Genomic DNA, 56,866 nt, shown 5'->3' with positions numbered 1-56,866 from the left:
GGCCATGGCGACGGCGAGATGTTTCTGGGGTCCGACGCCATCGCGCTGGCGCCCTTCACCAATTCGATCACCTATCTCGAGGACGGCGACTGGGCGGTGGTGCGCCGCGACAGCGTCGCCATCTTCGACATCGACGGCGGACAAGTCGAGCGCAAGCGCCAGCAGTCGCTGTCGACCTCCTTCATGGTCGACAAGGGCAACCGCCGCCATTTCATGGAGAAGGAGATCCATGAGCAGCCCGAGGTGATCTCGCACACGCTGGCGCATTATGTCGACTTCGTCTCCGGCGTCTCCAAGCCGCTCGACCTGCCGTTCGACTTCGCAGGGATCAACCGGCTGGCGATCTCGGCCTGCGGCACCGCCTATCTCGCCGGCCTGATCGGCAAATACTGGTTCGAGCGCTATGCGCGGCTGCCGGTCGACATCGATGTCGCCTCGGAGTTCCGCTACCGCGAGATGCCGCTGTCGGCCAACGATGCCGCCTTCTTCATCTCGCAGTCGGGCGAGACCGCCGACACGCTGGCCTCGCTGCGCTACTGCCGCAAGGCCGGCATGAAGATCGGCGCCGTCGTCAATGTGCGGGAATCGACCATGGCGCGCGAATCCGATGTGGTGCTGCCGACGCTGGCCGGACCCGAGATCGGCGTCGCCTCGACCAAGGCCTTCACCTGCCAGCTCTCGGTGCTGGCCTCGCTCGCGGTGCGCGCCGGCGTGGCGCGCGGCACGATCTCGAAGGATGAGGAGAAAACCCTGGTGCGGGCGCTTTCGGAAGCACCGCGCTATGCCAACCAGGTGCTCAAGCTCGAAGAGCAGATCGAGCGCATCGCGCGGGACCTGTCACGCTATTCCGATGTGCTCTATCTCGGCCGCGACACCAATTTCCCGCTGGCCATGGAAGGCGCGCTGAAGCTCAAGGAAATCTCCTACATCCACGCCGAAGGCTATGCGGCGGGCGAACTGAAGCACGGGCCGATCGCGCTGATCGACGAGAACATGCCGGTCATCGTGATCGCGCCGCATGACCGCATCTTCGAGAAGACCGTGTCCAACATGCAGGAAGTGGCGGCGCGCGGCGGCAAGATCATCCTGATCACCGACGGCAAGGGGGCGGCGCAGGCGAGCGTGAAGACGATGGAGACGATCATCCTGCCGGACGTGCCCGAAATCATCTCGCCGATCATCTATGCGCTGCCGATCCAGATGCTGGCCTATTTCACCGCCGTCTTCATGGGCACCGACGTCGACCAGCCCCGCAACCTGGCGAAATCGGTCACCGTGGAATAGGGGCCGCAACAGGCGCTCTTTAAAAACTTCGCAGTTCCAAACGGCCGTCCGGTTCACTAATGTTGCGCTGCAACCCGCGCCCCGGTGAACCATGTCCGATGCTCCGAAGACCTCCGGCATGACCCGGCTGAGGAACTATTTCCTCACGGGTTTCATCGTCTGTGCGCCGCTGGCGATCACCGCCTATATCGCCTGGTCGTTCATCGGCTGGGTCGATTCCTGGGTAAAGCCCTATATTCCGGCGCGCTACAGCCCCGATACCTATCTGCCGTTTCCGGTGCCGGGGTTTGGGCTGATCGTCGCGCTGATCCTGATCACGCTGATCGGTTTCCTCGCCGCCAACATTGTCGGCCGCGCCATTGTCGGTTTCGGCGAGCGCCTGCTCGGCCGCATGCCGCTGGTGCGCGGTATCTATGGCTCGCTGAAGCAGATCTTCGAGACCGTGCTGTCGAACAAGGGCGACATGTTCCGCCAGGTCGGGCTGGTCGAATATCCGCGCAAGGGCGTGTGGTCGCTGGTCTTTGTCGCCAGCGAAAAAGAAACCGAGATCAATGAGAAGCTCGACCAGGAAGGCGATCCGCTGATCGCCGTGTTCATGCCTTGTACGCCGAATCCGACAACCGGATTCCTGATGTACGTGCCGAAGTCGGACATCGTGCTGCTCGACATGACGATCGAGGACGGCGCCAAGCTGATCGTCTCGGCCGGGCTGGTGGCGCCCGAGGTGAAGACGAAATTGGTGACGCTGAACGGCGAGCCGATCAACGGAACGGTCGCCAATCCGCCGCTAGGGCCTCATCCGGCGCGCAAGAGCCGCACCGCCTCGTCGCGGCCGAACAAGTAGAGCAGCAGGCGCAGCGCCTCGCCGCGATCGGACTGCAGCTCGGGGTCGCGCGACAGGATCAGCCTCGCATCGTCGCGGGCGGCTTCCAGCAGATCGGCATGCGCCTCGATGCGCGCGACCTGGAACCCCGGCGTGCCGGACTGGCGGGTCCCCAAGAGCTCGCCTTCGCCGCGCAGTTTGAGGTCTTCCTCGGCGATCAAAAAGCCGTCCTCGGTCTCACGCATCACCGACAGCCGGCGTTTTGCTGTCTCGCCGAGCGGATCCTTGTAGAGCAGCACGCAGGAGGAGGGCTTGCCGCCGCGCCCAACGCGGCCACGCAGCTGGTGCAACTGCGCAAGGCCAAAGCGTTCGGCATGCTCGATGACCATGACGGTGGCGTCCGGTACGTCGACACCGACCTCGATGACCGTGGTGGCGATCAGGATGCGGGTCTCGCCCTCCTTGAAGGCGCGCATGGCCTCGTCCTTCTCGGCGCCCTTCATGCGGCCATGGACGAGGCCGATGCGGTCGCCGAACAGCGGCTTCAGCGAAGCGAATCGGTCCTCGGCCGACATCAGCTTGATCTCTTCCGATTCTTCCACCAGCGGGCAGATCCAGTAGATCTTCTGGCCTCCGGCGACCGCGTCCTCCATGCGGCCAACCAGTTCGTCGAGACGCTCGAGCGGCAGCGTGACGGTGCGGATCGGCTGGCGGCCGGCCGGCTTTTCCGTCAGCTTCGAGACATCCATGTCGCCGAAGGCGGTCAGCACCAGCGTGCGTGGGATAGGCGTCGCGGTCATCACCAGCATGTCGGGCGCATCGCCCTTGGCGGTGATGGCGAGCCGTTGGTGAACGCCGAAGCGATGCTGTTCGTCGATCACGGCCAGGACCAGGTCGTGGAAGGTGACCGTCTCCTGGAACAGGGCGTGGGTGCCGACGACGATATCGATCTCGCCGCTCGCCAGACCAGCCAGCGTTTCGGTGCGTTCGCGGCCCTTCTCGCGGCCGGTGAGGATGGCGATGCGCAGCCCGACCTTGGCGGCAAGCGGCGCGATCGTCGCCAGATGCTGGCGCGCCAGGATTTCGGTCGGCGCCATCAGTGCCGCCTGGCCGCCCGCCTCGACGGCGCGCGCCATGGCCAGCAGGGCGACCACCGTCTTACCCGAACCGACATCGCCTTGCAGAAGCCGCAGCATGCGTTCGGGATCGGCTAGGTCCGCATTGATTTCGGCGAGGGCGAATTCCTGGCTTGCGGTGAGCGAATAGGGAAGGGCCGCACGCAGTTTCTCGACGATGCGGCCGTCGCCGACCAAGGGACGGCCGGACAGACGGCGGATCTTTGCCCGCACCAGCGCCAGCGAGACCTGGCCCGCGAGCAACTCGTCATAGGCAAGACGCCGCCAGGCAGCGCCGTCGATGGAAACGTCGATCGGGTCCGCCGGATTGTGGATACGGGTGAGCGCGTCGGCAAAGGTGGGAAAGGTATGCCGGCGCATGAAGGCGCCGTCCTGCCATTCCGGTAATTCGGGCAAGCGTGCCAGCGCCTGGCCGATCGCCCGGCGCAGCACCTTGCCCGAGAGCCATGCGGTCAGCGGATAGACCGGTTCGACCAGCGGCAGGTTTTCCGCCTCGCTGGCCAGCGCGATATGATCGGGGTGGACCATGGTCGGGCGGCCGTTGAACCATTCCATGCGGCCCGAGACCACGACATGCTCGCCGATAGGCATCGTCTTTTCGAGGTAGGCGGCGTGCGCATGGAAAAAGGTCAGGCCGATTTCGCCGGTATCGTCATGGGCGTAGACCCTGTAGGGCACGGACCTGTTGCCGCGCGGCGGAGGCTGGTGACGGTCGATGCGCAGGTCGAGCGTGACGATCTGGCCTTCCGCGGAACCTGCGATGCCCGGCCGGCTCCGGCGGTCGATGACGGTATGCGGCAGCACGAACAGAAGGTCGCCCGCGCGGGCCGCGCGATCGCCAAGATCAGCGGCGACGACCTTCTCGATCAACGCGCCAACCTTCGGCCCGACGCCGGCAAGCGAAGTGATCGGGACGAACAGCGGATCGAGTATGGAAGGACGCATAATGTCAGCTTATGTCGCGACGGCCTCAGCGCAAGGCTGACAGCACCTTCTATCCACGCTATATGCGCCGCAGCAAGCGAGGATGCGGCACAATGACCGGAACGAAACGATCAAGCGAGGGGCTGGACGCCCACCGCCGCAAGCTCTTGTTCCGTTCCTGGCATCGCGGCATGCGCGAGATGGATCTGATCCTCGGCACGTTCGCCGACGCGGAGATCGGTGCCTTGACCGACGAGGAAATCGACCAATATGAGAGGCTCCTCGACATTCCCGACACCGAATTCCTGCCGTTGATCACCGGCGAACGGCCGATCCCGGCGGATATCGATTGCGCCGTCCTGCAAAAGATCCTGGCGTCCCGCCGGACCATTACATTCTGAACAAAAGCAATTCCAGGAAAAGTGCGAAGCGGTTTTCCGTCCGGAATTGCGACAAACTGAAAACAAGCAATTCCAGGAAAAGCGCGAAACGGTTTTCCCATGGGAATTGCGATAAACAAGACCGTGATTTGATGAGCCTCATTCCCACCATTGGTCTGCCGAAAGGCCGCGCCGGCCAGTTCATCGTCGATGGCGTCGCCGACGGCTATGAAGCCTTCGCGCTGGTGCAGGCGGCCCTGGAAATCGCGCCCGACAAGCCGGTGCTGTTCGTGGCGCGCGATGGCCAGCGCCTGCCGGCGATCATCGAGGCGCTGGCCTTCGCCGCACCCGGCCTGCCGGTGCTGGAACTGCCGGCCTGGGATTGCCTGCCCTACGACCGAGTCTCGCCCGGTTCGGATGCCGCCGCCAAGCGCCTCGATGCGCTGACCGCCATGATCGCGCTGGCCAAGAAGCCGCATCGCGCCGTCATCCTCACCACCGCCAATGCGCTGCTGCAGCGCATTCCGCCGGCCGATCTTGTCGAGGCGCAGACGTTTCACGCCAGGCCCGGCAACCAGATCGACATGAACGCGCTGGTATCGCGGCTGGAGACGTCAGGCTTCGAGCGCGTGCCGACGGTGCGCGGCATCGGCGAATTCGCGGTGCGCGGCGGCATTCTCGACCTGTTCGCTCCGGGTTGGACCGAGGCGCTGAGGCTCGACTTCTTCGGCGACACGCTGGAATCGATCCGCGTCTTCGACGCCGCCACGCAGCGCACTACCGGCCAGCGCAAGTCGATGGCATTGCAGGCGATGAGCGAAGTGGCGCTGACGCCCGAAACCATCAGCCGCTTCCGCCGCTCCTATATCGAGGCCTTTGGCGCACCGCAGCGCGACGACGGGCTTTACGCGGCGGTCAGCGAAGGGCGGCGGTTTGCCGGCATGGAGCACTGGCTGCCGTTCTTCTACGAGCGGCTGGAGACCGTGTTCGACTATCTGCCGGACACGCCGGTTGTCTTCGACCATCTGGCGCATGAGGCGTTGGCCGAACGCCACACGCTGATCCTCGACCACTATGAGGCGCGTAAAAAGCAGGCCGACGCCGCGCTGAAAGATGCGGTGCCCTACAAGCCGGTGGCGCCCGATCTGCTCTACCTGTCGCCGGAAAACCTGATCGCCTCGCTCGGGCCGCGTGAAGCGATCGATTTCACGCCCTTTGATGCTCCGGATGCCGGTGCGAAAAAGGTCTATCACGCAGGTTCGCGCCACGGCCGCAGCTTCGTCGAGGAGCGCGCCGATCCGAACGTCAACGTGTTCGATGTGGTCGTCAGGCACATCGCCGACGAGCGCGCCGCGCGCCGCCGTGTCGTCATCGCCGGCTGGACCGAGGGCTCGCTCGACCGGCTTGGGCAGATCCTGGCCGAGCACCATCTCGGCAATCTCAAGCAGGTCGAGACGCTGGCGGAAGCCGAACAGCTCGAGCCGGGGCAGGCGGCTCTTGCGGTGCTGCCGCTCGAATCCGGCTTCGAGACCGAAAAACTGGTCGTCGTCGCCGAACAGGACATTCTGGGCGACCGGCTGATCCGGCGTTCGAAGCGAAAGAAGCGCGCCTCCGACTTCATTGCCGAGGCCTCGGCCTTGTCGGCCGGCGATATCGTCGTCCACGCCGACCACGGTATTGGCCGTTTCATCGGCTTGCGCACCATCGAAGCGGTCGGTGCGCCGCATGATTGCCTGGAAATCCACTATGCCGGCGACGACCGGCTGTTCCTGCCGGTGGAGAACATCGAGCTTCTGTCGCGTTACGGTTCGGACTCGGCCGAAGCGACGCTGGACAAGCTTGGCGGCGGCGCCTGGCAGTCGCGCAAGGCAAAGCTGAAGCGGCGCCTGCTCGACATGGCCGGGCAACTGATCCGCATCGCCGCCGAGCGGCAGATGCGCGCCGCACCGGCGCTGGTGCCGGCTGAAGGCCTCTATGACGAATTCTCAGCCCGTTTCCCCTATGAGGAGACCGACGACCAGCAGACGGCGATCGATTCGGTGCGCGACGATCTTGGCGCCGGCAAGCCGATGGACCGGCTGATCTGCGGCGATGTCGGCTTCGGCAAGACCGAAGTGGCGCTGCGCGCGGCCTTCATCGCGGCCATGGAAGGGTTCCAGGTCGCCGTGGTGGTGCCGACGACGCTGTTGTCGCGCCAGCATTTCAAGACGTTTTCGCAGCGGTTTTCCGGCCTGCCGATCCGTGTCGCCCAGGCCTCACGGCTGGTCGGCGCCAAGGAACTCGCCGAAACGAAGAAGGCGCTGGCCGAGGGCCAGGTCGACATCGTTGTCGGCACCCATGCGCTGCTCGGATCCTCGATCTCGTTCAAGAATCTCGGCCTGCTGATCATCGACGAGGAGCAGCACTTCGGCGTCAAGCACAAGGAACGGCTGAAGGACCTGAAGACCGATGTCCATGTGCTGACGCTGTCGGCGACGCCGATCCCGCGTACGCTGCAACTCGCGCTGACGGGCGTGCGCGAACTGTCGCTGATCGCCACGCCGCCGGTCGACCGCATGGCGGTGCGCACTTTCATCTCGCCCTTCGATCCGCTGGTCATTCGCGAGACGCTGCTGCGCGAGCGCTATCGTGGCGGGCATTCCTTCTATGTCGTTCCGCGCATCAGCGATCTCGCGGAAATCCATGATTTCCTGAAGGAATCTGTTCCTGAACTGAAGGTGGCGGTTGCCCATGGCCAGATGCCGCCGGGCGAACTCGACGACATCATGAATGCCTTCTACGACGGGCAATATGATGTGCTTTTGTCGACCACGATCGTCGAGTCCGGTCTCGACATCCCGACCGCCAACACGCTGATCATCCACCGCGCCGACATGTTCGGCCTGTCGCAGCTCTACCAGTTGCGCGGCCGCGTGGGCCGCTCCAAGGTGCGCGCCTATGCGCTGTTCACGCTGCCGGCCAACCGCAAGCTGACCGACACGGCCGAACGCCGGCTGAAAGTGCTGCAGTCGCTCGACACGCTCGGCGCCGGCTTCCAGCTCGCCAGCCACGATCTCGATATCAGGGGCGCCGGCAATCTTCTGGGTGAAGAACAGTCCGGCCACATCAAGGAGGTCGGTTTCGAACTCTACCAGCAGATGCTGGAGGAGGCCGTCGCCGAGGTGAAGGATTCCGGCGAGGTGCAGGATGGCGGCTGGTCGCCGCAGATCGCCGTCGGCACGGCGGTGATGATCCCGGAAAGCTATGTGCCGGACCTGCAGCTCAGGCTGGCGCTCTACCGCCGTCTCGGCGACCTAGAAAACACCGAGGAGATCGATGCTTTTGGCGCCGAACTCATCGACCGGTTCGGCCCGCTGCCGGACGAGGTGAAGCATCTCCTGAAGATCGTCTTCATCAAGGCACTTTGCCGCAAGGCCAATGTCGAGAAGCTCGATGCCGGGCCGAAGGGCGTCGTCATCCATTTCCGCAAGCGCGAGTTCTCCAACCCGGTCGGCCTCGTCAAGTTCATCGGCGAGCAGGGTTCACTGGCCAAGATCCGGCCGGACCACAGCGTCGTCTTCACCCGCGACTGGCCAACGGCCGAGAAGCGTCTGGCGGGCTCGGCGGTGGTCATGACGCAACTGGCAAGGCTGGTGGAGAAGGCGGCATAGCCTACCCAGCCCATTCGCCAGCGCTGAAATTCCGGTCTAGAATAGGAAATCGGCTTCGTGTATGGAGCCGCCAACCCATATAGGGGTGGAAATGCGGGCGAGGGTGTTCGCCGGAAAGAGCGTTGGGTGCAGCGATGACGAAATGGTCGCCGAATTCGTGGAGAGCAAAGCCGATCAAGCAGGTTCCTGCCTATCCGGATCTTGCCGCGCTGAAAAACACGGAAGCCCAGCTCGCGACCTTTCCGCCTCTGGTTTTTGCCGGTGAGGCACGCAAGCTGAAGAAGCAACTCGCCGCGGTCGCAGCCGGCGAAGCCTTCCTGCTCCAGGGTGGCGATTGCGCCGAGAGCTTTGCCGAACATGGCGCCGACAACATCCGCGACTTCTTCCGCGTCTTCCTGCAGATGTCGGTGGTGCTCACCTTCGCCGGCGCGCAGCCTGTGGTGAAGGTCGGCCGCGTTGCCGGCCAGTTCGCCAAGCCGCGTTCGTCCGACAATGAGACCAAGGGCGAGGTGACGTTGCCGAGCTATCGCGGCGACATCATCAACGGTATCGAATTCGACCAGAAATCGCGCATTCCCGATCCCGCGCGCCAGGAAATGGCCTACCGCCAGTCGGCGGCGACGCTCAACCTTCTGCGCGCCTTCGCGCAGGGCGGCTATGCCAGCCTGGAGAACGTGCATCGCTGGATGCTCGGCTTCGTGTCCGACAGCCCGCAGGGCGAGAAGTACGAGTCGCTCGCCAACCGCATCACCGAGACGATGGACTTCATGAAGGCCGTCGGCATCACCTCGGAGACCAATTACGCGCTGCGCGAGACCGATTTCTATACCAGCCACGAGGCGCTGCTGCTCGGCTATGAGGAGGCGCTGACCCGCGTCGACTCGACCTCCGGCGACTGGTACGCCACGTCGGGCCATATGATCTGGATCGGCGACCGCACGCGCCAGCCCGACCATGCCCATGTCGAATATTGCCGCGGCATCAAGAACCCGCTCGGCCTGAAATGCGGCCCGTCGCTGACCGCTGACGGCTTGCTGGAACTGATCGACCTGCTCAACCCCGAGAACGAGCCCGGTCGGTTGACGCTGATCGCGCGCTTTGGTTCGGACAAGGTCGCTGATCATCTGCCGAAACTTGTGCGCGCGGTGCAGAAGGAAGGCCGCAGCGTGGTCTGGTCGTCCGACCCGATGCACGGCAACACCATCGAGGCCGCCGGCTACAAGACGCGGCCGTTCGACCGCATCCTGAAGGAGGTGCAGACCTTCTTCGAGGTGCACCGCGCGGAAGGCACGCATCCGGGCGGCATCCATGTCGAAATGACCGGCAAGAACGTCACCGAATGCACCGGTGGCGCGCGCGCCATAACGGCCGAGGAATTGCAGGACCGCTACCACACCCATTGCGATCCGCGCCTCAATGCCGACCAGGCGATCGAACTGGCCTTCCTGGTCTCGGACCTCCTGAAGAAAAGCCATCCGGTGCAGCACAAGCAGGCTGTGAACGGCTGATCCGGCAGACCGCAACAGATCGAAACACGAGGGCGCCGGAGAAATCCGGCGCCCTTTTTTCGTGCTGGGCCATGCCGTCGATTTGATAGATGTGCCAAACCTTACGAAAATTTATGCCGGCGCGATCACTGCAAAACCAAGATTGAGGTGAATGTTCGCCGCCGAGATCATGTTATCCGGCTAGGAATCGGCGAATGGCAATGGAAGACTCCACCCAGGAGCACCTTGAGAACGCCGAGCATGCCGAACATGCCGCGCATGAGGGCAATCCCTTTCTGACCACGGTCTCTGTGACCATTGCGGTGCTGGCGGTTCTTGCCGCGACGGTCGGCAGCTTCGAGTCGCTCGAAACCGCTGAGGCGATCAACGACAAGAGCGAGGCGGCCTACCTCCAGAACAAGGCCAGCGATCAATGGAGCTTCTTCCAGGCAAAGAGCATCAAGAAGAACAGTTATGAGATCGCGGCGGCGATGGGTGGCCCGGCCACCGATCAATTCCAGGCCAACGCGAAGCGCAATGAAGCCGATGGCGCGGAGATAGAGGCCAAGGCGACAGAATTTGAAAAGCAGGTCGATGAAAAGCTGCGTGACAGCGATCTGCGGGAATACCGGCACCATGTTCTGACGTTTGCCGTGACGTTGCTGCACATCTCGATCGCCGTCGCGACACTTTCCATCATCACCCGTGGCAAGCGCTGGCCGTGGATCGGCTCGCTGGCTCTTGGAGCCCTGGGCGCGATCGCCGCCGGCTTCGCCTATGTTTGATTGCGCTGGCGCTTTGGTCCGACATGGCCCAAGGGCATTCGTCGCGGGCGCAGGGCCGGCCGGGATCAATCCTTCTTGTAGAGCAGCCAACTCTTGCCGGCGCGCCCGGCCATGGTGGAATGTTTGGTGACGCGGTTGCGGCCACTTACCTTCGAGCGGTAGAGCGCACGGTCGGCTTTCGTATAAAGGTCCTCGGGGCCTTCGGCCTCCGACGCCATGCAGATGCCCATCGACACCGTCACGGCGCCGTAATTCATACCGGTCTGGCTGCTGGTGAACGGCGTCTGTTCGATCAGGGCGCGAATGCGCTCGGCGATCTCGTAGGTGGCGTCTTCGCTGGCGCCCTCGATGATCAGCGCGAACTCCTCGCCACCGGTGCGGGCAACGAACATATCGCCGCGGATGCTGGTCTGGAAAATGTCGGCGATGATCTGAATGATCTTGTCGCCGACCGGGTGACCATAGCGATCATTAATATCCTTGAACCGGTCGATGTCGGCAAGGATCAGGGCATTGAACAGAATGCCCTTGTTGCTGTTGTAGATCCGGGTGATTTCCTTGTCGAAGGCGCGCCGGTTCCAGATATGGGTCAACGGATCGGTGTCGGCGAGCCGCTTGTACTCTTCGAGCTTCGACTTGACGCTCTCGAGTTCGATCGTCTTGTCGTTGAGCGCCGAGGCGACCTGCCGGCCATGATCAATGGTCGAGTTGGTGGCGACCGACATGGCGTTGGCGATCTTGTGCAGGAGATCCTGCGAAAGCAGGCTTCGGTTACTCAGGCCGCTCGATGTCTCATCGAGAATCCTGCCGTATTTTTCGATGTGGCCGCGCTCGCTCCGCAACAGCGATGCGACTTCCTCGAGCTCCCTGGCGATGACGTCCCGCGCATGCTCGACAATGTCTGGGCCGTGACTGTGGGCAAAGAAAGAACGGCCGATCTTGTCCAATTCGTCCTGTGTCGGCCGGTTGCTCAACGAGAGCACGGCAAGGCTGAGCTCGCGATTGGTGCCGCTCAGGGCCTCGTAGAAGATCTCGTAGTTGCGCGGCAGGCCAAGCACGCCGAGCTGGCGCATCGTGGCGACAACGGCGGATACGATATCGGTGCCTTGTTCGGTTGGGGCGGATGCCGGCTGCATGTCTGATTCACTCGTCCCCTCGGATCCCGGCGCGGAATTTGCGGGTTCCATTGATCGCCGCCTTGGGGAGCGCTAACCGATAGCCCAGAACATCTTGCGAAGAGATCTGTCCCCACCCATGACCTTCGCTTGGCGTAACCATAAATGCGGTAGCGCTAAAGTTTCCTTAATTTGCACGATTCCCACAAGTTTTCTCTACCTGTGGCTGCAGAAGCATAAACTTTCGCATCACTGTCGCGAGACAAGACCCAATTTGGCGCGTTGAATTCGAAATCCGTGCGGCGCGCTGCTGGAAATGAAACTGAGTTTCGGATTCGCCACGCCAATCGATGTCGTATTTGCTTGCGCGCAATCCCCGCAAAGCTGGAATCCTGGCAATGATGCTGGACGAGGTTTCTTCAAGGGGGGCCAAAATGAGCGACAGTAACCGGGGATCATGCCTGTGCGGAGCGGTCCGCTTCCGGACGCACGGAGCATTGCGTGGTGTCGTCTACTGCCATTGCTCGCAATGCAGGAAGCAGAGCGGGCATTTCTATGCCGCGACCAATGTTGCCAACGCAGACATCGTGATCGAAGGCGCCGAAAGCATCACCTGGTATGAAGCATCCGCTTTCGCCAGGCGCGGCTTCTGCAAGACATGCGGGTCGGTGCTTTTCTGGAAGCCGAGGGATCAGGGCTACATTTCGGTCATGGCGGGATCGTTCGACAAGCCGACAGGCCTCAAGGGCGACTGTCATATCTTCGTTGGGGACAAGGGCGACTATTATTCGATCGACGACGGACTGCCGCAGTTTGAAAAGTCGACGCCTTCGATAGCGGTCGCCGAATGAATTTTGGACGAGACGCCTTATTCCCTTGATCGGGCCGTTGCTTTATCTCGTGCCGGTAATTCGGAAAGAGGTTTGGGCATGCAGCGGCTGATCGACGCTTTTTTCAATTCGGTGCGGGCGTTTCGCAAGCTGGCCGCCAGCGAGAAGGCTTTCCAGCAGGAATTGCTGCTGTTGCTGCTCGCCTTGCCGGCCGGGTGGTTCGTTTCCGTCTCGTGGCGTGGCTACGCCTTGCTGATCGGGGCGGTGCTGCTCCTGATCATGGTCGAGGTGCTGAACACCGGGATCGAGGCCGCCTGCGATGCGTTCAGCCGCGAGTTCAACGTCGACATCCAGCTGGCCAAGGATTGCGGTTCGCTGGCTGTGCTGATCTCGGTGTTCATCGTCGCCGGCGTCTGGGGCATCGCGCTCATCGAGCGGATCACCGGACTACCGATCTAGCGTTGCCATTCTTATATGACGGTAACTAAAGGAAACCGTCATGTCCGAAGCCGCGAATCTTCTGCTTCTCGAACGCAAAGCCCTGCCGGACGATTTGCGCTGGCTGGTCGACAAATACCCGCGTGAAAACTGGCAGGGCCACGCCAACATCCACGGCATCGCCAACATGTGGCTGCAGCGGCACGACATGTTCCGCGAACTCGGCGGCATGCTGACCAACGGTATTGGCGATTATCGCGAGGGCAGGCTGACGGCGCCTGATTTCGCGCGCTGGTTCGCGCCGCGCCTCAACCATTTTCTCGGCAATCTCGACGGTCACCACAATGTCGAGGATCATCATTATTTTCCGGTCTTCGCCAAGGTGGAGGCGCGGCTGAAGCGCGGTTTTGAGATTCTCGATACAGATCACCAGACCATCCATGAAGGATTGGAGCGCAATGTCGAGGCGGCCAATGCCTTCATCAAGACGCTTCAGGAGAGCGAGGACAAACAGCGCTTCGCGGCGGATTCCTATGCCGACGAAAACAGCAGGCTGATCGCCATGCTGACCCAGCATCTTGCCGATGAGGAAGACCTGATCATCCCCTTGATCCTCGATCGAGGTGATCGGGCGCTCGGTATAGCCTGACGGGTCAAAAGTCCTTGGCGCGCTCCCGCTTGGCGATGTGTCGTGCGATGAGCCAGGCAAGGGTGGCCACCGTCAGGCCAATGCAAAGCCCGATCAGCAGCCTTTCGTGGCGAAGCAACGCCTGACCGACGAAATGCTCGGCGCCCAAGCCGAAAACGTAGCCTATTGAACTGAACAGCATCGCCCAGATCACCGATGAGATGGCATTGAGGATGATGAAGCGCGGCATCGCTATGGTCGAAAGACCCGCGGCGATGCCGCCGACCAGGCGCATGCCGTAGACATAGCGGTTCGACAGCACGAAGATATTGGGATGGGTGTTGAGCAGGCGATAGGCGCGGCGGAAGCCGGGCCGCCTGCGCAATCTGACGACATAACGATGATCGGCGAAACTTCTGCCGAGGATGAAGAAGCACGTATCGCCGAGGAAAGCGCCAAGGGCGGCCGCTACAAAGGCATGCCACAGCACGAAAACATGCTGATGGGCGAAGAAGCCGCCGAGGATGGCGGCACTTTCCCCCTCGGCGACACAGCCGACGAAGACGGCGAGCAGCCCGTACTGTTCGATGAAATGATGGATCGCGTCGGTCATGAGGCCGACTGCTGCTGCGCCAGCCTCTCGTCGATCCGTTTGACCACTTCCGCCAGCCGCACGATCTCGTCGCGCATGCCGATGATCTGGCTGTGGCGCAGTTCATCGAGTTTTTCGTGGAGCGCCATGATCTCGATTTCGGCCTTCAGATTGACCTCGTAGTCGTGGGCGGCATCGATGCGGTCACGTTCGGTCTGGCGGTTCTGCGCCATCATGATCACCGGCGCCTGCAAGGCGGCGACCATCGACAACACCAGGTTGAGGAAGATGAACGGGTAGGGGTCGAAGGCATCGCGCGTCAACAGCCAGACATTGCCGCCGGTCCAGAGAATCAGGAAAGCGAGAAAGGCGAGGATGAAGGACCAGGAACCACCGATGCGGGCGATCGTGTCGGCTAGTCGGTCGCCAAAGGTCTGGTGGAAAGCGACCGCCTTGTTGGTGTCCCTGGAGATCGTGGTGCGTTCGAGCGTCGATTGCAGCACCCGGCTTTCCAATAGGCTGAGGCCATCCGGGCGCCGCTTGAGCCAGCGGTTCGCCAGGTCGTCGATCGTCTTGTACATGGCAGTCTCCGTCGTCAGTGGAGATAGACGTAGAGGCTGCCGGCCCTCGCGGGAAGTGTTACATTCAGGCCAACAGGGAGGGACCCATGGCAGATTTCAAGAAAATTCGTCTGCGCGCGGCAAAACGCAAGGGTGGCGAGGCGGAGCTTTCGTCGTTGCTGGGGCCGGTGCCCGACAATGCCGCCGTTGCCGACATCCCGGACGATCGCATCCTGTCGATCATGGCCGAGCGGATCTTTGCCGCCGGTTTTGTCTGGCGCGTCATCGAACAGAAATGGCCGGGTTTCGAGGAGGCGTTTCTGCGTTTCGAGCCGAGGCGGCTTTTGTTCCAGCCTGACGATTTCTGGCACGATCTGGCTTCCGACCAGCGAATCGTGCGCAATCCGCAGAAGATCAAATCCGTGCGCGACAACGCAGCCTTCGTCGAACGCGTGTCCAAGGAACATGGCGGCTTCTTCGGCCATTTCCTCGCCGACTGGCCAGCGGATGATCAGGTCGGGCTGATGGCCTATCTCGGCAAGCACGGCAGCCGGCTCGGCGGCAATACCGGCCAGTATTTCCTGCGCTGGCTGGGCTGGGACGCCTTCGTCATTTCGGCCGACATGGCGGCGGCCCTTCGCGACGCAGGTCTCGATATCGCCGAAAGCCCGACTTCGAAGAGGGACCTCGACAAGATCCAGGCCCAGATCAATCAATGGGTGGCGGACACAGGCCTGCCGCGCCGGCACATTTCGCGCATCCTGGCGATGTCGATCGGCGACAACCATTCGCCGCAGTCGTTGCGTGAATACATGGGCGACGACTGATCGCCGGTCTGGGCGCGAATGGCCTCAGGTCGTTCGGATCGGCGCGGTCCGGGGTGGTCCAAACGAACGCCATTGCTCGGGCAATTCCGCCGCGCTAAGTCAGCAGCATGACCAAGAAGCCCGACATACTGCGCATCGCGATCGCCCAGCTCAACCCGACAGTCGGCGATGTCGCCGGCAACCTCGCCAAAGCCCGCGAGGCGAGGGCGGATGCCGCGCGCCAGGGCGCCGATCTCGTGCTCTATACCGAGCTTTTCCTCGCCGGTTATCCGCCGGAGGATCTCGTGCTGAAGCCGGCCTTCCTCAAGGCCTGCGAAAAGGCGGCGCAGGAGTTCGCCGCCGATACCTCGGATGGCGGCCCCGGCGTCATCATCGGCACACCGCTGAAGCGCAAGAGCGGCACGCACAATTCGATCATTGTCGCCGATGGCGGCAAGATCCTGGCCGAACGCTACAAACTCGATCTGCCGAACTATGGCGAGTTCGACGAAAAGCGGGTCTTCCAGGCCGGGCCGGACCTGCAAGGCCCCGTCAATTTCCGCGGCGTACGGCTGGGCATCCCGATCTGCGAGGACATCTGGGGCGACGTCGCGGTGTGCGAGACGCTGGCCGAGAGCGGCGCTGAAATCCTGCTGGTGCCGAACGGCTCGCCTTATTATCGCGCCAAGATCGACGTACGCCATCAGGTTGTCATCAAGCAGGTCATCGAATGCGGCCTGCCGTTGATCTATGCCAACCAGCTCGGCGGCCAGGACGAACTGATCTTCGACGGTGCGTCCTTCGCCATCGGGGCCGACAAGACATTGGCTTTCCAGATGAGCCAGTTCGAGGACGCCGTCGACGTCACCACGTGGAAGCGCACGGAGGACGGCTGGGTCTGCTCTGAAGGGCCGATGTCGAAGATCCCCGAGAGGGAGGAGGCCGACTATCGCGCCTGCATGCTGGGCCTGCGCGACTACGTCAACAAGAATGGCTTCAAGAATGTGGTGCTGGGCCTGTCGGGCGGCATCGATTCGGCGATCTGCGCTGCGCTTGCCGTCGATGCGCTCGGCGAGGAGCGGCTGCGCGCGGTGATGATGCCTTACCGCTATACGTCGAAGGATTCGCTGAAGGATGCCGAGGACTGCGCCCGCGCGCTCGGCTGCCGCTATGATATCGTACCGATCTTCGAGCCCGTCGAAGGCTTCATGCACGCGCTGACGCAGCTTTTCGAAGGCACCAAGGAAGGCATCACCGAGGAGAACCTGCAGAGCCGCGCGCGCGGCACCATCCTGATGGCGATCTCCAACAAATTCGGCTCGATGGTGGTCACCACCGGCAACAAGAGCGAGATGTCGGTCGGCTATGCCACGCTCTATGGCGACATGAATGGCGGCTTCAACCCGATCAAGGATCTCTACAAGATGCAGGTCTATGCGCTGTCGCGCTGGCGCAACAGCCATGTGCCGCCTGGCGCGCTCGGGCCGTCGGGCGAGGTCATCCCGAAGAACATCATCGACAAGGCGCCGTCGGCGGAATTGCGGGAAAACCAGACCGACCAGGATTCGCTGCCGCCCTATCCGGTGCTGGACGACATTCTCGAATGCCTGGTCGAAAACGAGATGGGCGTTGACGACATTGTGGCGCGCGGCCATGACCGGGCGACGGTGACGCGCATCGAGCATCTGCTCTATATCGCCGAATACAAGCGCCGGCAGGCCGCACCTGGCGTGAAGATCACCAGGAAGAATTTCGGCCGCGACCGCCGTTATCCCATCACCAACCGTTTCAGGGATCGTGGATAAGCCGCGGTTCGCCCACTGGGCGAAAATACGCGATGCCGCGAGACGGGGACACGGCCATGCAAGACTGTGAGATCAGTTTCGACCTCGCGCGCATCGACTTCCGAGCGACCTCGGACCTGTTGATGACGAGCTACTGGGGGGCCGGACGCAGCGATGAATTTCATCGCCGGGCCTTTGCCAATTCGTTCTGCGCCGCTGCTTACATCGATGGCAAACAAGTCGGCTTCGGCAGGGCGATCACCGATCGCACGGTGTTCGCTTATCTCGCCGACATCATCGTCTGGCCGCGGCATCGGGGGCAGGGCATAGGCTCGCGGCTGGTGCGGGGGCTCATCGATCATCCCGAACTCGGCACCGTCTCGCACTGGAGCCTGTCGACCAGCGACGCGCATGGCGTCTATGAAAAACTGGGTTTCAAACCCTCCACGGACGGCCGATACATGCGCCTCGATCGCTCGCCCCAATGACGGGCACGCGGCGAAAGCTTCCATCCGCCATTGTTGCAAAATAATCTCAGTGCTTGGACCAGATACACTTTGGTCGGGAGCTGGTCTTGGCGATGCATCGGGCCGTCTCTATAAAGGCCGTTCCGCGATTCATTTGCGGGAGGTCCGAATGGCAGTATTTCACATGGTAATGCGGGGCCGCGAAGCCTAGGTCCCAGCCGGCGCTCCGCGAAGGTCTGTCCTTCGCGCCGAAGCCGGATTGGGCACAGGCTTATGCCGATGCCGGTCGCCGCCCCGACAAGGGCGTGACGCCAAAATATGCCAGTCCGCTTCCGGGCAATTAATGCCCTTTGCGCGGCTTCTTCAATTTTCGACTTTATGGGATCGGGCTCGTTCGCGCCCGAATGACATCATGGCTCGTCTTAAGATCGATTTGCGCGCGAGCGCGTTTCGCAGCGTTCTTGGTTTTTCGCTCACCCACTGGCGGCGCCAGCCCTGGCGGCTTTCGCTGATCATGGGTGGTTTCCTGCTGTCGACGCTGGCCGACGTCCTGACGCCGCTTTATTCCGGCCGGCTGGTCGACGCCGTCGCCAGCAGCGCCGGCGCGGACGCCATTGCCTGGAATGCTGCGATGACGGCGTTCTCGATTCTGATGGCGTTGGCGCTGACCGGCGTCGTGCTGCGCAACCTCGCGTTCATGGGCATCGTCGAACTGACGCTCAAGATGATGGCCGACATCGCCGCCGACGCCTTCCATCGCGTCCAGCGGTTTTCCACCGACTGGCACGCCAACAGCTTCGCCGGCTCGACCGTGCGCAAGGTGACGCGCGGCATGTGGGCGCTCGACCTGCTCAACGACACCATCCTCATCGCGCTGCTGCCGTCGGTCGTCATGCTTGTCGGCTCGACGCTGCTGCTCGGCTGGTTCTGGCCGCTGATGGGGGCGGTCGTTGCCGCCGGCTCGCTGCTGTTCATCATGGTGACCGCAATGCTGTCGCTTGGCTATGTCGCGCCGGCGGCGAGGCTCGCCAACACGTGGGATACACGCCTCGGCGGCTCGCTGGCCGACGCGGTGAGCTGCAACGCCGTGGTCAAGGGCTTTGGCGCCGAGGAGCGCGAAGAGCGCCGCCTGGCCAGGGTTATCGCCAAATGGCGGGGACGCACGCGCCGCACCTGGGTGCGCGGCACCGTCAACGGCACCACCCAAGGAGTGCTGCTGCTGGCCATGCGGGCCGCGGTGATCGGTCTGGCACTGATGCTGTGGTCTTGGGGGCAGGCGAGCGCCGGCGACGTCGCCTTCGTGCTGACCTCGTTCTTCGTGCTGCAGGGCTATTTGCGCGATATCGGCACGCATATCCGGAATTTGCAGCGTTCGATCAATGACATGGAGGAATTGGTCGATTTCCAGTCCGAACCGCTCGGCATCGAAGACCGGCCCGGCGCCGGGGCGATCCAGATCACGCAAGGGGCCATAAGCTTCGACAACGTCACCTTTCACTACGGCAATCACCGGACACCGCTCTATCGCGACTTTTCGGTCGATATCGAACCGGGTGAACGCGTCGGGCTCGTCGGTCACTCTGGGTCGGGCAAGACGACGTTCGTCAAGCTCATCCAGCGGCTCTATGACGTGAATGCGGGCAAGATCCTGATCGACGGCCAGGATATCTCGCAGGTGGGGCAAGCGTCGCTGCGCGGGCAGATCGCCATCGTCCAGCAGGAGCCGATCCTGTTCCACCGGTCGCTCGCCGAAAACATCGCCTATAGCAGGCCGAGCGCGACGCAGGCGGAGATCGAACATGCCGCCAGGCTGGCGAGCGCGCACGACTTCATAACCAACCTGCCGAAGGGCTACGGCACGCTGGTCGGCGAGCGCGGCGTGAAATTGTCGGGCGGCGAGCGGCAGCGCGTGGCGATCGCGCGCGCCTTCCTTGCCGATGCGCGCATCCTGATCCTGGACGAGGCGACATCGAGCCTCGATTCGGAATCGGAGGTGCTGATCCAGCAGGCGATGGAGCGGCTGATGGTCGGCCGCACCACGCTGGTCATCGCGCACCGGCTTTCGACGGTGCGGGCGCTCGACAGGCTGCTGGTCTTCGATCGCGGCAATATCGTCGAGGAAGGCTCGCATGACGAACTGATCCGGCTGCAGGGCGGCATCTACCGACGCCTGTTCGAGCGCCAGGCGCTCGAGCTGACCAAGGGACTTGCCATCTGACCTGGGTGGCCTTCGGCTTCGTTCGGAGGCCAGCTCTATCAGGCGCTGTGGGCCGGTTGGGAGTAGCGGTGCACGCAACCGCAGGGCGGGGCAGAACTCGGCGGGGGCTCCCCGTCACCCAGCCCGTGCCGGCCGAGCCAATCCGTGACGCGAAGCGATATCCAGATCGTCTTGCGGATCCTGAGTTTGAGCATTTGTTTGTGATGCCGATCGAGATACCTTGTCTCAACCATTGATTGCTATAGCTTTGCTCAAGCAACCCAGAGGGGCTTGTTCGCATCTCCTGGGATTCGATTGATCAATGTAGGTCTCGCCCTTCGGCAGGCGACCTCCGTAGGCCTCACGATGCATCCTGTTTCCGCGAGTATCGGTGTGAAAAACGTGGCTGCGCCGTCGGTGCTGGAGACGCAGCACGGCTCGGTTCGGCCGCTCGCAGCCGGAGATCTCGAGCGTGTCGCCGCACTCTTCCTGACGAAATTTCGGCGGCGACGTCACCTCCTCGATCGCGCGATCGCGGAGACGGCCGAGTATATGAGAAAGATCTATCTTGGGCCTGCCGGCCAGGCTGGTGACAGCAACGCTCTTGTCCAGATCAACCCGCAGGGCCGCCTGGGTGGCTTCCTCGGGGTCCTGAAAGCCCACTACGAGCTCAACGGAGCGGCATTGAATGCGGCGATCATCGGGCCGCTCATGGCCGACCCCGGCACCGATCACGGCTCGGCCGGACCGCAGTTGCTGCGCGCCGTGCATCAAGGCGCGTTCGATCTGCACCTGACCGATTCGGCCAACCGGGTATCCCTGGCCTTCGCGCGCCCGATGAAATATCAGCTGCTGCCGGTGCATTGTCTGGGATGGACCTGCATTTTCCGGCCGGCCGCGATGGCCGCCGCCATGGCGCGCGGCAAATGGCCGGGCTTGCCTCGCTTCGCACTTGATCCTTGCGCCAGAGCATTCGACACCCTTACGAGAAAAAGGTTCGAGCCGCCCGCCCAGCATTCCGCGTCGCACCGGGTCCATCGCGAAGCGATGGATGCCGAGCAATTTGCGGAGCGCTTGCCGACCCTGATGTCCGATTACTCGCTTCGGCCGCGTTGGCTGGATGGCGAGCTGCCACGGCTGCTCGCTCTGGCGGCCGAGAAGCGGGCCGACGGTCCCCTTCATTTCGGCGGGACATACGACGAAACAGGTAAGATACTCGGCTGCTACGCCTTCTACGGTCAAGCCGGCGGCATCGCGAGCCTGCTGCAAATCCAGGCCTCCGGGTCTCACTGGGGCGCGACGCTGGATGGCCTGATCGCCGACGCGCGGAATATGGGTTGCGTGGGCATCGCCGGGCAGACGCAAGGCAGGTTCCTGCCTCAGCTCTTCGGCTACAAGAACGTCTTCCTCCGCTATGCCGGGGGGACTATGGTCCGCTCGCGGATCGCCGAGGTCACGGAAGCGGTCCGCTCCGGCGACATCTTCATCGGTGGCTTGATGGGCGACCGCTGGACCCGCCTCAGTTCCGATGATTTCGGCCGCTGATCAGCCTCGGCGAGCGGTTCGGATGTCTCGGCCCACCAAGAGCTGACCTAAGGCGGCAAGGCCCAGCGGCATCATTATCTCGACCGCGTCGGCTTCGCCCGCCGCGCTCGAACGTGGCAAGCGCCGCCCGGTCTTTTCATTGCGCGCGCCATGTTCTATGTCTGCGGCACAGCGCGGGGGCGCATCTTGTCAATCACAAAGGCATCCGGTACGCCCCATCCATGACAGTTACCGTTCGTTTCGCTCCGTCACCGACCGGCCGCATCCATATCGGCAATGCGCGCACCGCTCTCTTCAACTGGCTGTTTGCCCTGAACAACAAGGGCCGCTTCATCCAGCGCTTCGACGACACCGACATCGCCCGCTCGAAGCAGGAATTCGCCGACGCCATCCTTTACGACCTGCATTGGCTGGGCATTTTCCCGGACGCCACCGAATATCAGTCGCGGCGCTTCGAGACCTACGACGCGGCCGTCGAGCGGCTCAAGGCGGCGGGCGTTCTCTATGCCTGCTACGAAACGCCGGAGGAACTCGATCTGCGGCGAAAAGTGCGCCGCACGCGCGGCCTGCCGCCGGTCTATGGCCGCGAGGCCCTGGCGCTGACCAGGGAGCAGGTGGCCGAATACCAGGCGGACGGGCGCCGGCCGCACTGGCGTTTCCTGCTGCCCAATTTCTCAGACGATCCACAGCAGCCCGAACGCACCGACATCCACTGGAACGACCTGGTGCGCGGCGAGGAAACGGTCGATCTCGCTTCGCTCTCGGATCCAGTGCTGGTGCGTGAGGACGGCACCTATCTCTACACGTTGCCGTCGGTCGTCGACGACATCGAGATGGGCATCAGCCACGTCATCCGTGGTGACGACCATGTCACCAATACCGGCGTGCAGATTGCCCTGTTCAAGGCGCTGGGCGCCGAGCCGCCGGTTTTCGGCCACCACAATCTTTTGACCACCGTCTCGGGCGAGGGACTGTCGAAGCGCACCGGGGCCCTCTCCATTGAAAGCCTGCGCGAGGACGGCATCGAGCCGATGGCCGTCGCTTCGCTGGCCGTGCTGGTCGGCACCTCGGAGAATGTCGCGGCCGCGCATGACCTGGCCGAACTCGCCGGGCATTTCGACCCGGCCGCCACCTCGAAATCATCGGCCAAGTTCGATCCGGAAGAGCTTTTCGTGCTGAACCGCGTGCTGCTGCACCACATGCCCTTCGACGAGGCCCGAGACAGGCTGATGGTGCTCGGCATCTCGGGCGACCAGGCCGAACCTTTCTGGTTGGCGGTGCGCGGCAATCTCGACCGGCTCGCCGATGCGGCGGGCTGGTGGCGCATCCTGCGCGAGGGGCCGCAGGAGCGGCCCGATTTTTCCGCCGACGACCGCGATTTTCTTCATCAGGCTTTCGATGTCCTGCCGGAAGAGCCATGGAACGGGACAGTCTGGAAGGATTGGACCGGCAAGATCAGGGAAGCGACCGGACGCAAGGGCAAGGGGCTGTTCATGCCGCTCAGACTTGCGCTTACCGGACTGTCTTCGGGGCCGGAGCTTGCAGATTTATTGCCGCTGATGGGTCGGGAAGGAACGTTGGCCCGACGACCCTGACCTTGCGCTGTTCCGGCGGCAAGGCGGACACCGGCGATGTCACCGGCTTGGCGGAAAGCCGCTTGATGGCTTCGCGGTCGAGCCCGCCTTCCATATTGGCCAGGGTTTCCGGGTCGGCGCCCGGGTCTGGCTTGGAGGCAGGGACCGGAATGAACGGTGCCGCGTCCGTTTCGGGCTGCGACTGTCGCGGATTTGGCGGGTTGCCGCCAATGATCTGGAAGTTCTGCGCGGCATTGCAGCCGCAAGCCGGTGGGCGTGGCATGTTGGACTGCTTGTAGAGATAGGCGGTCGGCAGTTCGCTATAGGGCCTGCCGGTGACCGATGACGTCATCGCGGCGGAATCGTCGTCCATGCCGCGCGAATAGAAGACCTGCATCTCGGTGCCGGGGCAGCTCGATTCGCAATTCTTCTGGTCGCGCTCGAAATCGCTGACCGAGGCCGCGTTCGACATCGGAAAGAAGTAGCCGTCGCAGGTGCGTACGCACATCGTGCGGAACTCGCCGCCGGCGCTCGGGAAATCGGGCGCTTCGGGCTGGTTCAAGACCCTGCGGATAGTGCGCTCCCCATCGGGATCGTCGGGCTGGTCAAGCGTGTCGCCCCGCTGGCCATCGTTGCCGAAAAGCTGGTCGAACAGGTTCGCGGTGCCGTCTTCTCCACGGTCAGCTTCCCGCAGCGGAGCGTGGCGCGGCGCAACCGTGTCGTCGCGGCAACCATTGGCGTCGAGCGCGGCCAGGATGCGGCCACTGTCGCGACGCGATCCGCCGCCGGCGAGCTGGGCACGCTTGGCCTGGAGACTGTCGAGATTGGCGTTCATGCGGTCGATGGTGGCGTTGAGCCCGGCACATTGATTGACGTTGCGGGAAAACAGCGAAAATCCGCAGCCTGCGTTGTCCGCCTGGCCACGGGCCTTGGAAATCTGTTCGCGCTGGCGGTCGATCGCGGCATCGTATTTCCGGATCATTGCCGGGCCGCCGCCACGCGAAGCCGCGGCAAGATCGGCCTCCAACTGACGGCAGACCCGCGAAGCGGCCTGTGGCTCGGTGATGGTGGCGCCGGACAGCAGCAGGCCAAGCAGCATGGCAGCATGCGCCCGCTTCAACCTTGCGCTTGTCATCCGCCTCAAATCCCGCTTGCCTATGGTCGCCAAGCTACCCCGTTCGCGGTTAATCGTCTATTTCGGATGCGGTTCGCTGGTTGGCCGAAAGCCATTAAGTCGGGACAGCAGGCGGGTTCAGCCGGCCAGGCAACAACGGTAAGCGGCAGACCGCTCCGGCCGGTCAGAACTTGTAGTTCATGCCGATCCTGACCGTATTGAACGTGTTGTCGAAGGTGGTGTTGGAGTTGGCGCCATAATCGATGGTCTGGTCCCGCAGATCGATATATTGATATTCGAATTTTGCCGACCAATGGTCCGTGATCGCCTGCTCCAGTCCGGCGCCAATGGTCCAGCCGACCTTGGTGTTCTTCTCGGAAAAGCCGCTCAAGGGACCGTTGAGATATTGGTTTTCGACACTGCCAAAAGCCAGGCCACCGGTCCCGTAGATCAGGGTACGATCGAACGCATAGCCCGCCCTGGCGCGAAGCGTTCCAAACCAATCCACCTTGGTGTCGTAAGTATCGCCTCCGCCGACATTGATCTCGTCGGAGTGGCCCATGATGTCGGCCCCGGAAAAATCGGCCTCCACGCCGAGGACGGTGGAATTGATCTGGTAGTTGTAGCCGAGTTGGATGCCGCCCAGGAAACCATCGGTATCGTAGTTCTGAGAACCACGGATTGTCGGTGTGTTCGGCAAATTGTAAGCCGCATCGGTCCTTCCGAAACCGTAGCCAATCTGCCCGCCGACATAGACGCCGGACCAGTCGTGGACGGTTGCGGGCTCGGCACTGATAGCGTCCGCGGCCAGAGCTTGCCCGCTGATCAGGGACAGCAATGCGGATGCAAGCATCAAACCCTTCATGACGTCCTCACCGTCAAACCAGATGCGAAACCATATCAGGTAGGCTTCCCCTGCGAAATCCGCTCTCCGCCAACACGGACTTTCCGCAATCGCAAGTTGCCGACCGGCAACACCCCGGCTTTGCGACGAGCCAGCCATGAAGGAAGGAAGCCGTCCCCAGGCCAAGCCGAACCGCTGGAGGCGGCTTAGTCCAGATTGGCGATAGCCTGCGCCTTGTGCGCGGCCTCAACCACGGCTAGCGCCGTCATGTTGACGACGCCGCGCGATGTCACCGAGGGCGTCAGGATGTGCGCCGGCATATCGGTGCCAAGCAGGATCGGCCCGACATGCAGAGCATCCATCATGGCGCGTAGCGCCGTCAGCGTGATGTTGGCCGAATCGAGGTTCGGGAACACCAGCAGATTGGCTTCGCCCTTCAGTCGCGAATGCGGATAGACGCGCTGGCGCAGATGCTCCGACAAGGCGGAATCGGCATGCATTTCGCCGTCGCATTGAAGTTCCGGCGCGATGCGCGCCAGGATCGCCGCCGCCTGGCGCATTTTCAGCGCGCTTGGCGAATCGCGCGAGCCGAAGTCGGAGTGCGACAGCAGCGCCGCCTTCGGCTCGATGCCGAAGCGCTGGATTTCCTCGGCCGCCAGCACGGTCATCTCGGCGATTTCCTCGGCCGTCGGGTCGACGGAAACGTGCGTATCGGTGAGGAAGATGATGCCGCGCTGCGAGATCAGCATGGACAGGGTCGACAGGTCATAGTCCCTGATGCCGGCGCGAGGGCCAATGATGAGGGTCACGTTGCGCAGGTGCCGCTCGAAGCGTCCTTCGAGGCCGCAGACCATGGCGTCGGCATCGCCGCGCTTCAGGGCGAGCGCCGCGATCACCGTATTGTCGGTGCGCACCATGGTACGTGCGGCTTCCGTCGTCACGCCGCGCCGGCCGGCAAGTTCGATCAGGAGGTCGACATAGTTGCGGTAGCGCGGATCGTCTTCCGGGTTGATCAGGCCGAAATCGACGCCCGGCTTGATGCGCAGCCCGTAGCGCTTCAGCCTGACCTCGATGACGTGCGGACGGCCGATCAGGATCGGCTCGGCAATGCCTTCCTCCAGCACCACCTGGGCGGCGCGCAGCACGCGCTCATCCTCGCCATCGGCATAGATGACGCGCTTGGCGCTCGATGCCTTGGCGGATGAGAACACCGGCTTCATCACCAGGCCGGAGCGGAAGACGAAACGGTTGAGCTTGTCGATATAGGCGGTGAAATCGGTGATTGGCCGTGTCGCCACACCGGTGTCGCAGGCCGCTTTGGCAACGGCCGGCGCGATGCGCAGGATGAGCCTGGGATCGAAGGGCGAGGGGATCAGGAAATCAGGCCCGAAGATCGGCGTCTCGCCCGAATAGGCGCGCGCGGCGACGTCCGAAGGCTCTTCGCGGGCAAGGGCGGCAATGGCCCGCACCGCGGCCATCTTCATCTCTTCATTGATCGCGCTGGCACCGCAGTCGAGCGCGCCGCGGAAGATATAGGGGAAGCACAGGACGTTGTTGACTTGATTGGGAAAATCGGACCGGCCCGTGCAGATCATGGCATCGGGTCGCGCAGCGCGCGCCACTTCCGGCATGATCTCGGGATTGGGGTTGGCCAGCGCCAGGATCAGCGGCTTCGGCGCCATGTGCTGCAGCAGTTCCGGCTTCAATACGCCGGCCGCGGAGAGGCCGAGGAAAACGTCGGCGCCCGGGATGACATCGGCCAGCGTGCGCGCCCCGGTGTCCTTCACATAAGGGTCTTTCCAGCGGTCCATCTCGTCGGTGCGGCCCTTGTAGGCGACGCCGAAACGGTCGGTGACCCAGATGTTTTCGATCCGTACTCCGAGCGAGACCAGGAGATTGAGGCAGGCAAGGGCGGCCGCGCCCGCGCCGGAGGTGACGACCTTGATGTCCGAAATGGTCTTGCCGGCGAATTCCAGCCCGTTGAGCACGGCGGCGGCGACGATGATGGCGGTGCCGTGCTGGTCATCGTGGAACACCGGTATGCTCATGCGGGCTTTCAGCCGCTCCTCGACCTCAAAACATTCCGGCGCCTTGATGTCCTCGAGGTTGATGCCGCCGAAAGTGGGTTCTAGAGCGGCGATGGTCTCCACCATGCGCTCGATCTCGGGCGCGTCGATCTCAATGTCGAAGACGTCGATGCCGGCGAATTTCTTGAACAGGACCGCCTTGCCTTCCATCACGGGTTTGGAGGCCAGCGGGCCGATATTGCCGAGACCAAGCACGGCCGAACCGTTGGAGACGACGCCGACCAGGTTGGCGCGCGCCGTATAGTCGGCGGCGGTTGCCGGATTGTCGCGGATCTCCAGGCAAGGGGCGGCGACGCCGGGCGAGTAGGCGAGCGCCAGGTCGCGCTGATTGCCAAGCGGCTTGGTTGCCTGGATTTCGAGCTTTCCCGGTCTAGGGTGCTTGTGGAAGTAAAGGGCGGCTTCGTCGAGGTCCGAACGTGCCGTTTTCTTGTTCTCGCCTTCCATGCGGCCGCTCCCTCGAAACCTGCTCCGAGGCCCCTTTTAGCATGCGGCCAAGGTTTTTCGCGACGCTAATTGACGCGCCGCCGGCTTTAAACCGCGGCGCGTAAAAAATCATTAGATGTCAGATTCTTACGACTGTTTCATGCCAGATGAATCCGGCCACGTCGTCGACCTTTCGATCAGAAGGCGCTGACATAGAGACCGCCGTCGACCGGTATGTTCTGCCCGGTCAGATAGCCGGCATGAACCGAGCAGAGGAAGGCGCAGATCTGGCCGAATTCCTCCGGCGTGCCGAGCCGCTTGGCTGGCACGTCGGCGCTGATGCGAGTCTTGCGCGCGGCGGCGGCGGCGGGATCCTCGACGGTGCCGGCCTCGTGCGGGCCGCGCAGCCGGTCGGTGTCGAGTTTGCCCGGCAGAAGGCTGTTGATGGTGACGTTGCGATCGATGACCGTTCGCGCCACGCCGGCTAGGAAAGAGGTGAGACCAGCGCGCGCGCCCGACGAGAGGTCGAGGCCGGGAATGGGGACATAGACCGATAGCGAGGTGATGTTGACGATGCGGCCGAAGCCGCGCTTCGTCATGCCGTCGAGGACTGCCTGCACCAGCTCGATCGGGGTCACCATGTTCTGGGTGACGCCTTCGAGGATTTTCGCGCGATCGAGCTCGCGGAAATCGCGCAGCGGCGGGCCGCCATTGTTGTTGACGAGAATGTCGGGCTCGGGGCAGGCTGCAAGCAGTGCCTTCTGTACCTCGGGATTGGAGACGTCGCCGACGACCTCCGTCACCGTCACGCCATAGCGCTCGCGCAGTTCGGCGGCGGTTTTGGCCACCAGTTCGGCATTGCGCCCATTGACGACGATGTCGCAACCGGCCTCGGCCAGCGCCATGGCGCAGCCTTTTCCAAGTCCCTTGCTCGAAGCGCAGACGATTGCCTTCTTTCCGCGGATGCCGAGATCCATGACGATTTCTCCTGTGATTTGGCGGGCAAGCTAGCCCTTAGACTGGACCAATCGCAACCGTCATACGGTTGTTGCATGAATCGAGGCATAGGCTGCTCGAAAGCAAGGGTGAAATCGCGATGTCAGGCCAAGAGCCCCGCACTTTCCGCAGCATGTTCATTTCCGACGTCCATCTCGGCTCGAAGGCGGCCAAGGCCGAGTTCCTGATCGATTTCCTTCGATACCATGACGCCGACATCATCTATCTGGTTGGCGATATCGTCGATGGCTGGCGGCTGCGGCGGAGCTGGCACTGGCCGCAAAGCCACAATGACGTCGTGCAGAAATTGCTGCGCAAGGCGCGCAAGGGCGCCAGCATCACCTATATAGCCGGCAATCACGACGAGTTCGCCCGCCAATTCCAGGGCGTGCATTTCGGCGGCATCGTCGTCGCCGACCGCGCGATCCATGAAACAGCCGACGGCAAGCGCCTTCTTGTCATCCATGGCGATCAGTTCGACACTGTCGTTCACAATCAGCGCTGGCTCGCCTATCTCGGCGATCATGCCTATGACGCGGCGATGATCGTCAACCGCGTGGTGACGCGCTTGCGCCAATTGCTCGGCCTGCCTTACTGGTCGTTCTCATCCTGGGCCAAGGTCAAGGTCAAGAAAGCGGTCAATTTCATCGGCTCGTTCCAGACCGTGCTGACCGAGGAAGCCCGCCGCTCGCATGTCGACGGCGTAATCTGCGGCCATATCCATCATGCCGCGATCGAGAATTTCGACGATGTGCGCTACATCAACACCGGCGACTGGGTGGAAAGCTGCACGGCCGTGGTCGAGCACTTCGACGGCCGGATGGAAATCCTGACCTGGGCGCAAATCCTGCCGGAAGCGCCGGACGAGCCCTTCATCCCCATGCTCATCGAGGATCGGGTGGGGCAGGCGGCCTGAGCCGAATTCTCGCCGATTTTCGGGCCAATCGATTAGTCCAGCCGGTTTCCCCGGGTTTTCCGCCATGTTAAGGGATCGATCTGCGTTGCTGGCCGGCCGGCCAAGTGCGGCGTAATTGGATCGATTCATGTCCCTGCCGCCGCTTTCGCCAGAACAGCTCGTCAAGCCGCGCCATTTCGAACTGCGCATGAGCCTCATTTTCGGCACGCTGTTCATATCGCTCGGTACCCATCTGCCCTATTTCCCGCTCTGGCTGCAGGCCAAGGGCTTTCACGCCGAGCAGATCGCCGTCATCCTGGCGGCGCCCATGTTCCTGCGCGTGGTGACGACGCCGCTGCTGACGACGCTCGCCGACCGGGCGCGGGACCGCGCCGATGTTTATGTCGCGCTGGTGGCAGCCTCCCTGCTGCTCTCGGCGGGTTATTTCCTGACACCGACCTACGCCATGGTGCTGGCGGTGTCGCTTGCCCTGACCATTGTCTGGACGCCGCATTCGCCGATCGCCGATTCGCTGGCGCTTTCGGGCGTGCGCCGCTTCGGTTCGAACTACGCAAGCATGCGCAAATGGGGCTCGATCTGCTATCTCTGCGCCAATGTCGCTGGCGGCTTCATCTTGGCGGCCACCGGTCCGCAAGCCGTTCCGGTGATCATTTTCCTTGCCCTTGGCGCGGCACTCGTCGCAGGGCTGCTGGCGCCGCGCATGGGGCGGCCGCGCAAGGCCTCGCCGCTGTCGGCCGCGGAAATCCAGCACGCGGCGCCGAGCCTGTTCAATGCCTATTTCCTCTTTTTCACCTTTGGCGTCGGCATCATCACCGCCAGCCACGCCTTCCTTTACGGCTTCGTTTCCATCTACTGGAAATCGATCGGCATAAGCGATTCCGTCGTCGGCCTGCTGTGGGCTTGGGGCGTGGTGTCCGAAGTCTGCATGTTTTTGTTTTTCAATCGCATTTTCGCCTCCATATCCGTCGTCAGGGTGATGGTGATCGCCGGCATCGGGTCGATCGTGCGCTGGATCATCTTCCCACTGGTATGGCCGTTCGGCCTCGGCGTCGCCGGCTTCTTCGCCGTGCAGTCACTGCATTCGGTGTCCGTCGCGATGGTGCTGATCGGCCTGCAGAAGATGATCGCCGAGACCGTCTCCGAGGAGCGCACGGGCGCCGCGCAAGGCATCGCCTATTTCTTCAACGGCTTCTTCATGGCCGCCGTCACGCTTGCGTCCGGTCCGCTTTATGATCGTCTCGGCGTCGATGGTTTCCTGGTGATGATCCCGATCGCGATCATTGGCCTCGTGCTTATCGGGCTTGCCGCGCGCTCAGCCCCACAGCGCCCGGTTCGGGGGTGAGACGAGCGAACCCTGGTAGACGAGACCCGGCACACGGTCGCGCGCGAGCAGCAGCGGACCATCGAGGTCAACGAAATCGGCGTTCTGGGCGAGCAGGACCGCCGGCGCCATGGCAAGCGATGTGCCGACCATGCAGCCGACCATGATGCCAAAACCCAGCTCGCGGGCGCGGTCACGCAGCACGAGCGCCGCCGTCAGCCCGCCGGACTTGTCGAGCTTGATGTTGACGGCGTCGTAGAGGCCGACAAGCGCTTCCAAATTATTCGCCTCATGCACGCTTTCATCGGCGCAGATCGGCACCGGATGCGCGATGTGGCGCAGGATTTCATCCCGGCCGGCGGGCAGGGGCTGTTCGATGAGCGCAATGCCCTGCTCTGCGGCAAAGGCGAGGTTCGCGACGATGTTGTCGTCGGTCCAGCCTTCATTCGCATCAAGGATGATTCGGCTCCCGGGTGCCGCCTGTCTCACTGCCTCGATCCGGGCGATGTCGTTGTCGCCGCCGATCTTGACCTTCAGCAGCGGCCGCCCGGCGTTGGCACGGGCCTGTGCCGCCATCGCCTCGGGTTCGCCGAGCGATAGCGTGTAGGCAGTTTCCAATGGACGCGGCGGAGCTGGCCAGATTGCGTGTGCAACCGGGCTGTCACCCATCTTGGCCTCAAGGTCCCAGAGGGCGCAGTCGACCGCGTTGCGGGCGGCTCCCGCCGGCATTGCGTCGAGCAGGGCGGTCCGGTCGATGCCACCGGCTATCCGCTCGCGCATCGCCTCTATCGCGGCGTGCACGCCGTCCATGGTTTCACCATAGCGCTTGTAGGGAACGCATTCGCCGCGACCGCTATGACCGTCCTGGCTGATCGTGCATGTGATGACCTCGGCCTCGGTCTTGGAGCCGCGCGAAATGGTGAAGGTTCCGGCGATCGGAAAGCGCTCCGCCTCGACCGAAATGACACGCGCCATATTTTTCTGCTCCAGCTGTGCCAGAAGGGTTGTCGGCAAATCGACAAGGTCGGACCCATCAGGCTAAACAGGACGCCATGTTGACCATCGGCAAGCGCGACGCAAGCGGCACGACCGCCTCGGAGGCTGACCACCAACCGCGTGTGGCGGTCGGCGAGGAGGGTGGCGTTCTCGGTTGCGCGTTCTCCGGAATCTGGACGACACGAACGGTAGCGTCAATCGACGCCGACATGCGCAAGATCGAGAAACGAAACGGTTTCAAGACTTTGGCGCTCGATCTTTCGAAAATCGAGAAGATCGATACCGCCGGCGCCTGGCTGATCGACCGCCTGGTCAGTGTCTTCGAGAAGAAGAACGTCGAGGTCCGGCTGCAAGGCCAGAGCGAGATCGCTTCCATCCTGCTCGACGCGGTCGGCGAGGCTGTTCGGCGCGAGCCCGAATCCGGGCCGGCGCGGCCGCCCAACATCGTCATCCGGGCGCTTGAGGCGGTTGGCCGGCGCGTCTACGAGATGCGCGACGATTTCTTTGCTTCGATGAATATTCTTGGCGCCACCATCCGCGGCGCGCAGATGAAGCTTGGCCGCGGCCACGCCGTCAACCCGGCTGCGATCTTCAACCAGATCGACCGCATGGGCGTCGGCGCCATCCCGGTGGTGGTGCTGATGTCGGCGATCGTCGGCGCGATCGTTGCCCAGCAAGGCGCCTACCAGCTCAGCTATTTCGGCGCTGACATCTTCGTCGTCGACCTCGTCGGCGTGCTCATCCTGCGCGAACTCGGCGTGCTGATGACGGCAATCATGATCGCCGGCCGCTCCGGCAGCGCGATCACCGCAGAGATCGGCTCGATGAAGATGCGCGAGGAGGTCGACGCGCTGAAGGTAATCGGTCTCAACCCGATCGGCGTCCTGGTCTTTCCGCGTCTGGTTGCGCTGGTGATTGCGTTGCCGTGCCTGACGATCATCGCCAATTTTGCGGCACTCGGCGGCGGCATCGTCGCGGCCTGGCTCTACTCCGATATCCCCCCCGCCGCATTCATCGACCGGCTGCGTGTCGCCATCGATCTCAGCACGATTTTCGCCGGCCTGATCAAGGCGCCGTTCATGGCCATGATCATCGGCACAATCGCCTCGGTCGAAGGCATGAAGGTCGGCGGCAGTGCCGAATCGCTCGGCCAGCACGTGACCGCGTCGGTGGTGAAGTCGATCTTCGTCGTCATCATCCTCGATGGCCTTTTCGCCATGTTCTACGCAGCGATCGAGTTCTGAGAGATGGCGAAGGGCAATGGCATCGAGGTCGAGGAAGCGGACGACAGTGAAATCGTCTTGTCGGTGCGCGACGTCACCGTTGCCATCGAGGACAAGCTGATCCTCGACAAGCTTTCGCTCGACATCAAGCGCGGCGAGATCCTGGGGTTCGTCGGTGCTTCGGGCGCCGGCAAGTCCGTCCTGTTGCGAACCATTCTCGGCTTGATGCCCAAGCAGTCGGGAACGATCAAGCTGTTTGGCGTCGATGTCGACAAGGCAAGCGATATCGAGCGCCTGCGCATCGACATGCGTCTTGGCGTGCTGTTCCAGCATGGCGCGCTGTTTTCGGCATTGACCGTGCAGGAGAACGTGCAGGTGCCGATGCGCGAATATCTAGACCTGCCAAGAAAGCTGATGGACGAACTGGCGCTGCTCAAGATCGAGCTGGTCGGGCTGCCGCCGGACGCGGCGCAGAAATTTCCCTCCGAACTCTCCGGCGGCATGATCAAGCGCGCGGCACTTGCGCGCGCCTTGGCGCTCGATCCGGACATCGTCTTTCTCGACGAGCCGACGTCCGGCCTCGATCCGATCAGTGCCGCCGAATTCGACGAACTCGTCGTCAAGCTGCGCGACACCATGGACCTGACCGTCTATATGGTCACGCACGACCTCGACACGCTGTTTACCGCTTGCGACCACGTGGCGGTGCTCGGCAAGAAGAAAGTATTGGTCGAAGGCACTATCGACGACATGCTGAAGAGCGAGGAACCGTGGGTAAAATCCTATTTCCGCGGAAAACGCGCCCGCCAACTTGATCTTGCCGCACGTGCATAGCCATAAGTGAAGCAATGGAAACCAGAGCCAACTACGTCATTGTCGGCATTTTCACGCTGGTTGCGATCCTGGCGGCGTTCGCCTTCGTCTACTGGACGGCGGCGATCGGTGACAGGGGCGAGACGACGCTGTTGCGCGTGCGCATTCCAGGTTCGGCCTCCGGCCTCGGCCGCGGCAGCTTCGTGTTGTTCAACGGCGTCAAGGTCGGTGACGTCAAGCGCGTCTATATCGACGTGGACAACCCGACCGTCGCCATCGCCGACACCGAGATCGACCGGCTGACGCCGATCACCAAGTCGACGCAGGCCGATATCGGCCTTGCCGGCCTCACCGGGCAGGCCAACATCGAGCTCAAGGGCGCCGATCCCAAGGAAGTGAAACTCCTCGATCAGGCCGAAAAGGAAGGCAAGGTCGCCGAGATCGTCGCCAATCCGTCCGCCGTGACCAATCTGCTGCAGACGGCGCAGAACATCTTCACCCGCGCCGACAAGGTGCTGACCGAACTCGAGGGCTTCACCAAGGATGTTCGCGGGCCGCTGACGCAGACTGTCCAGAACGTGCAGACGTTCTCCGATGCGCTGGCCAAGAATTCCGACGGCATCGACAAGTTCCTGTCCAGCGTCAGCGCGCTGTCCGACGAACTCAAGGGCGTGTCCGGCAAGCTCGACGGCACGCTGAAGGCGGCGGAAGGCCTGCTCAATGCCGTCGACAGGGACAAGATCAAGAGCATCGTCGCCAATGTCGATACGGTGACCGCGAACCTCAAACAGACATCGCAGCAGCTCGACGGTGTGATCAAGAATGTCGACACGGCGGTCGGATCCGTCAATGATTTCGCCAAGCAGACGCAGGGAACGCTGGCCAAGGTCGACGGCGTGCTGGACGGTGTCGATCCGGCGCAGGTGCGTGCGGCCCTGGCCAACATCCAGAAGGCCAGCGAAAACGCCAACAAGGCCGCCGCCGACATTGCCGTGGTGACCGACAAGTTCGCCAACCGCGCCGACGATATCGACCAGACGATCAAGGACGCCAAGCAACTGGCACAGCGGCTCAACGATGCCTCGGTGCGCGTCGACGGCATCCTTGCCAGGGTCGACACCTTGCTTGGATCGGGGCAGGCCGACGGCGTAATGGCCGACGCCAGGGATACGCTGAAGTCGTTCAAGCAGGTTGCCGATACGCTGAATGCGCGGCTGGGCGTCATTACCGACAATCTGGCGCGCTTCTCGGGCCAGGGCCTGTCGAATGTCGAGGCGCTGGTGCAGGACAGCCGCCGATCGATCACGCGCATCGAGGAAGCGGTCACGGATCTCAGCCGCAATCCGCAGCGCATTCTTTCGGGTGGCGACGGCGAGGTTCGGCAATTCGATGGCAGGGCACGGCGTTGACTTCGACGTCTGCTCGCCTCAGAAACAGTCATTGCGGGTGCAGGTTATTTTGAGGTCGATACATAACGGGGACAGCAGGGGTCGCGCGTGAAGTCGATTGTGTCCAGATCGGGCCTGGCATTGCTTGCCTTGGTCCTCGCCAGCTGCGCGGCGTTGCCCGGTGGCGGACCCGCGCCGCTCGACACGTTTGAGTTGTCGGCGCCTTCGGTCGACGCGCATGGCCACAGCCGCAAGCAAATCCTGATCGCCCAGCCCTCGGCACTCAAGGCGCTGGACAGCCAGAACATCGTCATCAAGCCCTCCGACCGCTCGATCCAGTATCTGAAGGGCGCGCAATGGGCCGACCGCCTGCCGCTGATCGTGCAGGCGCGGCTCGCCGAGACATTCCAACGCTCGGGCAGCTTTGCCGGTGTTGGCAAGCCGGGCGAGGGCCTGGCGATCGATTATCAGATCATCGTAGAAATCCGATCCTTCGAGGTGCGCGTCGACGGTGGCGAGCACGCCGAAGTCGACCTGTTCGTGCGCATCCTCAACGACCGCAACGGCGAAGTGCGCGCGTCCAAGAGCTTCACCGCGACCGCACCGGTTTCGGGCAGTGGCAATTCCGCCTATGTCAGTGGGCTGGACGCCGCGTTTGGCGATGCCGCCAAGCAGATCGTCCGCTGGACCGATTCGGTGATCTGAGCGCCCGGCGCGCCGGATAGACCGACGCCTGCATGTTACAGGCGGTCGAAGACGTCCGGCCGCAGTTTTCCGGTCTTCATCAGGTGCTGCAAGGCGTAGGTTACCGACAGCGCATCGTCGAGCGCGTCGTGACCCTGTAACGGCGGGTGTTCGACACCATAATAATCCGCAAGCTTGTTGCTCGGCGTCCTTGCCAGATCCTCGATCGGCATCCCGGCCGCGATCAGCAGCTTCACGGCATTGTCAAACCGGGTGGCCGGGATGGAAGGCTGAATGCCTGCGACAAAGCAGCTGATGGCGATCATGTTCAGTTCGTCCTTACCCCAGGACCAGAATCGCGCGCCACCGGAAAAACGATCGATATCGGCAAGGGCTTCTCCCAGCGCGACCCCCTCGGTCTCGATGTTTTCCTCGGTGATGCCGGTCAGTTTGGTGAAGAACGGGTGGAGCGCATATCTCCGGCCAAACCGGTCGATCGGTCTGATATAGGCCTTGTGTGTACCGAGCAGCGGAAAATCGTCTTCGAGCCCAAGCCTGACGGCGCCGATCTGCGCGATGACCGGGTCGGGATCGTGGGCAGCACACCAGAATCTGCGTTGCGAACCCTCAAGGCAGAGAAACTCGCAGTCGAATATGATTGCCGTCTTCACGGTCGGCCCCTTTTTATCGAGGATCAGGGCAGCGGATTTCGCCCGTGTTCTTCGCGCCGTCGGAAACCGGACTTTGCGCCGCGAGCGTATCGAACGCATGCGTCGGCCCGCAGCTGCGAGACGGTTTCAGCGACGGAGCTTTGAGGCGGTTACAGGCGGGGCGGGGCCCGCCTGCAATTCCGGCTCAGTGCAAGCGGCCGCTGGCATGGGCCAGCATGGTGTAGACCTTGCCGGTGTCCGACGTCAGATAGGTCTGCGCCATGATGTTGTCGCGGTCGTTGCGCGAGACATCCTTCAGCAGTTTCTCGAAGTCGTCGCAGTAGCGGTCGACCGCGGCGCGGAACTCGGCCTCTCCCTGATATTTGCGGCGGATCTCGTCGAACGTCTGCTGACCCTTCAGCGTGTAGAGCCGGCGCGTGAACACGTCCCGCTCGCCGCGCCGATAGCGGTTCCACAGCTCGATCGAAGCGTCGTGGTCGATGGCCCGTGCAATGTCGACAGAGAGAGAGTTCAGCGATTCCACCACATGCAGTGGCGAGCGCTGCGCAGGTGCCGCGCGCGGCGCTTCCGCGGGCGCCGAGGGTGGAGCCGCCGGCCTGAGATCCGCGTCGTTCGACGCCGCGGTCAGGAGGTCACGAACCCAGCCGCCCTGCGGCGTGCGGGTGTTGGCGTCGGGACGTTGCTGACGCGGTGCCGCCTCAGCCGGACGCTCGAGGTCGAGCGTGCCGCGCAGTGCGGCGCCGCCCAGCGGCGCCTGAGGCGTGCGAAGCTCGGGCTGCTGCGGCGCCGGCGCGCGACGCGGCTCGGCAGCGCGGGTGGCCGGCGCTTGCGGCGCCGGACGCAAGGTGCGCGGCTCCGAGGTGTCGCCGCCGCGGCCAGACTTCGCAACGATGTCGGAAAGCTCCTTCAAGGCGTTGATCTGCTCTGAAACGGCGCGGCGGATGGCGGAGGTCGATTCCTTTGCCTCTTCCGGCATCTCGATGACGCCTTTCTTGAGCTCGGCGCGGGTGAGGTCGAGTTCGCTCTTGATCGAGCCCGCGGTGCGCCGCATCTCCTCGGTCGCATCGGCGAAGCGCTTGGTGGCCGAATCCACGACATCGGTGATGGCGTTGCGGATCTTGTCGGCCGATTCCAGCGTCTTGCCTTCGGCGTTCTGCAGCGTCTGGCCGACGAGGTTTTCGAACGAGCGCATGACCCTTTCGAGATCTTCCGACTTCTTGACCAGGCCGACGGCGAGATCCTCGAGCGACGACTGCCTTTCCAGCGTGTGCTCGAGGTTGCTCTGGGCAGAGCTCAAGAGGTCCGAGGCACTGGCCAGCAGACGGCTGTGTTCATCGAATTTGGTGGCGATCGAGGCCACTTCGCGCAAGGTCGACGACGACAGTTCCGTCAGCCTTGTGGTGTTCGAATCGACCAGGCGCGCCGAGCTGGCGAAGGTCTGTGCCGCCTTTTCCGTGGTCGCCGCGAAGCTCTGTGTGCTGCCGGTCAGGCGTTCGTCGACCTGGCCGAGGTTAACCGCCGCCTGCTCGATCAGCTGACCGAGCTGCGAGCTGGAGTTGGTCATGCGGCCGATAAGATCGGCAACGCTGTCTGACAGCGACGAGCGAGCGCCTTCGACCGCCGACAAGGTCTCGGCGGTGCGGCTGGCGAGCGCGTTGACAAGGGCGGCATTTTCGCTGCGCAGCTTCTCGGTCGCGCGTTCGGTGACCTCTTCCATGCTCTTCTGCAGTTCCGAGCCACCCTGGGCGAAGCGCTCGACCAACGGCCGGGCGGTTTCGTCGAGGATCCTCGACATTTCGGCGGAGCGGGCCGCGAGCATGGTGTTGAGTTCGCGGGTGTTGGCGCCGATCGTCTTGGCGGCGTCGTTGGTGCTCTGGCCGATATGCTGGCCAACCGCGGTGAAGGTCTCGGCGATCACATTGGCGCGCGAAACGAGTTGCGCCTCGGCGGTCGAAACCTGTTCGTTGAGCCTCTGCCCCATCGTCTCGGCGGTGAAGGCGAGCCGGTTCTCGACGCTCGCGATCTGTTCCTCGACTCGAGCGGCCGCGGCCGCCGCGCTCGATGCAAGACGCTCGTCGGCGCCGGCAAGCGCCTGCTCGATTTCGCGGGCATGCACGGCCAGTTCCTGGCCTGTCTGGCGGGCACGGTCGGCGACCCTCTGCTCGGTGTTGGCGAAAGCACCGACGATGGTCTGCGCATGTTCGCCGATCGTCGACGAGCTGTCGGCGATACGCGAGACCAGGCGCTGGTCTGCCTCATCGAAGATGCGGCCGATTTCCGACGCACGGCTGGACAGGGCGTCCGAGCCTTCCGCGATGCGCGAGACCAGTTGCTGGTCGGCGGCATCGAAGATGCGGCCGAGGTCCGAAGCGCGGGCGGCCAGCGCCTCGGCCGATTCGCCGATGCGCATGCCGAGCCGCTGGTCGGCGCTTTCGAAGTTGCGCAGGATGTCGCCGGCGCGGGCGGCCAGCGACTGTGCCGTCTCGACGGCGCGGGCAACCAGTTTCTGGTCGGCCGCGTCGAACGTGCCGGCGATCTCGCTTGCACGGGCCGCCAGATGATCCGCGGTGTCCTGTGCCCGGGCGGCCAACTGGTCGGTGGTTGCCTGGGCGCGAGCGGCGAGCTTCTGGTCCGCCAGGTCGAAGGTGCCGGCGATCTCGCCGGCGCGTGCAGCCAACTGATCGGCGGTTTCATGGGCACGCGCCAGCAGCGTGCTGGAGGTGTCGTCCGCACGGGCAAGCAGTGCGTTGGACGTATCTTCCGCACGGGCGTGGAGGCGACGATCGGCTTCCTCGAAGGTGCGGGCGATGTCCTCGGCCCGCGCCAAAAGGGCGGCTGATGTCTGCTCAGCGCGCTCGGCGATCTTGCGGTCGGCGTCACTGAAGGCAGCACCGGCCTGCTCATGCAGCGTGCTGGTGACTTCCAGGACCTTTTCGCGCAATGCGCCGGCGACGAAGACCGCACTCTTCTCAAGCACGTTGCGGACGTTGTCGACGCCTGTCGAAAGCGCACGCTCCATGGTTCCGGCGCGTTCCTCGATTACGCCGGTCTGACGGCTGAACGCCTGCTCGATCTTGTCGACATCGGCGGCGATCGCGGCCGAAATGTCGGTGCTCCGGGCCGCGATCTGGTCGATATGGCCCGACAGCGAGCGGTCGACGTCCTTGCGGGTCTGGGCGAGCTTGCCGAGATCGTCTTCCAGCGCGCGGCTCAACATGTCGCGGCCTTCGGCCAGCTTGCCGACATGGCCGGCGATGATGTTATCGATCTCACCGCGGCTTTCGGTCAGCTTCTGCAGGTCGGCCTCCAGGACCCGCGAAAGCTGCCCGCGATCCTCCGCCAGCTTTTCCGACTGGCTGGATATGACACCCTTGATGGTGTTGAGGTCCGATTCCAGCGCGCGCTTGAGAATGTCGCGGCCTTCGGCCAGCTTCTCAACCTGGCCGGCGACCAGGCCATCGATGCTGGAGCGGCTTTCGGCCAGCTTGGCGAGATCAGCTTCAAGGGCGCGCTTGAGAATGTCGCGGCCTTCGGCCAGCTTCTCAACCTGGCCGGCGACCAGCCCGTCGATGCTGGAGCGGCTTTCGGCCAGCTTGGCAAGATCGTCCTCGAGCGCTCTCGACAGGGTGGAGCGCTCCTGGACAAGCCTGTCGGCGTGGCCAGCGACCAGGCCGCTGACGCTGTCGAGATCGGCCTCCAGCGCCTTCGACAGGGTCGAGCGCTCCTGGACCAGACGCTCGGCATGGCTGTTGACGAGGCTGTTGACGCTTTCGAGGTCGACTTCCAGCGCCTTCGACAGGGTTGAGCGATCCTGGACAAGCCGCTCGGAATGGCTGTTGACGAGGCTGTTGACGCTTTCGAGATCGGCTTCGAGCGCCTTGGCGAACTGGGCGCGGTCGTCGACCAGTTTCTGCGACTGGTCGGCAACGGTGTTCTTGATCGTGTTGAGGTCGGCCTCGAGCGCGCGTTTGAGAATGTCGCGGCCTTCGGCCAGTTTCTCCACCTGGCCTGCGACCAGACCATCGATGCTGGAGCGGCTGTCGGCAAGCTTGGCGAGGTCGTCCTCGAGGGCCTTCGACAAGGTCGAACGATCCTGAACCAGCCTGTTCATGTGGTCGGCGATGACACTGTTCACATTCTGCAGGTCGGCCTCCAGGACCCGCGAAAGCTGCCCGCGATCCTCCGCCAGCTTTTCCGACTGGCTGGATATGACACCCTTGATGGTGTTGAGGTCCGATTCCAGCGCGCGCTTGAGAATGTCGCGGCCTTCGGCCAGCTTCTCAACCTGGCCGGCGACCAAGCCGTCGATGCTCGAGCGGCTTTCGGCCAGCTTGGCAAGGTCGGCTTCGAGCGTTTGCGAGAGCAGGCTGCGATCGTTGGCAAGCCTTCCGGAATGATCGTCAAGCAGGCCCCTGATGCCCGAGAGGTCGTTTTCGAGCGAACGACCGAGCTGGGTGCGGTCTTCCACCATCTTTGCCGAATGGGTCTCGATCAGGTTCTTGATTCCGAGAATGTCGTTTTCCAGCGCCTTGGCGAGCACCGCACGGCCTTCGGCGATCTTCTCGACCTGGCCGGCGACCAGCCCGTCAATGCTGGCGCGGCTGTCAGACAGCTTGCCGAGATCTGCTTCCAGGGCGCGCGAGAGGATGTTGCGGCCTTCAGCCAGTTTTCCAACATGCCCGGCGACCATTTCATCAATGATCGTACGGGCTTGAACGAGTTTCCCGGAGTCTTCGTTGAGGGCCAGTGAAAGCCGGTTGCGGCCTTCTTCCAGCCTCTCGAGGTGGCTACCGAGCGATGCATCGATGGCGGCGCGCGATTCGTTGACCTTGCGCAGGTCCTCCTCGAGGGCGCGTGCGATGAGGGCGCGGCCTTCGGCCAGCTTCTGCACCTGGTTGGTCACGGCGGCATCGATGCCGGCGCGGCCCTCGGCGAATTTCGCGAGATCCGCCTCCATGGCGGCCGCCATGCGTTCGCGGCTTTCGGAAAGCTTGCGGCTGTGGTTTTCGACGGCTTCCTCGATGCCGACGCGAGCGTCGGCGAGTCGTTGGATGTCGCTGTCGAAGGAGCGCGAGACGACGTGGCGCGCCGCTTCCATGCGCCCGGCGAAGTCGCTGGCGCGTGCCTCCAGCATGCTCGATGTCGAGGTGACGATGTCGGCCATGTCTGCGCCGATCTGGGTCTTGCCCTGATCGATCATCGCGCTCAGCGTATCCCTGCTCTCGGCGAAAGTGTGGGCGATTTCGCGGGCGCGCTCGACCAGTGTCTCGTTGATCTGACGGGCTCGCGCCTCGAGCGCGGCATTGAGCTTCTGCGTGCCCGTGTCCAGTGCTTCGGCGCGGGTCTGGAATTCGCTGATCAGCGCCTGGCCGCGTTCGGCCAGCGTGCGCTCGATGCCGTTGAGGCTGGCTTCGAACTCCGAATTGAGGGTGCGCGCGGCGCCGCCAAGCAGCGACACCATGCCGGTGGTGCGATCGTCGAGCAGATCGGTCAGCGACCGGGTCAGGCCGTCCGTCGTGTCCGTCAGTTTGGCAATGCGCGTGTCGAGCAGGCTGGCGAAGGCCTCGCCGGAGGTCGTAAGCCTGTCGGTGATGCTGTCGAGCCGGCCTTCCACCGAATCGAAAATCGACATCGAGCTTTCATTGATGCGGTCGATCAGCGTGTCGCCGGAATTGGTGATCGTCATCGACAGCTTGGTCGAGGCGTTGAGGATCGAGTCGCGGATGATGTCGCTGGCAGCGCCGATTTCATCCCTGAGCGTCTCATGCGCACCCGAAATAGAGGCGCGGACCCGCTCGGCATGGGTGACGACCGCCTCGCGCTCGCTGCCGAGCCCGTCCACCAGCGAACGGATGCGGGTTTCGTTTTCCGAATAGGAGCGCTCGATCTGGTTGACTTCGCTGTGGACCAGCGTTTCCAGTTCAACGGCGCGGGCAAGCGTGCGTTCGATGCCTTCGCCCATGGCCGCCACTTCGCGGCGAACAGCCTGGCCGATCATCATCACGCGATCCTGCGCCATGTTTTCCGGCTCGGTCAGGCGGAAGGCGACTTCCGTCATCGACTGTGCGGCAATGCGCATGTCCTGGGCGCGGCGAATCATGGCCGCGAAGGCCCAGAACAGGATGATCGGCACGATCGCCGCGACGGCGAGGCCAATCAGTTCGGGGCGGGCAAGGAACTGGTCGAGCGTGCCGATACGCCAGATGCTCGGTCCGAACAGCAGGTTGGCGAGCGCACCGGCACCCGCGATCCAGGCAAGCGAGACAAACGCGATGATCCAGTAGACGGTGTTGGAAGCCCGCCTGTTGAGGCTGTGCAGGAGGGTCTTGTAATCCTTCTGACGATCGTCGTTGGCCGGCGCAAAGCCCGCGGGCTGCGTGCCATTGCCATTGCGTGTCTCCACGGGGCGCAGTTCAGCGGGCTTGGCCTTTGGCGCGGGCTTCGCGGCCTGATTGGTCGCGGGGGGCTGGCTGGCCACGGGCGCCTGAGGGGCGGCGGGGGCCGGATTCTGGTTGCGTCCTTCGCGAGCCAGCTCGTCGGCGGCCTGGGATATCTGCGCTTCCAGATCTTCCATCGAAGCCGCGATATCGAGATCGCCGCTACCGATGTCGCCGCTGAGGTCGAGATCGAGCGCTTTTTCCAGTTCCCTGGCTACGTCGTTGTCGAGAGTTCTCGTGTTCGTCGTTGGTTTCTTCGCCATGCCTTCGCTACCCTGTACTAGCTGCCGCGGGCTTATATGATTGTGTTTGTCTTACCCCCGCGCAGGAGGCTGAAAATGGACCCCTCGTATCGTAATGACACAGGGGGGTAAAGAAAACATGCATTCCTCGGGATACGTAAAACTTTAAATATAAGGTTAACGGAAGCGTGATTTGGGCGCCGTTTTCGCAACATTTTTCCGGGCCATTCATTAACCCGTTGTCCATTGGATTCGCCTAGTTTTTCAGGCGGCCGAAGAAAACGGAGTTCGAGTTCATGCGTGGCGAAAGCGGCATTGCCTTCTCAATGCCCGGGGGCGACGTATCGGGAACCAGGCAGTCCCGACCGGTCGATTTGGCACACCTTGCCCGGCAGACGATGGGCGATCGCGCTCTTGAGCAGGAGGTGCTGGCGCTGTTTGTACAGCAGGCGCTGTCCGTGCGCGACAAAATAGTCGACGCCGATCTCAAGGACCGGCTTTTGCTGGCTCACGGGTTGAAGGGCTCGGCTCGCGGCGTCGGCGCCTTCGCCATTGCCGATTGCGCTACCGAGATCGAGCGGCGGCCGGAAGACAGCCAGACGCTCAAGCGGCTCGGCACGCTGATCGACGAAGTGCGCGATTTCATCGCCGCGATCAATCGCTGACCCGGTTTGTGGAAAAACGTCACCGAGCGCCGCTTTCGCGCGGCAGTTGACTTGTTTGCCGGAGTGATTATCTCGGCTGAAACTCCCTTCAGGTGACAAATGACCAAACTGACCTTCATCGCCCATGACGGCACACATTTTGACGTGGATGCCGATAACGGCTCGACGGTGATGGAAAACGCCATCCGCAACGCCGTACCCGGGATCGAGGCCGAGTGTGGTGGCGCCTGCGCCTGCGCCACCTGCCATGTCTATGTCGACGAGGCATGGACGGCGGAGGTCGGCGAGCCCGAGGCGATGGAGGAGGATATGCTGGACTTCGCCTATGACGTCCAGCCGAATTCGCGGCTGTCCTGCCAGATCAAGGTGCGCGACGCGCTCGACGGTCTGGTGGTGCGGGTGCCTGAACGGCAGGGCTGAAGCCGATTTTTCCAGCTGCCGCTTGGCAGCGGGGCGGTGGTCATGCAGTCTCACGCCAATCCAGCAGCGAGGCATAGCGCATGACCGGGATCATCAGCACAGACGTCCTCATTGTCGGAGCGGGGCCCGTCGGGCTGTTTGCCGTGTTCGAGCTCGGCCTGTTCGACATGAAATGCCACCTGATCGACATTCTCGACAAGCCAGGGGGCCAATGCGCTGAGCTTTATCCGGAAAAGCCGATCTACGACATCCCCGGCTGGCCTTCGATCTCGGCGCAAGGGCTGGTCGACAAGCTGCTCGAGCAGATCCATCCGTTCAAGCCTGACTTCACCTACAATCGCATGGTCTCCAGCCTGGAGAAGCTGGAGGACGGCAGCTTTCGCGTGACCACGGACGAGGACGAGGTGTTCGAGGCCAAGGTGGTGGTCATCGCCGCTGGCGGCGGCTCGTTCCAGCCGAAGCGCCCGCCGATTCCCGGCATCGAGCCCTATGAGGGCAAGAGCGTCTTCTATTCGGTGCGCCGGATGGAGGATTTTCGCGGTCACGACCTCGTCATCGTCGGTGGCGGCGATTCGGCGCTGGACTGGACACTGAACCTGCAGCCCGTGGCGAAAAGCGTGACGCTGGTCCATCGGCGCCCTGAATTCCGCGCCGCGCCCGACAGCGTCAACAAGATGTACGCCATGCAGGAGATGAAGCAGCTGGAATTCAGGGTCGGCCAGGTGACTGGCCTGGCCGGCGCCGACGGCCAACTGTCGTCGGCCACCATCAAGGGCGGTCCGGACGGCGATATCGAAGTGCCATGCACGCGCATGCTGCCCTTCTTCGGCTTGACCATGAAGCTTGGCCCGATCGCGGAATGGGGGCTCAATCTCCACGAGAACCTGATTCCGGTCGACACCGAGAAGTTCCAGACATCGGTGCCCGGCATTTTCGCGGTCGGCGACATCAACTGGTATCCGGGCAAGCTGAAGCTGATCCTGTCGGGCTTCCATGAAGTGGCGCTGATGGCGCAGGCCGCCAAGCGCATCATCAGTCCCGGCGAACGCATCGTGTTCCAGTACACGACCTCGTCCACGAGCCTGCAGAAGAAGCTCGGCGTGGTGGACGCTTCCTAGGGCGTTTCACTGTTTCGCGGAAACGAGAAAGACGCCCTATCTCCTTGATTTAACGCAATTCGCAAGGGAAGGCGTGTCGCACTTTCGTGGAATTGCTCCAGTCTAGTCCGCCAGTACAGGGGCTTCGGGCCGGCCGCGCAGCGGCTTTTCCGGCATCAGGCTGAGCGTCAGAAGCGCCAGTATCAGCATCACCACGGCGGCTGCGAAGATCACCCAGAAAGCCGAAGTCCCAGCCACGGCTCCGCCCGCCTGGGCGCCTTCGCCAGCCAGCGGCAGGCCGTTACCCAGCGCGACGGCACCTAGGATCGCCACGCCGAGCGCGCTGCCCAGCGAGCGCAGGAACGTCATCACGCCGGTGGCGACGCCGAGATGCTTGGGGTCGACCGCGTTCTGGACCGACACCGTGGCGACCGGAAAGGTGGTGCCGCTGCCAATGCCGATGCATGTCGTCAGGATCTCGACGACCAGCAGCGAGGCCTGCCCGGCCACAAGCGTGAGGATGGCGAGACACACGGCGGCGAAGGCCAACCCGATCATGGCGATCCGCTTGTAGTGGACGAAGCGTGGGATGGTGCGCCCGCTGAATGTCGCGCCGGCAACCGTGCCCAGCATCAGCCCCAGCAGGGCGGTGCCGGATTCGCTTGCAGACAAGCCGATGACCGATTGCAGGTAGACCGGCAGATAGACCGACAGCCCGATATTGGAGGCCTGCAGGAGGAACAGGGAAAGCGTGCCGCCGAGAACGATCGGGTTGGAGAGCACTTCGAGCGAGATCAGCGGCTCGGAAGCGCGCAACAGCCGCAGCGCGAACGCGCACCAGATGATGGCCGAGCTCGCCACCAGCCCGAGGATTTCGCGCGACAGCCACGGATACTCGCTGCCGCCCCAGTTCAACGCAAGAAGCAGCAGGGCGGTGGCCGCGATCAGAAGCAGGGCGCCAAGTCCGTCGATGCGATGCCGCTTTGCCGCGACCGGCAGCTTCCTCAGCGGCTTGTTGATGATGGCCATCGCGGCGATGCCCAGGGGGATGTTGATCCAGAAGATCAGCGACCAGTGCAGGTGTTCGGCGAAGGTGCCGCCCAACAGTGGCCCGGCGATGCTGGCGACCGCCCAGGTGCCCGAAATCCAGGCCGCGTACCGTGCCCGCTCTCTGGGCGGCACAAGGTCTCCGATCACGGTCTGCGCCAGGGCGAACAGGCCGCCGCCGCCGGCGCCCTGGATGGCGCGCCCGACCACCAGCACGAACATGTTGGGAGCCATCGCGCTGACAAGCGATCCCAGAAGAAAGATCAGGATCGCGGCATAGACCGTTGGGCGACGGCCATGGACGTCCGAGATCTTGCCGTAGAGCGGCGCCATGGCGGTCGCGGTCAGCAGGTAGCCGGTGACGATCCAGGGCAGATATTGCGCATGGCCAAGCGCATGCCCGATGGTCGGCATTGCCGGCGCGACGATGGTCTGGTCGAGCGCCGCCAGCAGCATCGACAGAAGCACGCCGCCGATGATGGCGTTCTTTTCGGCCTCGGTCAGCGGTGTTGCGGCAGCCGCGATGGTCTGCTTTTCGACAGCCTGGTCCATAGTCTTTTGTCCATGTGCTCGCGCGCTGTCCGGATCACCGATTGGGCTTGTCTGGTGGGTGCGCCGCGCGATCGGCCGTGATGCCCGTGCTTGGAGGGTTGTGCCCTGCCAACCCGTGATATGTCGTTCCGTATAGGCCGATTTCGACTGCCGTTCGAAAATTTTTCGAAGCTGGCATTACGCTTCGGCCCGATTGGCCTGCGTCGGTGCCACTCGGTGCGCCCGCGAAATTCAGGCCGGCGGCAACTGGCCATTCTGGATGCGCTCGATGCGATAGCGCATGAGCCGCAGGATACGGCTTTCGAAATTGACGCTTTCGACGCGGTCGAACTGCACCTGGGCGCGGTCGTGCCTGGCGAGGACGGCGGCGGTGACCTCGGCCGCCTTGGCCTTGGCCGCATCGCAATCCTTCCGGGGATAGGTCGCCTTCAACGCGTCTTCCAGCTCGCGGGCATGATTCTTGGCGATCTCGACATGGCGTTCTTCGTGGCGCTTGATGTCGGCAGCCAGCGTATCCCAGAACAGCTTGACATCGGCATCTGCGTTGCGCGGGCGGCGCCATTCCGGAAGGATTACCTTGACCTTGAGGGTCACGACCGCGTCGGCGATCCGGCAGGAGCCAGCCTGCCGGGCGTAGCTGATACGGGTGGTGAAGGCCATCTGGGTGGCGCCGGGATGGCGCGAGCCCGTGCTTTTGACCTGCGGCCCGTGTTTGGAGAGCTGCTTCTCGATATCCTCGAGCGTGCTGCCGCCAATGGAAAAATAGCTGTATGTTTTCACCACATTTGCCGCGCCCGCCGGGATGGCGGTTGTCACAGCAAGCAGCAGCGCGCAGAGCAGGGTTCGTTTCATCATATTGCCTCTTCGACCACCTTGCTTTACGGCCGTTGCCAACGCAACGGAATTGATCCTTTGCGGATCACACATCATTGATGAACCCATGGTTGATGAGCAATGACGGCGGGGCGATGGCAGCTGGCCCATGGGCGCCATCTCGACCTTGACAGCAAGGCCGTGGTCGTCGGGATCCTCAACGTCACTCCCGACAGCTTTTCCGACGGTGGCCTGTTTGATGCTCCCGAGGCGGCACTGGCCCGGGCACGCCGCATGGTCGACGAAGGGGCCAGGATCATCGATGTTGGTGGAGAATCGACCCGGCCGGGCGCTGCCGCGATATCGGCCAGCGAGGAACAGGCGCGTGTCCTGCCGGTGATCGAGGCGCTGGCACGTTCCGGCGAGGTGCTGATTTCGGTCGACACCTATCGTGCCGAGACCGCTCGGCTTGCGGTGGCTGCCGGCGCGCATGTCGTCAACGATGTCTGGGGTTTGCAGCGCGAGCCCGACATTGCGCGGGTCGCCGCCGAAACCGGCGCCGGGCTCATCATCATGCACACGGGCCGGGATCGCGAAAAGCTGCCCGACGTGATCGCCGATCAATTCGCCTTCCTGGAGAAATCGCTCGAAATCGCCCGTCGGAACGGCGTTGCGGACGAGCGCATCGTGCTTGACCCCGGCTTCGGCTTCGCCAAGGAGACGGCCGAGGAAAATCTCGACCTGATGGCGCGCTTTGCCGAGCTTCATGCTCTTGGCTTTCCGTTGATGGCCGGCACCTCGCGAAAACGCTTCATCGGCACCGTCACCGGCCGCGATGCGGCCGACCGTGCCGCCGGGACGGCGGCGACCAGCGTCATTCTCAGGCTCAGGGGCGCACATCTGTTTCGCGTCCATGATGTCGCAATCAACGTGGACGCGCTGGCCGTGGCGGATGCTATGCTGGCGCGTGAAACCGCCGCATCGGCCCGAAAATCGGAATCGATTTTCGGAAAGCACGATGCGTAGATTCAAAAGTGTTAGAGCGTATTTTGTTCGTCCAAGTAGACGCACGTCGCTCTAGATCGGGACGCTGAGCCATGTATGTCATCCGCTTGAAGAATTGCGCCTTCTTTGCCCGGCATGGCGTGCTCGACGAGGAGGAGGCGCTCGGCCAGCGTTTTTATGTCGACGCGGTGCTGTCGGTCGAACCCGGCCGCGCGCTTGTCGACGATGCCATCGGGGAAACCGTCAACTATGGCATTGCCTTCACGGTGATCGAGAAGATCATCACCGGCGAGCGGCGCTTCCTGATCGAGGCCCTGGCAATGGAAGTGGCCAAGGCGCTGACGGAGCGGTTTCCCCAGATCAAGAGAGCCGAAATCACCGTGCGCAAGCCGAACGCGCCGGTGCCTGGCGTGCTCGATTATGTCGAGGTGACCGTTGTCTGGCCGGAGTAACACCGTCTACCTCAGCCTCGGCGGCAATCTGGGCGACCCGGCTGCCTCGATGGCAGCGGCGTTGCGTATTCTCGATGCCGATGCGGACACGCGCGTCGCCGCTGTTTCCTCGCTCTACCGCACGCCGCCCTGGGGCAAGCTCGATCAGCCGGATTTCCTAAACGCCGCCGCCGAACTGTCGACCCGGCTCTCGCCGCGGGCGCTGCTCGATCTCTGCCTCGATGCCGAGCGAAAGCTGAAGCGGGTGCGTGAGGAGCGCTGGGGGCCGCGCCTGATCGATATCGACATCTTGGTGTTCGGCGACCGCATCATCCACGAGACGGGCCTGGAAGTGCCACATCCGCGCATGCTGGAACGCGCCTTCGTGCTGGCCCCGCTGGCCGAGATCGCTCCGGATCTTGCCGTAGGCGGGCGAAGCGTGTCGGAGCGCTTGGGCGCCGTGGACGCCGCCGGCATCGAGCGATTGCCGTCTGGTCGTGACTGGTGGCTGGCCTGAAGCAATTTCAGGAAAATGTGAGACGGCTGTCCCCTGGGGATTGCGTCGAAACAAGGAGATGGACGGGCGTCAGCCTGAGAAACCGCCTGCGTCCAGGAATGCCTTTTCCTCCGCCGTGGTTTCGCGGCCAAGCAAGCTGTTACGGTGCGGAAAGCGGCCGAAGCGCTGGATGATGTCGCGGTGCTCCAGCGCGTATTTCAGGTTGAACTCGGCCCTGGCGGTGTGCAGTTCGACCGAAATGTCCTGGTCGGCAAGGTTTTCAGCATGTTCGAACGGCAAGTACAGGAACACGCGGACTTCAGGGTCCAGCGCCAGATCATGCCCGGCGGCGACCGCCTTCCGGGCAAAATGCTTGGCCAGCGAGTCGGTGGCGTACATGTGGCCGGTACCGCGAAAACAATTGCGCGGAAACTGGTCGAGCAGGATCATCAGCGCCAGAGAGCCTTCGGCGTGTTCTGCCCAGTCGTCGCATTCGCGCCGCGCGGCGGCGTAGTGCAGATCAAGAAAGCGGTCGCGGAAACCGGCATCGAAGGCATCGTTCTTCTCGAACCATGCATCCTCGCCGGCGTCACGCCAGAATTTGGTGACCGACAGGGCCCCGCTGTCCAATTCCATGCATGCTTCCCTGTTCAATCGGCGGTTTCGGATTTGTGCAGAACGCCGGCCGTCTCTTCATTGAGTGCCTGACCGGCGCGGCGCGGCGTGGAGAGCGGCGTCGGAATCGGCGTGCCGATATTGCCCCGCAAGAAGCGTTGTCCGGCGCGAATGCCTTCGGCGAGCTGGGTTTCGAAGCGGTCGTTGTCGCGGCGCCTGACGTCTTCGATCGTTTCAGCCACGTCTTCGGGATCAACACCAAGCGATTCCAGGGCCGAGCCACCGAAAACCAGGGCCGATTCGAAGGTCTCACGCAGCTGATAGTCGACGCCGGCACGAATGAGCTGCAGCGCGGTGCCGCGGTCGAAAGCCCGGGCCAGCACCGTGAGCAGCGGAAATTCGGCCTTGATCAGCTCGGCAATGCGAACAGCCGCATCGGCCTTGTCGACGCAGATCATCACCGCGCGTGCCCGGCCTGCGCCAGCCGCATGCAGGATATCCAGCCGCGTGCCGTCGCCATAATAGACCTTGAAGCCGAAGTCGGCCGCCGCCTGGATCATCTCGACGTCATTGTCGATGATCGAGACGTCTATGCCGCGCAACAGCAGCGGCTGGCTGGCGATCTGGCCGAAGCGGCCGAAGCCGATGATCAGCACGCTGCCAGTCAGGCCGTCGGCGATATCGACCCCGTCGAGCGATTGCTCGTCGCGCGGGGTGACATACCGCAAGGCGATGATCGCCAGCGGCGTCAGCACCATGGAGATGATGACGATCGCCGTCAGGGTCGCGTTGGCCTGGCCGTCGATGATGCCAACGGCAGCGGCGGCTGAGTAGAGGACGAAAGCGAATTCACCACCTTGCGCCATGAAGACGGCGCGTTCGAGCGCTTCGCGATGGCCGGTTTTGAGGATGCGGGCGACGATGTAGATGCCAAGCGCCTTCATCACCATGTAGGCGACGACGTAGACGGCAATCAGCTTCCAGTTCGCGGCCACGACATGAAGGTCGAGCGACATGCCGACGGCAAGGAAGAACAGGCCGAGCAGGATGCCGCGGAACGGTTCGATGTCGGCCTCGAGCTGATGGCGGAAGGTCGATTCGGACAGAAGAACGCCGGCCAGGAACGCTCCCATCGCCATCGACAGGCCGCTGAGCTGCATGGCGAGTGCCGATCCGAGCACGACCAGAAGGGCCGCCGCCGTCATCACCTCGCGAGCACGGGCGTCCGCCAGGATGCGGAAGAAGGGGTTGAGCAGATAGCGTCCGGCCAGCACCAGTCCGACGATCGCCGCAAGGCCGATGCCGACCTCGGTCAGTCTTTCCGACAGGCTGGTGTCGGCGCCGCCGGGCGCAAGGAACGCGATCAGGGCCAGCAGCGGCACGATGGCCAGATCTTCCAGCAGCAGGATGGAGACGATGCGCTGGCCTTTCGGCGAGGCGATTTCCCCGCGTTCCTCCAGAAGCTGCATGACGATCGCCGTCGAGGTCAGCACGAAACCGGCTCCGGCCACGAAGGATTGCGCGATCGAAAAACCTCCGGCCATTCCCACGCCGGTCAAAAGGACCGCGCAGATCCCGACCTGGAGCGCGCCGAGGCCGAAGATTTCGCGCCGCAGGCCCCATAGCCGTGACGGCTGCATTTCCAGTCCGATGATGAACAGGAACATCACGACGCCGAGTTCGGCGACGTGGAGGATGGCGCCCGATTCGGAAAAGACGCCGATGCCGAACGGGCCGATCACCACGCCGGCTGCCAGATAGCCAAGGATCGAGCCGAGGCCCATGCGCTTGAAGATCGGGACGGCGACGACCCCCGCGGCAAGCAGCGCCACCACCTGAATGAGATCGCTGCCTGATGTTTCTACCGCCATTCCCACCGTTCCGTTTGTTCAAGGACCGCGGCCGATGCGGTCAAAACCCTGGCGGCGCGCGGATCGAAGGATGCGCTGGGACGCCGTAGCACTTTGATTTTGCGCATGATCCGATCCGAAAATCGATTCCGATTTTCAGGTCTCGCGCCTGGCCGGAAAGATAGGGGTTCCGGTGCGGATCGAACAGCCTGAATCCGGCCCGGACGATATTGCAGGCGCGTTACACAAGTTGAGGCCGAGGCCGAGTTGCATCTTGCCACAATCGAGGGTTAGAGCACGCTCGGCTTCGGCCATTGGAGGGTGAGCGACGATCAAGTCGCGCCCTTTTGAGGAGATGACTGACATGAAGAAGTTTTTGCTTGTTGCCGTCGGCCTGGCGGTGCTTGCCGGTTCGGCCTGTTCGAAGGCACCGGAATGCACGGCCGAGATTGCCACCAAGAAGGCGCAGGACATGGCTGCCGCACTGCAGGAAGCGATCACCAAGGACCCGTCCAAGGCAGCTGACCTGACCGCCAAGGTCCAGGCGGTGACAACCAAGTACCAGGGCACCACGACACTTGCCGACGCCTGCAAGGCCTATGACGAGGTGACGGCAGCGATCAAGGGCTGACGCCCGGTTCGACTGTTTCAAAGGAGGCGGTGGCGATGGGCCGCCGCCTCTTTGTTTTTGAGGTGTATTACGGCGCGATGCGCGCTCAGTTAGGTGCGATGGAGCCGACTTCGACGGCATCGACGCGCTTCAGGCTCATGCCGATGACCGGCACCAGCTGGTCCTGGACACGCACGGCAACCGTCACGGTCATCGAATTGTCGTCGGGGATGCGAGCCTGCATGACGCCGCGCAACTGATTACGGTTGATGGTGAAGACCACCTTGCGGGCATCGACAACATTGCCGCCGATGATATCGAGGCCTGCACCGGCCGAGCCGCCCATGAAGGAGCCCTTGTAGTCGCGGCCCTTGCGCTCGATCTTGGCCGACATTGGCTGGGTGAACACGCCGACCCGGCAGCCGCCATCCAGCGTCATGCCCATCTTGCCGTCGGGCGTGGAGCCGGTGAAGCTGCAGTTGAATTTCGTGCCCTTGTACTTGCCGGCGATGATTTCGCCCGGACCGACCCATTTGCCTTCGGCCGACTGAAAGAACTGCTTGTCCGGCTCCGCGGCGGAAGCCCCCGAGGCGACACCGACGACTGCTGTGATCGCGACGGCCAGGGGCAAGATGCTGGACAGAATTACGCTTTTCATCGACGACACCCGGCAACAAAGAGGCTGTTTGGAACCGATTTGACCATGAAGAAAATTGGTTAATGCTTCGTCACTGCGGGGTGTCGAAACCGCAATCGGCTCGTCGTCGGGAAGAGCAGGGCGCTATTTGCGGGAGCCCGTCGTTTCGGTGTCCTTCTTCGCGGCGAACGATGTCAATGCAGAGAGGAAATCGCCCAGTCCTGGACGTTTGGCCGCGCTGAAGGGCAGGGGGCGCGCCGTCTCCATGGCCGCGATGCCGATGCGTGCCGTCATCATGCCGTTGACGACGCCCTCGCCAAGCTTTGCCGAAAGGCGCGCCGCCACGCCGTGGCCGACGATCTGCTGGACGAAACTGTCGCCGACGGCGATCGAGCCGGTAACCGCCAGATGCGCCAGAACACTGCGCGCCAGGCGGAAGAACCCCAGCGTTCCCGGCCGCCCGCCATAGAGTTCCGAAAGCCGGCGAATGAGGCGGCCTGCCTCGAACACGACATAGGCGACATCGACGAGCGCACGCGGGCTGACCGCCGTCACCAGCGAGACGCGTTTGGCGGCCTCGAGGATCATCACCTTTGCCCGGGCATCGAGGGGGCCGAGAATTTCCGCTTCGGCCAGGCGCACCAGATTGGCGCCATCGATGATTTCGCCGCGCAGTTCGGCCAGCGCGCGCCGGCCGGCCGCGGTTTCCGGCTTGGCCGCGACGAAAGCCGAAAGCTCGTCGACCACCGATCGTGCAGCCTTTGGATCGTCGCGCGCGATGGCGTCGAGCGCGCGCTTTTGCAGTTTTTCGACCTCGGCAAGGCGGCCGATCGCCAGGAACTCGCGGATCAGGATCACCAGGAGCGCGAGCACGGCAACAACAGCCATGCCGGCGGCCAGCCAGCCCAGCCATTCGGCACGGGCGAACAGGTCGCGTATCAGCTGGTCGGTCCACAGGCCGACCGCCAGTGAAACCAGCACGCCCGTGGCGCCGAAGAAGATGCTGCCCAGCAGCGAGCGTTTTCTGGGGGCGATCGCCGGCGGCTGCTCGGCGGCAACGATGTCTGGCTCGTCGAAAACGTCGATCTCCGCCGGTATAACCAGCGCGACATCTGTCTTGAGCGCACGGGCTTTGCGCGAAGGCTCGGCCTGGCGCGCTTCGGGCGCATCCTGTCTTGGCGCGGCTTCCGGTTCGATGCGGAAGGCCGCCGGCTTGCGGGGCGCGGTCATGCCAGATGGTCTCCGATCAGGAACTGCAAGGCACGGTCGAGCCTGATATGCGGCAAGGAAAGCGTGACGCCCTCGGCCGTGCGCTCCAGCTTTGGCGGACGGAACCGGACAAAGCGGATTGCCGGATCCTCGGAATCCTGCCTGTGGTCGGGCCCGGAGATGTCGAAAAGCGCATCAATTTTTTCCGGTAAGTCACCGGGAAATATAGCGGTTTCGGTCTTGCCGTCGAACGTCTCGCCGTTGATCCTCTCGCCGGCGATCGGCGTGCCGATAATGACCGGCAACGTCTCGCGGCCTTGCTTGACCGTGCCTTCTCGGGTCGCACGCACCGCCGCCATGGCCACCACGTCGACGTCGGCGCCGGTGAAGTTCGCCCGTGCCACGGCGCGGTCGGCCAACCGCCGTACGATTGCCTGCAACCGGTCATGGCTTTCATGGTGCAGGTGGTCGGCCTTCGTCGCGGCGACCAGAATGCGGTCGATGCGCCGCGAAAAGAAGTCGGTGAGGAAGTTGCTCCGGCCGGGACGAAAACAGCTGAGAATTTCGGTCACCGCGCGCTCGAGGTCGGCCATGGCGCCAGGGCCGGCATTCAGCGCCTGCATGGCATCGATCAGCACGATCTGGCGGTCCAGCCGCGTAATGTGTTCGCGGAAGAAAGGTTTGACGACATGCGTCTTGTAAGCCTCGTAGCGCCTGTCCATCATGGCGTGCAGCGACCCCGGGCGTGGACGCCTGTCGCCGAGGCCTCCCAGCGGGGCGAAAGTCAGAGCGGGGGAGCCTTCGAGATCTCCAGGCATCAGGAAACGGCCCGGCGGCAGGGTTGAAAGCGCCCGCTCGTCGAGTTTGCAGGCCTTGAGATAGGCGGCGAAGCTTTCGGCCAGGCGGCGTGCCGTCATCTCGTCAGCGTCGGCATTCGGGTCGATCTGCGCCGAGATCGCCCGCCAGGCCCGCGACAGATCCTCCCGCACCGGCAAAGCGGCCATCTCTATGGCCTCGCGTGAAAAATCGGTGAAGGATTTGCCAAGCAGCGGCAGGTCGAGCAGCCATTCGCCGGGGTAGTCGACGATGTCGACCGACAATTTGCCGGAAGAGAACATGCGGCTCCAGCCGGAGGCCGATTCGTATTCGATGGTCAGCCGCAGTTCAGAAATGGCCCGTGTCGAATCGGGCCAGACGCGGTCGTTGACCAATGCGGCGATGTGGTCCTCGTATTGGAAGCGCGGCACGGCGTCGTCAGGTTGTTCTTCGAGGAAGGCGCGCGCGATGCGCCCGGATTTCTGTGCCTCGAACAATGGCAGGCGCCCGCCGTGGATCAGATTGTGGACCAGCGCGGAGATGAACACCGTCTTGCCCGCGCGGGAAAGGCCTGTGACGCCCAGTCTCAACGACGGAGAAAAAAGCCCTGTGGCGCGTCCCGACAGCGTATCGAGGGCAATTCTTGCCTCGTCGGTGATAGTGGTTAGCGATGATGCCAAAATGTGCTCTCTCGGGCTTCGGTCCCTGCGATATAGGCCTTGGAACCCGGCTTTGAAATGGCGCCGGAAGGCGACACTAGAGATCGGCCGGTGTCAGAAACGCTTCGAGATAACCCGCTTCCTGGGCTGCGTTCTTCAGAGCGTCAAGGAAACGCACGACCGCCAGGCCCGAAGTCGGGAAACCATGATTGAGCATTGCCCGTGCCGTCTCCTCGCCGTCGCCCGAGACCGCCATGGCAAGATCCTCCATCATCGGGTTGTGACCGATGACCAGCAGGGAACCCGGCCCGCCATGCTCCCGGATAAGGCGGAGATAGCCGGCCGCGTCTTCGCTGTAGAGCGTGTCGAAAAACAGCACCTTGCCGGTATCTGTCTGACCGGCCAGTCCTTCGAGCGTTTCCCTGGCGCGCCTGGCGTTGGAGCACAATGTCAGGTCGGGGACATAGCCACGTGATCGCATGGCCGTGCCTATGATCTCGGCATCGGCGCGGCCCGATGCGTCGAGCGGGCGATCGAAATCGCGCATTCCGGGCAGCGCCCAGCCGGCCTTGGCGTGTCGCAACAGATAGAGCCTGCTCACCCAACCTCCAATGATGCCGAAAGCCGAAGCCGCATCGCGATTAGCCACGAGAAGGGCGGTTCGCACAATGGTCCCGCGTTCTCCCGCCAATGAATTGCATGGGATGGGATCGCAGGGGTGGTTCGCCTTGGCTATGGAATCGGCTGCGGCTCGCTTCAGCGGAGGCCGCCGGCGTACTTTAAC

The 56,866-nt window shown here is 63.3% G+C and carries 47 protein-coding genes; 28 read left to right on the top strand and 19 right to left on the bottom strand.

Features of this window, described 5'->3' with window-relative positions; genetic code table 11:
• A partial coding sequence (gene glmS, locus AC07SZ_RS23515) for a glutamine--fructose-6-phosphate transaminase (isomerizing) (protein ID WP_494916071.1) occupies positions 1-1,284 on the top strand: 1,284 nt, incomplete at its 5' end.
• A gap of 91 nt (positions 1,285-1,375) precedes the next feature.
• Entirely contained in the window at positions 1,376-2,128 is a 753-nt protein-coding gene (locus AC07SZ_RS23510) for a DUF502 domain-containing protein (RefSeq protein ID WP_056576606.1), read from the top strand.
• On the opposite strand, the gene recG is transcribed toward AC07SZ_RS23510, so the two are convergent.
• Positions 2,080-4,188: an ATP-dependent DNA helicase RecG gene (gene recG, locus AC07SZ_RS23505; RefSeq protein ID WP_494916069.1), complete on the bottom strand. Its 2,109-nt coding sequence runs from the start codon at positions 4,186-4,188 to the stop codon at positions 2,080-2,082. The genes AC07SZ_RS23510 and recG overlap by 49 nt on opposite strands.
• A gap of 92 nt (positions 4,189-4,280) precedes the next feature.
• Here recG and AC07SZ_RS23500 point away from each other — a divergent pair, with 92 nt between their 5' ends.
• From AC07SZ_RS23500 to AC07SZ_RS23485, 4 genes are all read left to right on the top strand, one after another.
• Positions 4,281-4,568 (top strand): succinate dehydrogenase assembly factor 2, encoded by a 288-nt coding sequence (locus AC07SZ_RS23500; RefSeq protein WP_172373642.1) that lies wholly within the window; start codon positions 4,281-4,283, stop codon positions 4,566-4,568.
• A gap of 131 nt (positions 4,569-4,699) precedes the next feature.
• The gene (gene mfd, locus AC07SZ_RS23495) at positions 4,700-8,197 is read left to right on the top strand and encodes a transcription-repair coupling factor (protein WP_172373644.1); all 3,498 of its coding nucleotides are present in this window, start codon (positions 4,700-4,702) and stop codon (positions 8,195-8,197) included.
• Positions 8,198-8,331: 134 nt separating this feature from the next.
• A complete protein-coding gene (locus AC07SZ_RS23490) occupies positions 8,332-9,705 on the top strand; it encodes a class II 3-deoxy-7-phosphoheptulonate synthase (RefSeq protein ID WP_056576615.1) in 1,374 nt (457 codons plus the stop codon).
• Positions 9,706-9,899: 194 nt separating this feature from the next.
• Positions 9,900-10,469 carry a DUF4337 family protein gene (locus AC07SZ_RS23485; RefSeq protein WP_246738818.1) on the top strand — a complete coding sequence of 190 codons (570 nt, stop codon included), beginning with the start codon at positions 9,900-9,902 and terminating at the stop codon, positions 10,467-10,469.
• Positions 10,470-10,534: 65 nt separating this feature from the next.
• Here the strand turns inward: AC07SZ_RS23485 and AC07SZ_RS23480 are convergent, their stop codons facing one another.
• Positions 10,535-11,605 carry a GGDEF domain-containing protein gene (locus AC07SZ_RS23480; RefSeq protein WP_056576621.1) on the bottom strand — a complete coding sequence of 357 codons (1,071 nt, stop codon included), beginning with the start codon at positions 11,603-11,605 and terminating at the stop codon, positions 10,535-10,537.
• A gap of 413 nt (positions 11,606-12,018) precedes the next feature.
• Between AC07SZ_RS23480 and AC07SZ_RS23475 the strand changes: the two genes are divergently transcribed.
• From AC07SZ_RS23475 to AC07SZ_RS23465, 3 genes are all read left to right on the top strand, one after another.
• Positions 12,019-12,435 (top strand): GFA family protein, encoded by a 417-nt coding sequence (locus AC07SZ_RS23475; protein ID WP_494916067.1) that lies wholly within the window; start codon positions 12,019-12,021, stop codon positions 12,433-12,435.
• Between the two features lie 78 nt (positions 12,436-12,513).
• Positions 12,514-12,873: a diacylglycerol kinase gene (locus AC07SZ_RS23470; protein ID WP_056576624.1), complete on the top strand. Its 360-nt coding sequence runs from the start codon at positions 12,514-12,516 to the stop codon at positions 12,871-12,873.
• Positions 12,874-12,913: 40 nt separating this feature from the next.
• Positions 12,914-13,501 carry a hemerythrin domain-containing protein gene (locus tag AC07SZ_RS23465; protein WP_494916066.1) on the top strand — a complete coding sequence of 196 codons (588 nt, stop codon included), beginning with the start codon at positions 12,914-12,916 and terminating at the stop codon, positions 13,499-13,501.
• Positions 13,502-13,505: 4 nt separating this feature from the next.
• Here the strand turns inward: AC07SZ_RS23465 and AC07SZ_RS23460 are convergent, their stop codons facing one another.
• Entirely contained in the window at positions 13,506-14,093 is a 588-nt protein-coding gene (locus tag AC07SZ_RS23460; RefSeq protein WP_494916064.1) for a DedA family protein, read from the bottom strand.
• Positions 14,090-14,653, bottom strand: coding sequence for a DUF1003 domain-containing protein (locus AC07SZ_RS23455; protein WP_056576634.1), 564 nt, complete (start codon positions 14,651-14,653; stop codon positions 14,090-14,092). Before AC07SZ_RS23455 ends, AC07SZ_RS23460 begins: the two co-directional genes overlap by 4 nt.
• 86 nt (positions 14,654-14,739) lie before the next feature.
• On the opposite strand from AC07SZ_RS23455, the gene AC07SZ_RS23450 reads away from it, so the two are divergent.
• The 6 genes from AC07SZ_RS23450 to gltX all read left to right on the top strand — a co-directional run bounded on the left by AC07SZ_RS23450 (position 14,740) and on the right by gltX (position 23,026).
• A complete protein-coding gene (locus AC07SZ_RS23450) occupies positions 14,740-15,459 on the top strand; it encodes a DNA-3-methyladenine glycosylase I (RefSeq protein ID WP_494916062.1) in 720 nt (239 codons plus the stop codon).
• Between the two features lie 107 nt (positions 15,460-15,566).
• Positions 15,567-17,243: an NAD+ synthase gene (locus AC07SZ_RS23445; protein ID WP_494916061.1), complete on the top strand. Its 1,677-nt coding sequence runs from the start codon at positions 15,567-15,569 to the stop codon at positions 17,241-17,243.
• 56 nt (positions 17,244-17,299) lie between these two features.
• Positions 17,300-17,710, top strand: coding sequence for a GNAT family N-acetyltransferase (locus AC07SZ_RS23440; protein ID WP_056576642.1), 411 nt, complete (start codon positions 17,300-17,302; stop codon positions 17,708-17,710).
• Between the two features lie 391 nt (positions 17,711-18,101).
• The gene (locus AC07SZ_RS23435; protein WP_494916058.1) at positions 18,102-19,907 is read left to right on the top strand and encodes an ABC transporter ATP-binding protein; all 1,806 of its coding nucleotides are present in this window, start codon (positions 18,102-18,104) and stop codon (positions 19,905-19,907) included.
• 345 nt (positions 19,908-20,252) lie between these two features.
• Positions 20,253-21,431 carry a hypothetical protein gene (locus tag AC07SZ_RS23430; protein ID WP_494916056.1) on the top strand — a complete coding sequence of 393 codons (1,179 nt, stop codon included), beginning with the start codon at positions 20,253-20,255 and terminating at the stop codon, positions 21,429-21,431.
• A gap of 221 nt (positions 21,432-21,652) precedes the next feature.
• Positions 21,653-23,026 (top strand): glutamate--tRNA ligase, encoded by a 1,374-nt coding sequence (gltX, locus tag AC07SZ_RS23425; RefSeq protein ID WP_494916055.1) that lies wholly within the window; start codon positions 21,653-21,655, stop codon positions 23,024-23,026.
• On the opposite strand, the gene AC07SZ_RS23420 is transcribed toward gltX, so the two are convergent.
• The 4 genes from AC07SZ_RS23420 to AC07SZ_RS23405 all read right to left on the bottom strand — a co-directional run bounded on the left by AC07SZ_RS23420 (position 22,944) and on the right by AC07SZ_RS23405 (position 28,450).
• Complete coding sequence (locus AC07SZ_RS23420) at positions 22,944-24,140, bottom strand: DUF2865 domain-containing protein (protein WP_494916054.1); 1,197 nt, start codon at positions 24,138-24,140, stop codon at positions 22,944-22,946. The two genes, gltX and AC07SZ_RS23420, sit on opposite strands and share 83 nt — an antisense overlap.
• A gap of 163 nt (positions 24,141-24,303) precedes the next feature.
• Positions 24,304-24,984, bottom strand: a complete 681-nt coding sequence (locus AC07SZ_RS23415; RefSeq protein ID WP_494916053.1) for an outer membrane protein — start codon at positions 24,982-24,984, stop codon at positions 24,304-24,306.
• Positions 24,985-25,169: 185 nt separating this feature from the next.
• Positions 25,170-27,494: an NADP-dependent malic enzyme gene (locus AC07SZ_RS23410; protein ID WP_056576660.1), complete on the bottom strand. Its 2,325-nt coding sequence runs from the start codon at positions 27,492-27,494 to the stop codon at positions 25,170-25,172.
• A gap of 176 nt (positions 27,495-27,670) precedes the next feature.
• Positions 27,671-28,450: an SDR family oxidoreductase gene (locus AC07SZ_RS23405; protein WP_494916052.1), complete on the bottom strand. Its 780-nt coding sequence runs from the start codon at positions 28,448-28,450 to the stop codon at positions 27,671-27,673.
• Between the two features lie 152 nt (positions 28,451-28,602).
• On the opposite strand from AC07SZ_RS23405, the gene AC07SZ_RS23400 reads away from it, so the two are divergent.
• Positions 28,603-29,385, top strand: a complete 783-nt coding sequence (locus AC07SZ_RS23400) for a UDP-2,3-diacylglucosamine diphosphatase (protein WP_056577406.1) — start codon at positions 28,603-28,605, stop codon at positions 29,383-29,385.
• Between the two features lie 127 nt (positions 29,386-29,512).
• Positions 29,513-30,727 carry an MFS transporter gene (locus AC07SZ_RS23395; RefSeq protein WP_056576666.1) on the top strand — a complete coding sequence of 405 codons (1,215 nt, stop codon included), beginning with the start codon at positions 29,513-29,515 and terminating at the stop codon, positions 30,725-30,727.
• Here AC07SZ_RS23395 and dgcA read toward each other — a convergent pair.
• Positions 30,698-31,681, bottom strand: coding sequence for an N-acetyl-D-Glu racemase DgcA (gene dgcA / locus AC07SZ_RS23390; protein ID WP_494916049.1), 984 nt, complete (start codon positions 31,679-31,681; stop codon positions 30,698-30,700). The two genes, AC07SZ_RS23395 and dgcA, sit on opposite strands and share 30 nt — an antisense overlap.
• Before the next feature lie 77 nt (positions 31,682-31,758).
• On the opposite strand from dgcA, the gene AC07SZ_RS23385 reads away from it, so the two are divergent.
• The 4 genes from AC07SZ_RS23385 (at position 31,759) to AC07SZ_RS23370 (ending at position 35,831) form a co-directional block, all read left to right on the top strand.
• Positions 31,759-32,946 (top strand): ABC transporter permease, encoded by a 1,188-nt coding sequence (locus AC07SZ_RS23385; RefSeq protein ID WP_056576672.1) that lies wholly within the window; start codon positions 31,759-31,761, stop codon positions 32,944-32,946.
• A gap of 3 nt (positions 32,947-32,949) precedes the next feature.
• Complete coding sequence (locus AC07SZ_RS23380; RefSeq protein ID WP_056576674.1) at positions 32,950-33,759, top strand: ABC transporter ATP-binding protein; 810 nt, start codon at positions 32,950-32,952, stop codon at positions 33,757-33,759.
• 14 nt (positions 33,760-33,773) lie between these two features.
• On the top strand, positions 33,774-35,147 hold the full coding sequence (locus AC07SZ_RS23375; RefSeq protein WP_056576676.1) for an MlaD family protein: 1,374 nt from the start codon (positions 33,774-33,776) through the stop codon (positions 35,145-35,147).
• 87 nt (positions 35,148-35,234) lie between these two features.
• Entirely contained in the window at positions 35,235-35,831 is a 597-nt protein-coding gene (locus AC07SZ_RS23370) for an ABC-type transport auxiliary lipoprotein family protein (protein WP_172373654.1), read from the top strand.
• Between the two features lie 35 nt (positions 35,832-35,866).
• Here the strand turns inward: AC07SZ_RS23370 and AC07SZ_RS23365 are convergent, their stop codons facing one another.
• Together AC07SZ_RS23365 and AC07SZ_RS23360 are read right to left on the bottom strand one after the other, a co-directional pair.
• A complete protein-coding gene (locus AC07SZ_RS23365) occupies positions 35,867-36,481 on the bottom strand; it encodes a 3'-5' exonuclease (RefSeq protein ID WP_494916046.1) in 615 nt (204 codons plus the stop codon).
• Between the two features lie 184 nt (positions 36,482-36,665).
• Positions 36,666-43,181 carry a kinesin gene (locus tag AC07SZ_RS23360; protein WP_494916044.1) on the bottom strand — a complete coding sequence of 2,172 codons (6,516 nt, stop codon included), beginning with the start codon at positions 43,179-43,181 and terminating at the stop codon, positions 36,666-36,668.
• 275 nt (positions 43,182-43,456) lie between these two features.
• Here AC07SZ_RS23360 and AC07SZ_RS23355 point away from each other — a divergent pair, with 275 nt between their 5' ends.
• From AC07SZ_RS23355 to AC07SZ_RS23345, 3 genes are all read left to right on the top strand, one after another.
• A complete protein-coding gene (locus AC07SZ_RS23355) occupies positions 43,457-43,825 on the top strand; it encodes an Hpt domain-containing protein (protein ID WP_056576692.1) in 369 nt (122 codons plus the stop codon).
• A gap of 99 nt (positions 43,826-43,924) precedes the next feature.
• Positions 43,925-44,245, top strand: coding sequence for a 2Fe-2S iron-sulfur cluster-binding protein (locus AC07SZ_RS23350; protein ID WP_056576695.1), 321 nt, complete (start codon positions 43,925-43,927; stop codon positions 44,243-44,245).
• Positions 44,246-44,325: 80 nt separating this feature from the next.
• Positions 44,326-45,363 carry an NAD(P)/FAD-dependent oxidoreductase gene (locus AC07SZ_RS23345; RefSeq protein ID WP_056576698.1) on the top strand — a complete coding sequence of 346 codons (1,038 nt, stop codon included), beginning with the start codon at positions 44,326-44,328 and terminating at the stop codon, positions 45,361-45,363.
• A 102-nt stretch (positions 45,364-45,465) separates the two neighbouring features.
• Here the strand turns inward: AC07SZ_RS23345 and AC07SZ_RS23340 are convergent, their stop codons facing one another.
• The gene (locus AC07SZ_RS23340) at positions 45,466-46,941 is read right to left on the bottom strand and encodes an MDR family MFS transporter (RefSeq protein WP_494916043.1); all 1,476 of its coding nucleotides are present in this window, start codon (positions 46,939-46,941) and stop codon (positions 45,466-45,468) included.
• A 231-nt stretch (positions 46,942-47,172) separates the two neighbouring features.
• The gene (locus AC07SZ_RS23335; RefSeq protein WP_494916096.1) at positions 47,173-47,796 is read right to left on the bottom strand and encodes a DUF922 domain-containing Zn-dependent protease; all 624 of its coding nucleotides are present in this window, start codon (positions 47,794-47,796) and stop codon (positions 47,173-47,175) included.
• A gap of 99 nt (positions 47,797-47,895) precedes the next feature.
• Here AC07SZ_RS23335 and folP point away from each other — a divergent pair, with 99 nt between their 5' ends.
• From folP to folK, 3 genes are all read left to right on the top strand, one after another.
• Positions 47,896-48,780, top strand: coding sequence for a dihydropteroate synthase (gene folP / locus AC07SZ_RS23330; protein WP_056576706.1), 885 nt, complete (start codon positions 47,896-47,898; stop codon positions 48,778-48,780).
• A 71-nt stretch (positions 48,781-48,851) separates the two neighbouring features.
• Positions 48,852-49,211, top strand: a complete 360-nt coding sequence (gene folB, locus AC07SZ_RS23325) for a dihydroneopterin aldolase (RefSeq protein WP_056576709.1) — start codon at positions 48,852-48,854, stop codon at positions 49,209-49,211.
• Positions 49,195-49,707 (top strand): 2-amino-4-hydroxy-6-hydroxymethyldihydropteridine diphosphokinase, encoded by a 513-nt coding sequence (folK, locus tag AC07SZ_RS23320; protein WP_494916041.1) that lies wholly within the window; start codon positions 49,195-49,197, stop codon positions 49,705-49,707. The genes folB and folK overlap by 17 nt, the downstream gene beginning before the upstream one ends.
• Positions 49,708-49,776: 69 nt before the next feature.
• Here folK and AC07SZ_RS23315 read toward each other — a convergent pair whose 3' ends face one another.
• Both AC07SZ_RS23315 and AC07SZ_RS23310 read right to left on the bottom strand, forming a co-directional pair.
• Positions 49,777-50,322, bottom strand: a complete 546-nt coding sequence (locus AC07SZ_RS23315; RefSeq protein ID WP_494916040.1) for a DUF924 family protein — start codon at positions 50,320-50,322, stop codon at positions 49,777-49,779.
• A gap of 14 nt (positions 50,323-50,336) precedes the next feature.
• A complete protein-coding gene (locus AC07SZ_RS23310; RefSeq protein ID WP_056576718.1) occupies positions 50,337-52,172 on the bottom strand; it encodes a monovalent cation:proton antiporter-2 (CPA2) family protein in 1,836 nt (611 codons plus the stop codon).
• Positions 52,173-52,515: 343 nt separating this feature from the next.
• Here AC07SZ_RS23310 and AC07SZ_RS23305 point away from each other — a divergent pair, with 343 nt between their 5' ends.
• Positions 52,516-52,782, top strand: a complete 267-nt coding sequence (locus AC07SZ_RS23305) for a hypothetical protein (protein ID WP_019858327.1) — start codon at positions 52,516-52,518, stop codon at positions 52,780-52,782.
• Between the two features lie 85 nt (positions 52,783-52,867).
• On the opposite strand, the gene AC07SZ_RS23300 is transcribed toward AC07SZ_RS23305, so the two are convergent.
• The 4 genes from AC07SZ_RS23300 to AC07SZ_RS23285 form a co-directional block, all read right to left on the bottom strand.
• Positions 52,868-53,419, bottom strand: coding sequence for a hypothetical protein (locus AC07SZ_RS23300; RefSeq protein ID WP_056576721.1), 552 nt, complete (start codon positions 53,417-53,419; stop codon positions 52,868-52,870).
• Between the two features lie 123 nt (positions 53,420-53,542).
• Complete coding sequence (locus AC07SZ_RS23295) at positions 53,543-54,628, bottom strand: YcjF family protein (protein WP_494916038.1); 1,086 nt, start codon at positions 54,626-54,628, stop codon at positions 53,543-53,545.
• Entirely contained in the window at positions 54,625-56,103 is a 1,479-nt protein-coding gene (locus AC07SZ_RS23290; protein WP_494916036.1) for a YcjX family GTP-binding protein, read from the bottom strand. The genes AC07SZ_RS23295 and AC07SZ_RS23290 overlap by 4 nt, the downstream gene beginning before the upstream one ends.
• A 76-nt stretch (positions 56,104-56,179) precedes the next feature.
• Positions 56,180-56,683 carry a SixA phosphatase family protein gene (locus AC07SZ_RS23285; RefSeq protein ID WP_172373678.1) on the bottom strand — a complete coding sequence of 168 codons (504 nt, stop codon included), beginning with the start codon at positions 56,681-56,683 and terminating at the stop codon, positions 56,180-56,182.
• Positions 56,684-56,866 lie beyond the last annotated feature (183 nt).

Source organism: Mesorhizobium sp. GW821-FHT07A06, assembly GCF_059419085.1.
This window is presented reverse-complemented; position numbering and strand designations above follow the sequence as displayed.

Bases quoted from the DNA above. Each gene is read 5' to 3' on its own strand.
- AC07SZ_RS23510 (WP_056576606.1), top strand. From the start codon at position 1,376: ATGTCCGATGCTCCGAAGACCTCCGGCATGACCCGGCTGAGGAACTAT.
- recG (WP_494916069.1), bottom strand. From the start codon at position 4,188: ATGCGTCCTTCCATACTCGATCCGCTGTTCGTCCCGATCACTTCGCTT.
- AC07SZ_RS23500 (WP_172373642.1), top strand. From the start codon at position 4,281: ATGACCGGAACGAAACGATCAAGCGAGGGGCTGGACGCCCACCGCCGC.
- mfd (WP_172373644.1), top strand. From the start codon at position 4,700: ATGAGCCTCATTCCCACCATTGGTCTGCCGAAAGGCCGCGCCGGCCAG.
- AC07SZ_RS23490 (WP_056576615.1), top strand. From the start codon at position 8,332: ATGACGAAATGGTCGCCGAATTCGTGGAGAGCAAAGCCGATCAAGCAG.
- AC07SZ_RS23485 (WP_246738818.1), top strand. From the start codon at position 9,900: ATGGCAATGGAAGACTCCACCCAGGAGCACCTTGAGAACGCCGAGCAT.
- AC07SZ_RS23480 (WP_056576621.1), bottom strand. From the start codon at position 11,605: ATGCAGCCGGCATCCGCCCCAACCGAACAAGGCACCGATATCGTATCC.
- AC07SZ_RS23475 (WP_494916067.1), top strand. From the start codon at position 12,019: ATGAGCGACAGTAACCGGGGATCATGCCTGTGCGGAGCGGTCCGCTTC.
- AC07SZ_RS23470 (WP_056576624.1), top strand. From the start codon at position 12,514: ATGCAGCGGCTGATCGACGCTTTTTTCAATTCGGTGCGGGCGTTTCGC.
- AC07SZ_RS23465 (WP_494916066.1), top strand. From the start codon at position 12,914: ATGTCCGAAGCCGCGAATCTTCTGCTTCTCGAACGCAAAGCCCTGCCG.
- AC07SZ_RS23460 (WP_494916064.1), bottom strand. From the start codon at position 14,093: ATGACCGACGCGATCCATCATTTCATCGAACAGTACGGGCTGCTCGCC.
- AC07SZ_RS23455 (WP_056576634.1), bottom strand. From the start codon at position 14,653: ATGTACAAGACGATCGACGACCTGGCGAACCGCTGGCTCAAGCGGCGC.
- AC07SZ_RS23450 (WP_494916062.1), top strand. From the start codon at position 14,740: ATGGCAGATTTCAAGAAAATTCGTCTGCGCGCGGCAAAACGCAAGGGT.
- AC07SZ_RS23445 (WP_494916061.1), top strand. From the start codon at position 15,567: ATGACCAAGAAGCCCGACATACTGCGCATCGCGATCGCCCAGCTCAAC.
- AC07SZ_RS23440 (WP_056576642.1), top strand. From the start codon at position 17,300: ATGCAAGACTGTGAGATCAGTTTCGACCTCGCGCGCATCGACTTCCGA.
- AC07SZ_RS23435 (WP_494916058.1), top strand. From the start codon at position 18,102: ATGGCTCGTCTTAAGATCGATTTGCGCGCGAGCGCGTTTCGCAGCGTT.
- AC07SZ_RS23430 (WP_494916056.1), top strand. From the start codon at position 20,253: ATGCATCCTGTTTCCGCGAGTATCGGTGTGAAAAACGTGGCTGCGCCG.
- gltX (WP_494916055.1), top strand. From the start codon at position 21,653: ATGACAGTTACCGTTCGTTTCGCTCCGTCACCGACCGGCCGCATCCAT.
- AC07SZ_RS23420 (WP_494916054.1), bottom strand. From the start codon at position 24,140: ATGACAAGCGCAAGGTTGAAGCGGGCGCATGCTGCCATGCTGCTTGGC.
- AC07SZ_RS23415 (WP_494916053.1), bottom strand. From the start codon at position 24,984: ATGAAGGGTTTGATGCTTGCATCCGCATTGCTGTCCCTGATCAGCGGG.
- AC07SZ_RS23410 (WP_056576660.1), bottom strand. From the start codon at position 27,494: ATGGAAGGCGAGAACAAGAAAACGGCACGTTCGGACCTCGACGAAGCC.
- AC07SZ_RS23405 (WP_494916052.1), bottom strand. From the start codon at position 28,450: ATGGATCTCGGCATCCGCGGAAAGAAGGCAATCGTCTGCGCTTCGAGC.
- AC07SZ_RS23400 (WP_056577406.1), top strand. From the start codon at position 28,603: ATGTTCATTTCCGACGTCCATCTCGGCTCGAAGGCGGCCAAGGCCGAG.
- AC07SZ_RS23395 (WP_056576666.1), top strand. From the start codon at position 29,513: ATGTCCCTGCCGCCGCTTTCGCCAGAACAGCTCGTCAAGCCGCGCCAT.
- dgcA (WP_494916049.1), bottom strand. From the start codon at position 31,681: ATGGCGCGTGTCATTTCGGTCGAGGCGGAGCGCTTTCCGATCGCCGGA.
- AC07SZ_RS23385 (WP_056576672.1), top strand. From the start codon at position 31,759: ATGTTGACCATCGGCAAGCGCGACGCAAGCGGCACGACCGCCTCGGAG.
- AC07SZ_RS23380 (WP_056576674.1), top strand. From the start codon at position 32,950: ATGGCGAAGGGCAATGGCATCGAGGTCGAGGAAGCGGACGACAGTGAA.
- AC07SZ_RS23375 (WP_056576676.1), top strand. From the start codon at position 33,774: ATGGAAACCAGAGCCAACTACGTCATTGTCGGCATTTTCACGCTGGTT.
- AC07SZ_RS23360 (WP_494916044.1), bottom strand. From the start codon at position 43,181: ATGGCGAAGAAACCAACGACGAACACGAGAACTCTCGACAACGACGTA.
- AC07SZ_RS23355 (WP_056576692.1), top strand. From the start codon at position 43,457: ATGCGTGGCGAAAGCGGCATTGCCTTCTCAATGCCCGGGGGCGACGTA.
- AC07SZ_RS23350 (WP_056576695.1), top strand. From the start codon at position 43,925: ATGACCAAACTGACCTTCATCGCCCATGACGGCACACATTTTGACGTG.
- AC07SZ_RS23345 (WP_056576698.1), top strand. From the start codon at position 44,326: ATGACCGGGATCATCAGCACAGACGTCCTCATTGTCGGAGCGGGGCCC.
- AC07SZ_RS23340 (WP_494916043.1), bottom strand. From the start codon at position 46,941: ATGGACCAGGCTGTCGAAAAGCAGACCATCGCGGCTGCCGCAACACCG.
- AC07SZ_RS23335 (WP_494916096.1), bottom strand. From the start codon at position 47,796: ATGATGAAACGAACCCTGCTCTGCGCGCTGCTGCTTGCTGTGACAACC.
- folP (WP_056576706.1), top strand. From the start codon at position 47,896: ATGACGGCGGGGCGATGGCAGCTGGCCCATGGGCGCCATCTCGACCTT.
- folB (WP_056576709.1), top strand. From the start codon at position 48,852: ATGTATGTCATCCGCTTGAAGAATTGCGCCTTCTTTGCCCGGCATGGC.
- AC07SZ_RS23315 (WP_494916040.1), bottom strand. From the start codon at position 50,322: ATGGAATTGGACAGCGGGGCCCTGTCGGTCACCAAATTCTGGCGTGAC.
- AC07SZ_RS23310 (WP_056576718.1), bottom strand. From the start codon at position 52,172: ATGGCGGTAGAAACATCAGGCAGCGATCTCATTCAGGTGGTGGCGCTG.
- AC07SZ_RS23305 (WP_019858327.1), top strand. From the start codon at position 52,516: ATGAAGAAGTTTTTGCTTGTTGCCGTCGGCCTGGCGGTGCTTGCCGGT.
- AC07SZ_RS23300 (WP_056576721.1), bottom strand. From the start codon at position 53,419: ATGAAAAGCGTAATTCTGTCCAGCATCTTGCCCCTGGCCGTCGCGATC.
- AC07SZ_RS23295 (WP_494916038.1), bottom strand. From the start codon at position 54,628: ATGACCGCGCCCCGCAAGCCGGCGGCCTTCCGCATCGAACCGGAAGCC.